This window comes from Bartonella sp. 1-1C (assembly GCF_002810325.1).
Taxonomy (GTDB): Bacteria; Pseudomonadota; Alphaproteobacteria; order Rhizobiales; family Rhizobiaceae; genus Bartonella; species Bartonella rochalimae.
Genome location: NZ_CP019489.1, coordinates 1,036,717 through 1,094,387, shown reverse-complemented (window position 1 = coordinate 1,094,387; position 57,671 = coordinate 1,036,717). Strand labels below are relative to the sequence as shown.

Sequence of the window (57,671 nt, the reverse complement as noted above, 5' to 3'; positions counted from 1 at the left end):
CAAGCAGTAAAATCTCTTTCTTTAAATCAAAACCGTATTGAGGCATTAGTTGAGCAATTATATGATATCAATAAGCGGTTGATACAGAGCGAAGGTAAGTTGAAGAGGCTTGCTAGTAACTATGGGATTGGGCATGAAGATTTCTTAAGAGAATATCAAGGTCGTGAATTGGACGCTGATTGGGTTAATTATATTGCAACTTTATCAGGACGTGGTTGGAAAGAATTTTCAACTTGTGAAGCTAAAGTCATTCAGAGTTTGCGTAATGAAATACAAAATCTTGCGCAGGAAACTGCTATTTCAATTAGTGAATTTCGTCGAATTGTTACGCAAGTACAGAAAGGGGAGCGTGAAGCGAATATTGCTAAAAAGGAAATGGTGGAAGCTAATTTGCGTCTTGTTATTTCAATTGCTAAAAAATACACTAATCGTGGTTTACAATTTCTTGATCTTATTCAGGAAGGCAATATCGGTTTGATGAAGGCCGTTGATAAATTCGAATATCGGCGTGGATATAAGTTTTCAACTTATGCGACGTGGTGGATACGTCAAGCAATTACGCGGTCTATCGCTGATCAGGCACGGACTATTCGTATTCCTGTTCATATGATTGAGACAATTAATAAAATTGTTCGTACATCACGCCAAATTTTACATGAAATTGGACGTGAACCAACACCAGAAGAGCTCTCTAGCAAGCTTTCTATGCCATTAGAAAAAGTACGAAAAGTGCTTAAAATTGCGAAGGAACCTATCTCACTTGAAACACCTGTTGGTGATGAAGATGCTTCTCATTTGGGTGATTTTATTGAAGATAGAAATGCATTGTTACCAATTGATGCGGCTATTCAGGCTAATTTACGAGATACAACAACGCGCGTTCTTGCTTCATTAACACCACGTGAGGAGCGTGTTTTAAGAATGCGTTTTGGTATTGGAATGAATACTGATCATACATTAGAGGAAGTTGGCCAACAATTTTCAGTGACCCGCGAGCGTATTCGTCAGATTGAAGCAAAGGCACTTCGTAAGTTGAAACATCCTAGCCGTTCACGCAAATTACGGAGCTTTCTTGATTCTTAATTAAAAAGAACAGCGTTTTTAAAAGATAAATAAAAATATGTTGTGCGTACTAGATCAAATTTTATTTATTTTATCCTTTAAAAGAATTGTCTTATGAAAAAAGTAGATCCTGTTTATGAGTAAAGAACTTCCTTTTTGGAAAAGGAAAAAATTAGAGGAAATGTCTGTTACTGAGTGGGAAAGTCTTTGTGATGGCTGTGGGTGTTGTTGCTTGCATAAATTAGAAGATGACGATACTGGTGACATTTATGCAACGAGTATTGCTTGTCGTCTTTTAGATAAAGATACTTGTCAATGTAAAAACTATACTCACCGTAAATCAATTGTTCCAGATTGTGTATTATTAGATATTGCTACGATTAAAACAGCTCGTTGGTTGCCAGAAAGTTGTGCTTACAGGTTGGTGAGTGAGGGTAAAGATCTTCCGTGGTGGCATCCATTAATCTCAAAAGATTTTCAAACGGTACATCAAACTCAATTTTCTGCACGTGAGCAGATTAAAATTCATGACGATAAATTATCATCTACAGAATCTTATTATCAATATATCACCGGAATTCTTTATAAAAACCGATGATATAATTATTTTACTCAATGATTGATGATTAATCGTCTATAGCAAATGTTATAGTGACACTAACATGATAATTTAATTCACCTCCTGAAAAGTTTGTATCTGCATAGCTTGCAGATTGTGCTCTACTCATAAGGCGTGGTGTTGGATAATATTCGTTATTACTTTCATTAATTGTAATAATCTTTCCTAATTTCACGTTGGCTGCTTGAGCTAAGGTTTCTGCTTTTGCAATAGCTTCAGTAACAGCTTTTTTACGTGCTTCTTTATACAATGGTTTTGTATCGGCATTGGTAAAGGTAATTCCATTAACAGAATTTACACCAAGTGCCATGGCTTGATCAAATATTTTACCAGCATTGGCCAGATCACGGATATTTACTGTTAAAGAATTTGAAACATGGTAAGTTATTTCATTGTTCTTTTTTTCTTGTTTTTTATCTGAGTTCGTTTGGTAAATAGATAAGCCTGATGTTTGCAAGTCATTTGCTTGAATGCCATTATTTTTAAAAGTATCTACAATATCATTCATAAATTTATTATTTGCTGCTAATGCCTTTTGAGCAGTCGTATCATGAGTAACAACGGCTAGATTGATAATCGCCATGTCTGGTGTTGCTTGGTTTTCACCGGTTGCTGTAACTGTAATTGTTGGTGCATTTCTTATTGTTTCTTCCGAATGTACGAAGCATGAAGTAGTGAGTAGAGATAATACAGTCAATATCGACAACTTAATTCGGTAGACCTTCAACAGTTGGAAAATCATTTTAGTCATGTTCAATCCTTATAATATATATATTCTATTACTTTCCCATTTTTTGTATTCATTGTAAAGGAATTAGGGCGCTGAAAGAAAAAAAAACGAGAAGAAAGAAAAAAAGACGAAGTATAATTAAAGCAAGCTCTTGTATAATAGGATATTTTAGTTTAGAGAAAATCTCTGTGGGGCCTGTAGCTCAATTGGTTAGAGCCAGCGGCTCATAACCGCTTGGTTGGGGGTTCGAGTCCCTCCGGGCCCACGTTTTCCTAATAAAATCAATATGTTTATTTCAAGATGAGGGATCTTGTGGGTATTCATTCCATTAGTCTATTTCTGGTATGAGAAGGTAATGATATAAAGGTTCTTAATTAGGTCTTACTGATCAAGGATTTATGTGGTATGTACAGTCGTTTCTCTGATCTTAGCAAGAATGGTGATTTACTAATTTTATTTCGTGAAAAAAGAAGTTGTAGCTAGTGTTTATTACACCATTTTTTAGATAAATGATGATTAGAAGTCTTAATAGGAAATAGGAAACGTCTAGTTTTTCTCTTTATACTCTTTGTTTATAAAGTAACAATGATATATTGCAGTGATATGTGATAGTTGGGGTGAAACTTTATGGATATTAAGGATCAGTTGTGTCTGTACTGCCTCCTTTAACAATTCGCCTTTGTGGGCCACGCGGGTTTTGTGCTGGTGTTGATCGTGCTATCCAGATTGTTATTCTTGCGTTGAAAAAATATGGTTCTCCAGTATATGTCCGTCATGAAATTGTACACAACCGCTATGTTGTTGAAGGGTTGCAGCAACGAGGAGCCATTTTTGTTGAAGAACTTTGTGAGATACCTGAGGGGCATCGTAGTCGACCTGTTGTGTTTTCTGCTCATGGTGTACCAAAGTCTGTACTAGAAGAGGCTGTTCGTTACAATCTATTTTATCTTGATGCGACATGTCCATTAGTTTCTAAAGTCCATAAGCAAGCAATTCGTCATCAACGTCATGGCCGTCATGTTATATTGATTGGTCATGCTGGTCATCCTGAAGTAATTGGAACTATGGGGCAGATTGAAAAAGAGAATGTTACATTGATTGAAACGGTAGAAGATGCTTTATATTATCAACCAAATAATCCAAATAAATTAGGATTTGTAACACAAACAACGCTTTCTGTTGAAGATACAGCAGAGATTCTTAATATATTAAAACAGCGTTTTCCTTTGTTAGCAGCTCCAGCGGCTGAATCAATTTGTTACGCTACCACTAATCGACAAGATGCTGTTAAGGCAGCGGCTTTAGGAAGTGATTTATTTTTAATTGTTGGTTCACCCAATTCATCTAATTCTAGACGTTTGGTGGAAGTAGCTGAGAGATTTGGTGCGCGTCAATCTATTTTAATTCAGCGTGCTGATGAAATTGATTTTGATAATCTAGGTATTCTTTCAGTCATTAGCCTTTCAGCAGGAGCATCAGCTCCTGAAATTATTGTTGATGAAGTCGTTACAGCGTTTCGTGCACGTTATGATGTTACAATAGAATTGGCTGAAACTTTAGTTGAAACGGAAACATTTCTAGTCAATCGTGAATTACGTGATACCAGTTTATCTTCTCAAGATATAGCCTTTATTAAAGGACGAGCAGAAGTATTGAAAGATAAAAATAATGATAACAGCGTTCATCAAATAAAAGAAAAATAGGCGCAATTATATGGGATATAATCTAAGGCATTTAAATCACGTTACTCAGTTACTCAATAGGTTTGCTTTTAAAAACGAGGAAAAAGGGAGGATGTTGGAAGTTTAGAGTTTTATAAAATAGAGTGACTATTCACTTTAATGTTTATGAAGAGCATTTTTTAGAAAATAATTTATCTTTTGTATATCTCTGTACAGCATTTATATCCGATATAGCCTTTCTTGTTATAAGAATTGTTTTAAAAAGTAATGATATTATAATTTGTTGTATTGGAAAGGAGATATAGTTTTGCAATTTTAATGTGTGTTATTGCTGCTCGATAGGTTGTGATGTAATGTAACTTTATGTTTTTACTTATACCTTTCTAAAATTAATGAGATGAATTTCTTGATGGTTTGTTCTTCAAAAAAATCATTAAAATATTGGTCTGAACTTTATTTTTGCAGTAATGTGAACTTGTTGGCTGAGATAGAGTTCTGTTTTTGTTATGTTAAATCGAAAAAAAGTTGTTGAAATTTATACAGATGGTGCTTGTTCGGGAAATCCTGGTTTGGGAGGATGGGGTGTGGTTTTACGCTGGAATGGTCATGAACGTGAGCTTTATGGTGGAGAAGTATATACGACCAATAATCAGATGGAACTTATGGCGGCAATTCGCGCGTTAAATTCTCTGAAGGAATCATGTTTGGTTGATCTTTATACGGATTCAGCTTACGTGCGTAATGGGATTTCTACCTGGATTGAGAGATGGAAAAAAAATAATTGGCGTACTGCATCGAAAAATCCTGTTAAAAATATGGAGTTATGGCAAAACCTTGACTATGCTTGTGCCCAACATGATATCAGATGGCACTGGATAAAAGGACACGCGGGCCATCCAGATAATGAGCGTGCAGATGCACTTGCACGTAAAGCAATTGCTGAATATCGTGAAAATGGATGTTTTTCGTCATAGTTTTTTATTTCATGAAATGACAGTATGGTTTGATTATGTGTTTATTGTAAATGTTCCACTAAAGGCATGGTCTTGGTAAGAAACAGTATAAAAAACAGTTTCGTTTAATTCATCTGAATCGAAATATATTGGAGCACTGAAGACTGTATATCCTTGGTGATCACTTATTTTTTTTGTTGGTCCAATCTGCATTGTTTTTCCATCTAAAAAGAGAGCAGAAGGTGCGATTGTTTTATTATTTTTTATTTTTATTAAGAGGGTATTTCCATTTTTTTCAGCATGTATTTTAAATGTATTATGGGCTGTACGGGGTAAAGCATCTTGGGCTTTTTTTAATAAGGATAGAGAAAGAGATGTATTATTTTGAGTCGATGAGGAAAAATTAAAATCGATAGTAAAGGGGATACAAATTTCATTACACATTCCAAGGGTTAAAGAACCACTTAGATTTTCATCTGAACCAAAGATATTAAAGGGTAGTACGACTTTATTTTTATAACCTAATGACCAATCATTTTCTGTTGTATAGAGCTGTGGTGTAGGATAAAAAATTTCATAAGAGATTTGTTGGTTGAAATTAAAAAAGGGTGCCATACCGGAATTTCCAGGATTGCGCCAATAGGTTTTCCATTTTGGTTTTAACGTAATTTCAATAATGCCGCTTTTTATTCCAGAAAGAGAAGATGAAGTTATAGCTAATCTAGCATAGCCACCTTCCGATTCATGCCAAGGTGTTGCAATAAGATGTGGTTTTTGTTCTGCTTGAGAATTAACAAGAAAGTAGAAAAATCCTAAAAATACAAATATTATTTTCAAAATTAATAAGAGATTTTTCTGAAAACGATTTAGAATTTTTTGTAAATTTTGAAATATTTGCAATTTTTTCATTTGATCTTTATTCTCTACTTGTACTGACTTAATTGAAGTCAAAAAATTGAATTATGGAGACTATCAAATTATGAAACAGCATGAAGGGTTTCTAAATGGACAGTTGCTCATAGCAATGCCTGGAATGAATGACAAGCGCTTTGTTCGTTCTGTTATCTACATTTGTGCCCATTCTGATGCTGGTGCTATGGGAATTATTCTTAATCAGTTACACGATATTAATTTTCCTGAACTTTTGCTTCAACTGGGCGTGATTAACCAAAATCAAAAAAATTATCTTTCTGAGCCAATAAAAAAATTTCCAATACGCTGTGGTGGGCCTATTGATACGTCTCGTGGTTTTGTACTGCATTCAGATGATTATGCTTGTGAAGCAACCATCTCTGTTACAGACAAAATTTGTCTTACTACAACCCTTGATGTATTAAAAGCCATGAGTTGTGAGAGGGGGCCTGAACATGCTCTTATAGCTTTGGGGTATGCCGGATGGAAAGCAGGACAGCTTGAAACAGAGATTTATGCAAATGGTTGGTTGATTAGTCCTACATCTCCTAGTTTTCTTTTTGAAAATGATATCAGTAGTAAGTATGATGAAAGCCTTATTCGCATGGGAATTAGTCCAACTTCTCTTATTTCTGAACCAGGTCATGCATAGTTATTCGTTTTGTAACATCTCTTAATTATAGGTATGAGAGAAGTGATTTTGAACAAGAGCAATTAATTCTTCAACAGCAATTGGTTTAGTAACGGTTGTACTTTGAACATATTTGCAACCTTCTTGTCGTAAGAAAATAGCTTCTTTTTCGTTTTCTACGCCTTCTGCTATGATTTGTAAATTAAGATCAGTAGCCATTCTGATAATTGATTTAAGTACAAGTTTTTTCTTATGTGAATCGATAGAGATAAGCGAACGATCTAATTTAACCATGTCGAATGGATAACGGACAAGATATGTAAGTGATGAATAACCTGTTCCAAAGTTATCTAATGCTAGATTCATTCCTAACGCTTTAATTTCTTCAAAAAAATGAGCTGATTGTTCAGGATTTTTTCTTAAAACAAGCTCAGATATTTCTATCATCAATCGTCCTTTGCTGACTGGGTTGCGAAGAAGAGCGGAGCGTAGTTGACGTATACAATCAGGATGAATCATTTCTGCACTTGGCAAATTGATAGAGATAAAGAAAGGATGTTTAGCACATTTTTCTTGTATATTTATAAGATCTGCGAGAGCGCGATCAACGATGAATTGTACTAAATCCATAACGAGTTGTTCACTTTCTACGATTTTGATAAAATCGTGGATATTTAGATTTCCATGATTGGGGTGTTGCCATTCTACGATTGTTTCAAAACCAATAATGTTTCCATCTGATAAATTAAGAATAGGGTGATAGAGGATTTTTATTTCATTACGTTTGATAGCATGATGAATATCTTTGTTGATATTGTTATGTTCGATATCTAAAGTACGAAAACTCGGACGGAAAGGTTCAATGTGATTACCACCCATTTGTTTTGCATGGATCATTGCTAGTTCACTGTCATTGAAAATATTTTGAGCAGTTGATTTGTTATCACTCCATGTAACTAGACCAATGGATGTAGAAAGCGTTATAGTTTTTTCTTCAAGAGTAATGGGTGCTGAAATTGTTTTATGCAGATGATTTGCAAACATTGCAATTTTTTTTGGTTCTGTTTCGCTGAGTAAAATAATTGCAAAACGATCTGCGGAAAGGCGTGATAAAGTGTCTTGCAGGTTAATAAGGCGGCTTAAACGACGTGCAATTATCAAGAGGACCGTGTCCCCAACCGCTATACCTAGTTTACGATTAATTTGACGAAAATTATCAAAATCAATCATAAAAATTGTTGGTTTAATTTTTATATTTGCTTTAGCTAAAGAGCTATAATTTTGTAATCTATCGAGGAAAATTTGTTGGTTAGGAAGGCCGGTCAAGCTGTCATGAATTGCATCGTGTAGTAAACGTTCTTCGGCTTTTTTGTGATTGGTGATATTGAGAATGCTTCCGATAACACGGGTAATTTTTCCGTCTTTTTGGATAGCTGGGCGTGCACGGAGAGAAAACCAATGATAATGACCACCACCGGAGGAGATCCGAAAAATCTGATCAATACGTCCTTTTTTATGCTCAAGAATGATATTTAAAACAGCCTGAAAGCGCTCACGATCATCATAATGCAAGGCTGAAATCCAGTCGCTCATAGTACCGTTGAGTTTGCGGGTGTATGCACCAAAAAGGCTTGTCATATCTGGGTGAACAACAATCCGGTCACGCTCGACATTCCAGTCCCAAATAATACTTCCAGCTCCTCTCGCTGCCAGAACTTGTCGTTCGAGATCGGAAAAAATACCTTCATGGAAAGCATCATTAGAAAACGTTTGTTGCATGACAAGGAAGCTAATAAGAAGAACAATCAGCACCAGTCCTCCTGCTAGAGCTTGTGGAACAATATCATTATCTAAATATCCTATTATGCATGCATAAGCTTCAAGAGACCAAAAGCTAATTAATAACCATGTTGGAATAAGCATGATTGCACGGTCATATCTACGAATTGAAAAATAGCTGATCAATATAATACCAAGTATGGTTGTAAGTCCAAATGATAAGCGAGCAATTCCAGCTGCTTTAGTGGGATCATAAATAGCAAATGCTCCTAGTCCGCAGAAAGATATAATCCATATAATTGCGCCATAGCTAAAGTGATAATGCCAACGATTAAGGCAAAGATAAGTAAACAGAAAAGTAAAGAGTGTTGCAGCAAGTGCAACTTCTGTACCAGCACGCCAAATTGGTTCTGTTATTGGTGTAATTGCAAAGAGTTTATTCCAAAAGTTGAAATCAATACCAATGTAAAAAAGAACAGCCCAAGCAACAGCAGCTGTTGCAGGGAAAAGACTTGTTCCACGAACGACAAATAAAATAGTTAATAGGAGCGCTAAAAGTCCTGATATACCAAGAAGAATACCATGATAAAGTGTATAAGAATTAATAGTATCTTTGTAAGCTTCAGGCTGCCATAAATAGATCTGTGGTAGATTTTTAGAGCTTAATTCTGCAACAAATGTAATCACAGTGTTAGGATTGAGAGTGATACGAAAAATATCTGCATTTGCATTCGTTTGACGATCAAGGGAAAAACCTGCGCTTGGAGTGATAGATTGGATCCTTACTGATCCAAGATCTGGCCACAGAAAACCTGAATGAGCCATACGATAATGGGGAACAACAATCAGACGGTCAATTTGTTCATCTGTTGGATTTGCAAGGGAAAATACTGCCCAGTTTCCAGAAAAATTTTCACTTTTTGCTTGTACTTCAATACGCCATATAATACCATCTGGTCCTGGTGCTGTACTGGTTTGGAAGATAGGGTTATTGGTGTGATGAATTTCAATAGCTTTGGACAAATCAAGAGCTATATCTTGGGGAGAAATTTTGATTGGTTCGATTGCTCGTGCTGATGAAAGGCATACAAAAAGATTAATGATTATGACAAGAACGGTATTGATTATTTTACCAAAACTCTTCACGCTGCCTCACTCTCAGTATTTGAAGCTCTTGAATTTTAAACGAGACTTTCGAGAAAATTCTTCCACTTGATTAGTTATTATTTTTATAAAGAGCGGTTGTCATTATTCTTTTGAAAAAATCACACAGATTTTATACAAAAAATAGATCAGATATCTGCTCATACCAATGAGTCTCAAAATTAACGGAATTTTGTCCTTTTTAAAAGGAAAAATTCAGCTATTTAACCATTTATTATTAGATTTTACGCAATGTACTCTTGTTAGTTAAGTTATCTATGTCGAGTATTCATTAGTTAGTTTTGCTCGCTTTTTTGATAAAACTTATTTAATCTAATAAGAAAAATTTTTGTGATAATTTTCATTAAAGATATGTGGGGATAGGGTTTTAAAGTAATTTGTGCATACCAAATTATTATTTTATCTAATTTATGAAGGTCTATTCTTCATTTCTTTTAGAGAAGAGAGTTCATATTAGGCGAAAGAGTTGATACTAAATCGTTAAAATTCATGAGCGGCTCAATAGGTCCAACAGCTGCTAAAGTTGGCTTAGAATTGATAAAAAGATGTTTAGCTAGATCAGTGAGTTGTTCTAAGGTAATAAGTTCTACACATTCAGTTATTTCAGAGATTGGAATTGGTCTACCATAAAGGAGCATTTGGCGAGCGATAAGATGTGCTTGACTAGATGGATTTTCTTGTGACATTGTAAGATTAGCGCGATATTGTGCCTGCGCTCGTTGAAGTTCATTTATATGAATATTTTTGCTTATTTTACAGAGCTCATCAAGAGTAACTGGTAGAAGTGTTTTTAATCCTTCTTGTCCGGTAGCAGCATGAAGACCGAAGAGCCCAGTATCTGAAAATCCCCAATGGAAAGCATAAATAGAATAGCATAATCCGCGTTTTTCTCTTATTTCTTGGAATAAGCGTGATGACATACCGCCTCCAAGAATGATTGAAAGAATCTGAGCTGCATAAAAATCATGTGCATGATATGGGCTTCCTTCAAAACCAAGTACAACTTGCGTATCCATGAGATCACGATATTCGCGGAAGTCACCACCGGTATAATTAGCAAGATTAACTAAAGGAGCTGTTGAATGGGGTTGGAAAGTGCCAAGACAACTTTCCACTTGGCGCAAAAAACTTTCATGTTCTACAGATCCTGCAGCAACTACGATCATGCGGTCTGCACTATATTGTTGTTTCATAAAATTGTGAAGATCAGCTGATGTAAATGATTGAACCGTTTTCTGTGTTCCTAAAATAGAACGGCCAAGAGATTGATGACGAAAGGCGGTTTCAGTAAAATAATCAAAAACGATATCATCGGGAACATCACAAGTAGCGCCAATTTCTTGGAAAACAACTTGTTTTTCACGTTCTAATTCATCTTCATCAAATTTTGAACATGTCATAATATCGGCTAGAATATCAATAGCAAGGGGAATATCTTTTTTAAGAACACGTGCAAAATAAGCAGTTGTTTCAATACTTGTGGTAGCATTGATTTCTCCACCGACATCTTCAATATCAGTTGCGATTTGAAAAGCTGTACGGTTTTCTGTTCCTTTGAAAGCCATATGTTCAAGTAGATGTGCAATGCCATGTTGTGTAAAGGTTTCGTTACGTGAACCAACTTTAACCCATATTCCAAGCGCTACACTTTCAATTTGTGGCATTTTATGTGTGGCGATAGTCAAACCATTACTGAGGCGGCTGATATCTACACCCATGTATTATTACTCCATTTAGTCAACCAAATACACAATATATAACGGCATTGGAATGTTTTTGCCTTAAATAAATGCAGCTAACTATAATAAGATGCACGCGATTTTAAAGAAAATAGTCTTTTACTATTTTTTCCATTATTAGCAATGATTTGTAAAGTGCTTTCCATAATTTATGAGATTTTCTAGAAAAATAGTCATGGTAGATGAATAAGACTAACGTAATATTAGATGATTGAGAAATTTAAGCGGTAATAGGAGTAATCATCATGAAAGATATGTGATTATTTATCGTGGTGGGCGATTTTGAGTGCAGTTTCTGTATGTAGATTGGAGAGATAATCGCTGTCTTGATACATGCTATCGATTATCAGATCGTTTTGTGAATATGATTTGTTTTGTTAAAGAATAGAGTAAAAATATTTTTGAGTCATTTTTTATTATTTTGGAAACAGCTTAATTCAAGATTGCAATATCAATAATCTTGGAAATCTAAATTAATTTAAATTTTTGGCTTTCAAGTTAATAGATGTTCAAATTAGAAAAAAATCAATTTTCATCGATATAGAGAATGATATTATATTGCTTATAGGTATTTTTCATAGATGCTACTGATCACTATTCATGCAAGGATATTAATAATGTTCATTGCAATGATTAATTCCTCTATGAATTATTCGTATCAATTGATCTTTTATTTTGATGGTTTTCATTTTTTAGCTTGTATGACTTTACCCTTTTATGATGATAGGATACTCTTAAATTTACGACTAGACCCTAGCCTTTAATAGTAATTCTTAAATTTCTTAGTCAAGAATTACTGAGAGAGTATATGAGCAAATATATGTTGTTATTATTGTGAATCTTTCCATATTTTCATTGCTTCTAAGGTTTCCGGTAAATGAGCGTGTTTTGTAATAACCGTTTCAGCGCCAGCTTCTATAAGAGCATTAGAGTGGCCAAGATAACTGTGGGAGCCTCCAGTAAAGCCGATAACACGCATTCCTGCAGAAGCAGCAGCGTATACACCATGAATAGAATCTTCTACAACAATAGTATTTTCTGGTTGTACACGTAATTCTTGTGCTGCAAAGAGAAAGACATCAGGTGCAGGTTTTGGTTTTTTTGTTCCAACTTCGGGTGCAGAAAATATTTTGTTATCAAAAAGGTGATAGAGTTTAACAGTGTTAAGCATATCTTTTATATCTGTACTCCTTGCATTTGAGCAAATACAATACGGATAATGGGGTTTAATAATTTCTATTACTTCTTTGACACCATTAATAATACGTAATTCAGTTTTCATTTGTATGCGAAACAGATGTGCCATTCGATCTATGAAATTAGCAGAAATTGGTTTTTTAATTTCTTGTTCAATTTTTTTTAGAATATCTTGAAAAATAAGTCCTGAATAGCGTTCGCTTAGTTCTTCGGGAGATATTTTGTATCCGATTTCTTTAAGCAATTGTGATCCAATTTTTGCTACAAGATATTCAGAATCTATTAAAACTCCATCACAATCAAAAATAATAAGATCGATTTGTAGCATAAGATATTCCTTATTATAATGGGTTTAGAATTTTCATAAAATGATATTGAAAGGCTTTCGTTTTATAAAGATATCTTTTGAAAGATTATTTTCATTAGTTTAATAATATGAACAATATAATACAAAGGAGTAAAATAAAGATTTATCAATATTCAATTATTTTGCTTGCATTGAATAAAATAAATTTAAGTTAGCTTAACGATACGTTTACTCTATTTTGTGAAGATAGGGGACAATTAGATTAATTAATCATTTTAATTATAGATCATTTCCGTTCGTATTGTTGAGTTTTTTATGACAATTGTTCAGCTACAAAAAAATCAGGCTTGTACTTCTTCACAGACGCAGTGGCGTAATAAAATCTTTAAAGGAGATTGTGTTGCAGTACTAGAAAAACTTCCTAAACATTCTGTTGATGTAATTTTTGCAGATCCTCCTTATAATCTGCAATTAGAAGGTGTCTTGTATCGTCCAGATTACTCACGCGTTGATGCAGTTGATGACGCATGGGATCAGTTTGAAAGTTTTGCTGCTTATGATGCTTTTACACGTGCATGGTTGCTTGCGTGTCGTCGTGTATTAAAACCTAATGGGACAATTTGGGTTATTGGATCTTACCATAATATTTTTCGAGTTGGTACAGCATTACAGGATTTAGGTTTTTGGATGCTTAATGATATCATTTGGCGAAAAAATAATCCTATGCCGAATTTTCGAGGGCGTCGCTTTCAAAATGCTCACGAAACGCTTATTTGGGCTGTTCGAGATCAAAAGGATAAAAAATATACATTTAATTATGATGCTTTAAAAGCTGCCAATGAAGATAGACAAATGCGTTCAGATTGGTTATTTCCTCTCTGTACAGGTGCTGAGCGCTTAAAAGATAAAATAGGACGTAAATTACATCCAACACAAAAGCCTCAATCTTTATTAGCCCGTATTATTATGGCTTCTAGCAAACCTGGTGATGTTATTCTTGATCCATTTTTTGGTTCGGGAACAACAGGTGCTGTTGCCAAACTTTTAGGTCGTAATTTTGTAGGAATTGAACGCGAGCAACATTATATTGATGCAGCTTCCGAGAGAATTGCTGCAGTTAAACCTTTAGCTAAATCAGAATTAGAAATTTTAAAAACAAAAAAGGCAGAACCACGCATAGCATTTTCTAGCTTGCTGGATGCAGGATTGCTTTATCCTGGAAGCATTCTTTATGATAAGAAGAAAGAAGTATCTGCTCTTGTCAGAGCTGATGGAACTATTATGTATGATGGTGAAGCAGGATCTATTCATATGATAGGAAGAAAGGCTCAGGCTTCCCAAAGTTGTAACGGTTGGACATTTTGGTATTATGAAGAAAATGGTCTCTTGAAATCAATAGATAGTTTAAGGATGATGGTACGCTCACAGATGTTGAAAGCTAATATTATATGAGTTGCATTGATGTTAATCGAGGATAAAGTATTATTATAGTAAATTCTTATTTTGTATAGAGGGAAGTTATTTAAATTTAAAAGGAGAAGAAATGGCTATAGCAATGGCTTTTTTCATAACGGTAGGGAGAGCTTCTTCAGTAAGATGATGAATATCGCACCACCAACCATTTTTAAGCTTTATTCCGCGAATATTATCGGTATAGTAGACATTAAGTTTTAAAGAAAAGTGAGTGAAAGTATGCGTAATTTGTCCTTTAAGTTTCCAGTGAGCCGAGCAGGGGGCATTTTGCAGTCCATTTTCTTCATTTATTCCAATATTATTGGGAATTTGGGTCATGCCGTTGAGTAATTTTGTATGCTGTCGTTTTTCTAAGTAAATTTGTTTATTTTCATTGAGTATTACAAAAGCAGCACCAGTTTTTAAAGGACGTTCTTTTTTAGGTGCTTTAACTGGAAAAGCTTCGGCTGTCTGCGTCTTCGTTGCTGTGCACAAATTTTGAAGAGGGCAGAGTAAACAAGACGGTTTACGGGGTTTGCAAATTGTTGAACCTAAATCCATCATAGCTTGAGCAAAATCACCAGGACGTTTCACATCAGTAATTTCTAGTGTTTTTTCTTTAATTTCAGATTTTGCTTTAGGCAATATTGAAGTAATGGCAAATAAGCGTGTTATAATACGTTCGACATTACCATCAACGACAGCTACAGGATGACCAAAGGCAATTGCAGCAATAGCTGCTGCAGTATAGTCTCCAATACCCGGTAAAGTGCGTAATATTTCTAGCGATTGTGGAAATTTACCTCTATGATTTTTAACAAGTTGAGTAGCACAATTTTTAAGATTGCGTGCACGTGAATAATAGCCAAGACCCGTCCATGCTTTCATGATATCATCTTGTGATGCTTGTGATAAAGAGAAAAGATCAGGCCAAAGTTTTAGAAATTTTTTAAAGTAGGGTTTAACAGCTTCAACTGTTGTTTGTTGGAGCATGATTTCAGATAACCAAATTTGATAAGGATCAGGGTAAATGCCCTTTATTTGTTTTGTAGGGGGCATACGCCATGGTAAATGGCGATAATTTTGATCATACCAAGAAAGAAGAAGTGAAGAAATTTCATACATCGTTGTTTTTAATCATAAACAAGTCTAAAATACAAAAAAGCGTATATTTTGCAATGTATAGTTTGTTTTTAATAATTAATTAATTAATGATAAAAATTCTAGTTCATTACATGGAGTTTATTAAGGTGTATTTGTGATTAATTTTTAAAGTAGTGGTTTTAAATGTCGAAAAGAAAATGATGATTTAATAATAGTCTAGGATGGAATGAGCAAAAAAACACAAAAATACCATTTTTATTCTCTTTCTGAAATGGTATCTGAAATGCTTGATCCGATTTTACGCAAAAGGACAGGACTTAATACAGCGCTCATAGAACATTGGTCACTGATTGTAGGCCAAGATGTTGGCGAACATACAATGCCAATCAAAATTATTTGGAAATATCGTGCAAATCAAAATGAAACATTTCATCCTGGGACACTTGTGGTTGCCTGTGAAGGATTTACTACGCTAAAGTTAATGCATGAAACAGATGAATTGATTCAAAGAATTAATAGTTTCTTTGGATATATTGCTATTGACCGAATCAAAATTGAACAAAAGAAAGTATCAGTTTTCGCTGATCGTGCGGAAGTAAAATTATTTTCAGATGAAAAAAATCAACAACGCTTAAAAAAAATGCTTGAAGAGATTGAAGATAAAAGCTTACATCAATCACTTTATAAACTTGGATGTTGCATTTTTATGGAAAAAAAATAATAAAGAAGGAAAAGCGTGTTATATTTCTTTCCCTTAACGAAGAAGTATTAAATTTTTATTTGTTGAAGTCAAACAGAAAAGTGTTATTTATGATTAATTATCGTTTCATCGTATCTTTCGTAGTAATTTTTATTTGGGGTATAACTGCACAGGTCCGTGCAACGACAACTTTAGTAAGTAAAGCCGAGCCAGTAGAAACTGTTGATATGGTTGAGCTCCTTAAATCAGGTAAAGTTAAGGATAAAGTTGAGGGCGAAGACAATGCTCCTGTGACTATTATTGAATATGCTTCACTTACATGCGCTTTTTGTGCTGATTTCTACAATGCTATACTTCCTGAACTTCGTAAAAAATACATCAAAACAGGTAAAGTGAAACTTATTTTTCGGGATTTTGCTTATGATCCTCGGGCAACAGCAGGTTTTATGTTGGCTAGGTGTGCTCCAGAAGATCGTTATTTCCCTTTGATAGAAGTTTTGTTTCAAAAACAATCCGAGTGGGCTATTGTACCAGATGCTTTAGAGCCATTGAAAAAAATTGCCTTTATGGCTGGTTTTAACGATGAAGACTTTAATGCATGTTTAAAAAATCAATCTATTTTAAATGAAGTGAATGCATCTTTTGAGCGTGGAAAAGAGCTTGGTGTTACAGCAACGCCAACCTTCTTTATTAACGGTAAGAAGTATGAAGGTGCTATGTCAAAGGAAAATTTCTTTTCAGCAATCGATAGTTTTCTTTAATAACATGCATTGTTTCCAAAAATGAAGATTGATAATTATAATTGTTAGTCTTCTTGTTAGAGGGGGGTGCTTTCACACCTTACTATAAGGCAGTGTCTCCGTTAATTTAAAATCGAAAGGCTATTTTTAATGATTAGCTTGAGTCAAGTAATATTGCGATACTGATAATTAAGCGGATTTGTACGATGGCAAAATGGGTTTATAGTTTTGGTAATGGTAAAGCAGAAGGAAATGCCAGTGAATGTAATCTTCTTGGTGGTAAGGGAGCTAACTTAGCAGAAATGAGTAATCTCGGGTTACCTGTTCCTCCTGGATTTACTCTTACAACAGAAGTTTGCAGCTTTTATTATACTCATGATAAAACATATCCAGAAGAGTTGCAGGAGGATGTGAGACAAGCACTCCGACGTGTTGGAAAACAGACAGGACGGGAATTTGCTCATAAACAAATGCCACTTTTGCTTTCTGTTCGTTCAGGAGCTCGGGCTTCTATGCCAGGGATGATGGATACAGTTCTTAATCTTGGTATGAATGACGATACTGTAAAAGCAATTGCTGTACAAGCTGATAATGAGTGCTTTGCTTATGATAGTTATCGTCGTTTTATCCAAATGTATTCCAATGTTGTTCTGGGGATAGATCATGCGCATTTTGAGGGGATTCTTGATGACGTAAAAGCACGTAATGGTTATAGTGTTGATACGGAAATGACAGCAGCTGATTGGAAAGATGTTATTGTTCTTTACAAAGCATGTATTGAAGAAAAGTTAGGAGAACCCTTTCCACAAGATCCTGAGAAACAATTATGGGGTGCAATTGGAGCGGTTTTTTCAAGTTGGATGACAGCGCGTGCCGTTACTTATCGTCGTTTACATAATATTCCTGAAAGTTGGGGAACAGCAGTTAATGTGCAAGCTATGGTATTTGGCAATATGGGTGAAGATTCAGCAACAGGTGTTGCTTTTACACGTAATCCGTCGACAGGGAAAAAAGAGCTCTATGGTGAATTTTTAGTTAATGCACAGGGGGAAGATGTTGTAGCAGGTATTCGTACACCTCAGAATATTACCGAAGTTGCTCGTGTTGCAGCTGGTTCAAATAAGCCATCATTAGAAAAAATTATGCCAGAGGCTTTTTCAAAATTGTGCCAGATGGCTGATAAGCTTGAACAGCATTATCGAGATATGCAAGATCTAGAGTTTACAATTGAAAAGGGTAAATTGTGGATGTTGCAGACTCGTTCAGGAAAAAGAACAGCACGTGCAGCTTTAAAGATAGCCGTTGAGATGGTTGAGGAAGGATTGATAAGTTGTGAAGAAGCGGTGATGCGGATTGAGCCAAAATCACTTGATCACCTTTTACATCCTATGCTTGATCCCAAAGCAAAGCGATGCGTTATAGCGCGTGGTTTACCTGCTTCCCCAGGAGCAGCTACTGGTGAAATTATTTTTACCTCTGAAGAAGCAGAAAGAGCATCAATAGAGGGACGGAAAGTTATTTTAGTCCGTGTAGAGACAAGTCCAGAAGATCTTCATGGTATGCACGCTGCAGAAGGAATTTTAACGACACGAGGTGGGATGACAAGTCATGCTGCTGTTGTCGCTCGTGGTATGGGGAAACCTTGTGTTTCTGGTGCAAGTAGTGTGCGGATTGATTATAAAACGAATACAATGATTGCTTCAGGTCAGAGCTTTCAAAAAGGCGATATTATTACAATAGATGGTGGAGTAGGGGAAGTTTTAAAAGGAAAGGTTGCAATGTTGCAGCCCGAACTTTGTGGAGATTTTGCTAAATTAATGGAATGGGCTGATGGAATGCGGCGAATGAAGGTTCGCGCTAACGCTGAAACGGTGACTGATGCAAATATGGGACGTTCTTTTGGAGCTGAAGGTATTGGTCTTTGTCGTACTGAGCACATGTTCTTTACTGGTGATCGTATTGTTGCTATGCGTGAAATGATTTTAAGTAATGACGAAGATGGACGTCGCAAAGCGTTGGATAAGCTTTTGCCAATGCAACGATCGGATTTTACTGAATTGTTTGAAATTATGTCTGGTTTACCTGTAACTATCCGTTTTTTAGATCCGCCTTTACATGAGTTTTTGCCAAAAACAGATGCAGAAATTCTTAGTGTTGCAACGGCAATGGGCGTTTCTTCTGAACTACTTATAGAACGTGTGCACCAATTGCATGAATTTAATCCCATGCTTGGATTACGAGGATGTCGCTTAATCATTACTTATCCTGAAATTGCTGAAATGCAAGCGCGAGCAGTTTTTGAAGCAGTAGTAGAATCAGCTAAGAAGACAGGATCTCCTGTCATTCCTGAAATTATGGTACCACTTGTGGCTCTTAAGTCTGAATTGGATTTTGTTAAAGCGCGTATTGATTATGTCGCTGGTGAAGTGATGAAGGAAAAGAATGTTAATATTCAATACATAGTTGGTACAATGATTGAATTGCCAAGAGCTGCTCTTCGAGCGGGTGAAATTGCAGAAACTGCAGAGTTTTTTTCATTTGGAACAAATGATTTGACGCAAACTACTTTTGGTATTTCACGTGATGATGCAGCACCGTTTTTGTCTACTTATTTGCAAAAAGGACTTTTGGAAAAGGATCCTTTTGTATCGATTGATAACGATGGGGTAGGAGAGCTGATCGCTATTGCTTCACAACGTGGGCGTTCTCAGCGCGGGAAAATTAAACTAGGTATTTGTGGTGAACATGGAGGTGATCCTCATTCTATCGCTTTGTGTGAAGAAAATGATCTAGATTATATTTCATGCTCCCCTTTTCGGGTACCGGTTGCACGTTTAGCAGCAGCACAGTCAGCAATTGTCAAAAAAACTTTGAGTTGAGGTGATACAATCGATTATTGAGTAAAGCTAATGTCTCTATTGTATAAAGTTTCTTTTATTACGATTGTTTATATTCACTTTTGATTTTCCATGTTTTATCGATATTGTTGATAGTAACTTAATCGATTTAAAGCAGTGGTTTCATTCTAAAAACGAGCGGATTTTTTATAAACAATTTATAAAGGACTATAAATTTATACCATTTAAAATTTACTCAAACTAATTTTTGTAAAAATAAGTTTCATCCTTTTTGACCTTGTATTCGAGTGATAGGGTTATTTTCTTCAATAATTTCATCTGGAATAGATATAAGTTTTATAAATTGGCTAGGACAAACTTTACTCTAAGTTCTTGATTGAATATCATAAACTTTTTTCATATAAAACTATTAAGGTATTGGCTTTGCTATCAGCAAGTTCATATTATTTAAATAAAGTGCACTAGGTGTCTTCAATAATCTTATTGATTAGTTTTTATATTTATATTTGCATCGTATATGATTATGCAATCAGCTAGAAGTTGTAAAAAACTCAACAGAAATCAGCAAAAAGAATCAAAACCTGAATTTTTTATAATATTTAGGAAAAATTGGCTGGGGTACCTGGATTCGAACCAGGGAATGCCGGTACCAAAAACCGGTGCCTTACCGCTTGGCTATACCCCAAAAGATAAAATAATTACGCTAGCGTTCGCGCCTTATAACGATTTTTACAACTGTACGCAATATGCGAAAGCAGAAGTACTCGCTTTTTCTGCTTATAAAAGCTTAATTTTGTCATTATATCATAAAAATATATTGCTAGCTTTTAAGAAAATTACACTAAAAAACTAATTTAATGTATATTTATAAATATCACCTTCTCCTTGCAGTCATGATTTTAATACCCAGTATCTATTAATAGTATAAAATTCATAGATATCTACGTTTGCCAGAATATACAAATCAAAAAAAATCGTATTTTTCAAGAATTAAAACATCGAAAAATTGATAAAAATACCATTGCGGTAACTATAATTATAGAAATTATTCAATTGTAAAGCTTATAAAATAATTTATCACGACATGAATTTAAAATTGTAGAAAATATCTCAATTATCTATCTTTTTCTTATATTAAAATAAAAAATAATTATTTGCTTTGAAAATTTAGCCATATCTTATAATTTTAATTCGTCGTTTGAAGAAAAAGGAATAGAAGCTATTTCTGTATCGAGAGCGTCCATAAAAGCGATGATGAAGGCAGCATTTGTACCAAAATCTCTTGGTAAATGGCGCGAAGTAGCACGCATATCAACAAAAGTTGTATTTCCTTCATCTGTTAAGCGAATTACAATATCGGAAATGAAATTTAGGCAAATAGTTTTTGCTATTGTTGCAATATAAAATTCGTTATCTTCGTTCTTGATATTTTGTTGCGCCAGCACCGGCCAGCCACGAGCTGCTAAGACATTAAAAATTGATTTACGAATATGTTCAGGTGAGCCGTCATAACGACGTCCTGACAATTCTGGCCATTGTGACATTTGTATTGTAGCTTGTTTATTCAAATCATTTTTGAAAGGAAAAGAATCACTGGGACGTAGAGTACGGAAAAAAACTGGTGGTTTCTGTGTATCAGTAGAAACGTCATAAATAGCTGGCAAGGTAAACCACCATCCAGTAGATAGTACCAGCGGTGTGGCAGTGATTAACGAAAAAATGATACCTTTCAGCGCTTTCATTCCACCTTGGGTACCATATGTCCATAAACTATAGAGCGCTTTGATAGCAAGAAAAAGAGAGAGGAAAATACAACAAGCAGAAAGGATTATCAAAACGATAAAATCACTTATACGAAGCATAGAATAGCGTTGTAAAAGTGTTGAGAATAATAAAATAAGAAATGCCAATCCACTGAAACGAGGAGACCAGACCGCTGCCCTTGAGGTGAGCGAAACATATTCCTTTTTCATGAAACGTTTTTCCCCAACAAAGTACTCTAAACAAAATCTTCTTCAGATTTTATATTTAATGATATAGGTAAATAAAGCACTCACTTTTGAAATCAAGAGCACTTTAAGCGATATACATTTTCAGTAGTTAAAGCTAATTTGTTCTTCAGAATAATGATCGATTTGTTTTTAAATAAAGTCATCTCTTATTTATGAATTGCCAGATAAATGAGTACTTAGGATTCGTAAAAAAATCAATGAAAGTACTTTGATTTTAATAGGTAATTTATTTTGATCAGAATATTTTATAGAAACAAGAAAAATATTTGCAATAGTGTTATTTTTGTTACAGACTTTGTAAAGGAATAGTAATATATCATAACGTGTTTTAGCAACGTGTTTTAGCAACGTGTTTTAGCAACGTGTTTTAGCAACGTGTTTTACAATTGGGATTTTTATATGAGAGTCAAATATTTAATAGCCGTTCCTGTTTTAATTGTTAGTTTATCTGTTGGAGTGCAGGCTAGTGATACGCCAACCCCTTCTGGTTTGAAATTAATTTCTGCTCCTTTTTATTCTTGGGGTGGTTTTTATTTTGGTGGGCAGATAGGAAGTTTTTCTAGTTCTACTACTTTACAGTATAATACTCTCGATGAAACTAAAAAATTGAATCTTAGTAGTAGGGACTTTACATCTGAATTTTCTGGAGGCACAGGTGGTTTCTACGCAGGTGTGAACTTTGAGTATGGTAATCGTTTTGTTCTAGGCGTTGATACAGATATCGTGTTCTCTAATAAACAGAATACAAAAGTGTTTTCTGGAAAAGATTCGGTTCGGTCACAAGATACAGTGCTGCAGGAGCGCAGTGCAAAAACAGGTCCAGTTCGAGAGATGGTAATTCAGACAAGAGACGGTCAGCAGATAAGGAGTAGTAATTCTGGGAGTAGTGTAACGAGAAGTGTTAAATCTACGACCTCTCAAGTGAGCGAGAGCGGATCACAAAATGTTAAAGGGCCATTGGTAGAGACAGTGGTAGTATATCCGCAAAAGGGGCATACATACGTATATTATGGAGAGGACGCAATTAATATCAGAATTCCTCCACAGAACGGTGAAGTGCCACTAATTCAATCATCGGTAACTTATCCAAGCTCGGGAGTGACACACGTGTATAGTGGCAACATAGTGCAACGAGGAGGTTCCACTTCTGAGTTTATACCACCATTGATTTCTGATGAATATATTCATATTTTAAAACGGAAATGGTTTGGTGCTACGCGGATACGTTTAGGTTTGTCGGTTGGTCGTGTTATGCCTTATATTGCTGGTGGTGTTGCTTATGCGAAGGTTCAGGGTATTTTTAAAAAGTCAATTAAGATAGGTATAAGTAAAGAAACTGTTCCTCTTAGTTCGTTCGATAGTGAAGAAATAATGACGGGCTACACTCTTGGTGGTGGTTTTGATTTTGCAGTGACTGATCGTATTCTGTTACGCGCAGAGTATCGTTACTCAGATTTTGGTGCAAAGGAATTCAAAAAAGTGGACCTTAAAGACTATAACGCTAATGATTTCCGTATTGGTTTAGCTTATAAATTTTAATTTATTGAAGCATAAAATTACTTAGAAGTTATATTTTTGCGATATGGAAATTCTCTTTATCGGATTTCTAATAATAAAAAATGTAATGCAATAAAGTATTATAATGTGCAGATTTTCTATTCTGATATAGACAGTTTTAGAGGTCTGTCTGGTGTAAGATGATTAATTTGGAGGACACAATAAGCCTATAAATAAGGCTTGTTGTGTTCTGTTCTTTTATATTATTTGTAGATTAACATATTCGATTTAAAACTGAATCTGTAAATATTAACAATGGGTATTTCATAAATTAAATAAATTTAAAAAATGAAATTAATGTAAGTTTTTATTAAATTTCAGCTGATTTATGAGAAGTGTATCTATATTCTTAGATGTGGAGATATGAGCTCTTCGAATAGTGAAAAAAGATAAAGAGTTTGGAAGCTTTGATTTTTTATTTCCTATATTTTTGTTCTTGATTTGGTCTATTTTTACAATAATTATCTAAAATATTACAAGCGATAGGTAAAGAAGAATATATTGATGCGGAAATCGGGTTGTTTTTTGTGCTTACTATCAGAAGAGAATAATAGATTTCAGTTTATGCAATTTAGTTTCAGTAAGCAAACCTTTATGGTGTAGTGATGGGAATAAAAGGTAAGAGTGCTAGATTTTAACAGAGCTTTTTTAGTAGAAAGTATCCTATTATACCGATATCTAAGGTGCTTTACCTAGGATAGCAAAAGCTGTGGTCATGAATGACAAAATAAAAAGATAAATCTGTTTAAATTGGTCTAAAAACGATAGAAATGAGCAATAATTCCTTTATTTTCTTAGATTTATAGTGAGAACAAGAGCATCCAATTTGTACAACAATGGCAGATATGAGACTGCTGTTTTTATTATGTTGGCTTAAGGAAGCTTAGTACATACAGGAAAGTGTATCAAGTATTGTCTTTATGTATTGCTGTTGATGAAGTTTTTGTCTTATTGGCTTGAAAGATCTGCAATCTATGCTTGCTTATAGTGCAGATCGTTTTTTTCAATTGTTCGCTCGTTATGGAAATATACTACATTATTCGTTGGAGCCATAAATGACAGCTTTTTGTTTTAGAAATGCAGGGTAGAAATCACTTTTTGGCTGAATCTATTCTGGAATTTTCTGATATTATGGGTATGCCAATTCTTGAACAGGAAGTCTTAATATTGCGGCAAAATATAAATGATGCTTTATTCCAAATTTTATTCAATATTTCTTTTATGGTTACTGTCAAAACTGTTTGAATAATTTACAGAAATTGGTAATCTAAAAAATTGTATTTCATTTTTCTTTGAGTGAAGATATTTAATTCATTAATAGTGAAGAAAATTGAATAGGTTTTTTGTTTAATTTGTTTAAAAGGCGTTGGGATTTAATTTATTTTACAGAATTCACTTGGTATTATTGAAATTATTTCAACTTCGCTTGGGAATTGTCTTCAGTATACACTTATATTTCATGTGAAGTTAAGCCAGTTAAAATGCTTCCTCATCTTTTTGTGCTAATCCATAGTTCGATATAATGAAGGTAATATGACAGTTTTTATAGGAGAAGTGCTTATTAAAATTTAGAAAAAGGAGCAATTCCATCAGTTGTGCAATGTATATTAATTCATTTTCCACATGCATAAATTAAGCCAATAATACAGCAAAAAGTGAGATATTTATTGCTTCTAGTCCTATCTGGGATCAGTTGAATAGAGTATTCATTATGATTCAGCTTATGAAATATGATTAAGATCCATAGAGAAAGAAAACTTTAACTCTTAAAAAAGTACTCATTGGCAACCTATTTTGGATGCTGCGATAAGGTAATCCTGAGTTCAATGATCAAACACACTAGGAAGAGTTTTGGTAAAGGCAGGTACAGAATATTTGCATGGTATGTTGAACATTACTTTACGGTCGAAAACTTAAGGATCGATAGCTACTAACTGTTCTTCTTTTTGTTATTTAAAAGTAATTTAATATTCTGGTCGCTCAGCAGATTAGGAATATTTGTTAGAATATGGTTGTTTCAAGGTAGTATTTTGATGAGTGATCAGATATCTTTAAAAAAATTATTATAATGTATATTATTCAATTGATATCAAACATTATTCGATATTTGCTCTTAAAAAGTATTATAAGTATCAAATTAGATTTGGGAGTGAGATTAATAATTAGAATTGAGGAGATTTTTAAATGACTTTTGAATTAGTTGAGTTACCTTATGATTATGATGACCTTTCGCCTTATATGTCACGCGAGACACTTGAATATCATCATGATAAACACCATCTTACTTACCTTACGAATACTAATAATTTTGTAAAAGATTTAAGCTTAGGGGATAAGAATCTTACAGATCTTATTAAAGAAAGCTTTGGAAAAAATCCTAATTTGTTTAATAATGCAGCTCAGTATTATAATCACAACCATTTTTGGAATTGGATGAAAAAAGGTGGAGGGGGGCAAAAGCTTCCTGCAAAATTAGCCAAAGCTATTGAATCTGATCTAGGTGGTTATGATAAATTCCGTGCAGATTTTATGGCAGCTGGCGTTGCTCAATTTGGGTCTGGTTGGGCATGGGTTGTTCTTAAAGATGGTAAATTAGAAATTATGAAAACACCCAATGGTGAGAATCCTTTAATTCATAATGCACAACCTATTCTAGGCGTTGATGTGTGGGAGCACTCCTATTATATTGATTACCGTAATGCTCGTCCAAAATATTTAGAGGCATTTGTGGATCATTTAATTAATTGGGATTATGTTTTAGAACTTTATGAAAGCTATGGGTTATAGGAGGAGTATATAAATTCGTTTTAATTAATAAAGGCTTCAAATTTATAATTTCTGAAGCCTTTTACAGGGTAAAATATTGAAGTTAGCAGTTGTTTTTTCCTACTATTTTTAGCATGTATGCATATATATATGCAATTTCTTCTAATTTTGCAAAACGCCCAGCTGCGCCGGCGTGACCTGTATCCATATTGATACGCAATAAAACTGCATTATCATCCGTTTTTAAATCACGTAATTTCGCTACCCATTTTGCTGGTTCCCAGTATGTTACACGAGGATCTGTTAATCCTGCAATAGCAAGAATGGGAGGATATTGTTGGGCCTTGATATTATCATAGGGTGAATAGGAGGCAATAAGATTATAATCTTCTTCAGATTCAAGAGGATTCCCCCATTCTGGCCATTCTGGTGGGGTGAGAGGCAGCGAAGCATCAAGCATTGTTGTGAGGACATCAACAAAAGGAACGTTTGCGATAATACCAGAAAAATCCTGTGGGGCTATATTAGCTATAGCACCCATTAACATTCCTCCTGCTGAGCCGCCATAGGCAATTAACCGATCATGAGAAGTGAATTTATGATTGACGAGATGACGTCCACAAGCAATAAAGTCGTTAAATGTATTTTTTTTAAAGAGATGTTTTCCTTTTTCATACCACTCCGTTCCCTTTTCTTTTCCTCCGCGAATATGGGCGATAGCATAAATAAAACCTCTATTGACTAGCGAAAGTATATTGCTATTGAAATTTGCAGGAATAGAGATCCCATATGCACCATAGCCGTAAAGGAGGCAGGGCGCTTTACCATTAAGATCGATGGTTTTATGATAAAAAAGGGAGATGGGGATTTTTTCTCCATCATGTGCAGTTGCCATAATACGTTGTATTATATAATTATCTTGATTATGTCCAGAAGGAATTTTTTGCGTTTTTAAAAGGGTTTTCTTGCGACTTGTTATTTCATAATCAAAAATCTGATTAGGAGTTGTCATAGATGAATAAGAAAATCGAATAGTTTGGCTGTTGTATTCTGCTGCACCTTGCAAATCTAAAGAATAAGCTTCCTCTGTAAAGGCAATGGAGTGCGTCTGTTTAGTGGCACGATCCATGATTTGTATACGAGGAAGTCCTTCAAATTGTTCAAGCCAAATGAGAAATTCTTGATAGGCGTCATGGAATAGGATGAGACGCCCAAGTTGATGTGGCACAATCTCAGACCAGTGTTCTGATTGCGGTGATATACATGGTGCTACCATAATTTTAAAGTCTTTTGCATTGTCTCGGTTAGTGAGAATGTAAAAGACATCATCTCCTTCTGCGAGTGAATATTCAATGCCTTTTTCTCTTTTTCGCACACATTGGGGAGGCGTGAAGGGAGCATTGGCAGGAATAAGCCAGATTTCTGATGTTTCATGATCATGAATATTGATATAAATAAAATCATTCAGCTTAGAACCGCTTACATGTAAAAAAAACCCAGGATCATTTTCACAAAAAATGAGCTTATCTTGAGCTTGATCGGTATTTAATCGGTGATAGTAAAGCTCTGAAGGGCGATGATTCTTATCCATTTTAGTATAAAAAAAGCCTTCAGAATTTGCATCCCACACGATTTGTTCAGATATGTCAGTGATTGTGTCAGTATAGTAAGGCAATACTTCAAAATTATGAATTTTAGCTGTGTAATATTCAGAACCTTTATCATCGTAAGTCCATGCAGCATATGCATGATTAGGAGATATTTGGACTGAACCAAGTTTAAAATAATCTTTACCGTTGGCCAAAACATCACCATTAAGGTAAACGTCTTTTTCTCCACCATTTCTTGGTGTACGAAAATAATGTGGTTGTTGGCCTCCGGTCACATAAGAAACCCCATAGGCAAAAGGGCCATGTTTTATAGGAACAGAACAGTCATTTTCTTGAATACGGCTTTTCATTTCTAAAAAAAGTAAATCTTGTAATGATTTTGTATCAGCCATTTGATCCGATTGATAGGCATTTTCCATTTCTAGATGGTATCGAATATTTTCGTCAAGACAGCTGGTTTTTTTTAAAACATCTTGCCAGTTTGAGGCACGCAGCCAATGATAGGGATCTTCGCGGTAAATACCGTGATGAATTTCTTTATGAATAATTTTTGGGGGGGTGGGAGGGAGTATAGACGAGCGAGTCATGCATAATCCTATAACAAGGTGTGAATATTTTCTATGTGTTAAATCAAAATTATTGATAGATTAATTAAATTTTATATCTGATAGGATATTATTTATTTGTAAAAAATAAGTTAGATAGATTTTATAATTGATGTACTATAATTTTATTCATGATAGCTGTTTTTTATTATGAAAATTAAAAATAATTGCTTAAATTATTTTTTGTTCAGAAAAGAATAATTGTGATCCAAAATTAAAATTGTTCGACCTAATATCGATCTAATATAAGGTATGACTTTATTATTTAAAATAAAAAACTATTTTTATATTATAAATTTGCATTCGACATTTTTAGTTCTAATTTTATGCTTCTTTGTTATACAATATGACCACAAAGAGAAGTTTATTTGATTTTTTTGTGTTAATGCAATTTTATAAAATAATTGAATTGACAAAAAAGATTTTTGTACAATATGAAACTTATATGTGTATAATCTCGTTATTACGAGTGTAAATACAATGATGTCTCGGTTAAAATTAAAGGAAATAAGAATGGAACATCGTCCAGTCCTAGAGACTGAAAGCAATTTAGTTATTACGTTGGTTGCCGATATTGTTGCTGCTTATGTGAGTAATAATTCGATACGGCCGGTGGAAGTGCCAGGTTTGATTGCTGATGTTCATGCTGCTTTTCTAAAAGCGGGGAGTATGACATTAGCGGAAATTGAAGTCGAAAAACAAAGGCCAGCTGTCAATCCAAAACGTTCAATCTTTCCTGATTATCTTATCTGCCTTGAAGATGGAAAGAAATTTAAGTCTTTAAAGCGTCATCTTATGACACATTACGGGATGTTGCCCGAGGAATATCGTGAAAAATGGCAATTAGACAGCTCTTATCCCATGGTCGCACCTAATTATGCAAAAGCGCGTTCAGCTTTGGCTAAAGAAATGGGGCTTGGACGTAAAAGCGAAAAAAAGAAAATTAAGTAGTTGCGTTATTTCAAAGGCATTGTCTTAAATTTGAAATCTAGAAGTGTTTTTTAGGAAACGTCTTAGTGATGAAGATTTAATATACTTTTGGCGAAAAGAGTTTTGTTTTTATAGAAAGCTTTCGGCACGAATTCGTTTAATCATTGCTTTAAGACCATTAGATCGTTGTGGTGTTAAATTTTCGTTCAGGCCAAGCTTTTCAAGAAGTTCTTCAGCATTAGCTACACGGATTTCAGAAGCTTTTTTGCCTGAATAGAAAGTAAGAAGGATATAGATTAGGCCACGTACAATATGGGCATCGGAATCCCCTTGGAATGTTAATACTGGATTTTCTGATTTATCTCGTGAGGAGAAAAGCCATACTTGACTAACACAACCGTGCACTTTGTTAGTGTCGTTTCGTTTACTTTCTGGAAAAGGGGGCAATTCATAGCCGAGCTCAATTACATAGCGATAACGATCTTCCCAGTCATCAAGTTGAGAAAAGTTCTCTATAATATCATCGATCGTTTTTGTCATAATAAACGCTTTCTTGTTTTCTGGAATGTTTTTATGATGCTTCTTGTTGAGAAATAATGACCTTATTTTTAATAAAGTTAATGAAAAGTACTGAAAGAAATAAGAGTATTTTTTACAAGCTCATTTTATTTATTTTCTTTCGGGTTTTTCATATCTGTGCTGGAGTAATCTTCTTGGGGAGCTCTCGTATTTTTATTGCTCAATGTATGGTCAAGATATTCATAGATAATTTTTGAACCATTACGTGCGCGTTCACTCATTGAGTCTAAAAAGGATTTTCCGATTTTACAAGCCTCTATGTTTCGTTCACAGAACATTCCTAAATCATTTATAGTTTTCTTGAGAGCAACAATCATATCTCGTGTTGTTGCATCAGTTTTTTGAGAGGAGGAGGGATTATTATTGTTTTGCTTCGTTGTAAAAAACGAGATGATTATAAAAATAAAAAATAAAAAAAATGCTGATTTTATTAAAAAACGTATCATATTAGACCAATATGCTGTTATTATAAATGAATATGAGGGTAACTTATAATATTTTTGATGCAATATTCATAATGCTTAATATTTTATGAAATTGGGCATTCATTTTGAATGATTTACATCATGAATGATATTATAAAATATATATTTTTGTATTGTATATAAGTGGTATCTTATCATTGTTTTATTAAAAATTTAACATTAAATTTGTCTTTAGATAGAAAGCATTGAGAATATATATCATATGTATTTAAATTAGAGTATAAATATGATATAAAAGATATAAATAGTGAGCTCTAATGATCTTTAGATTAATGTGTAGAATGCCGTGTAACTTTTTGCATTGTGCTGTTTTTTATGGATAGTTTTAAACAGAAAAGTACTTTATAATCACTCTCTTCTAAAATGATTGGATGAAATTTTAGGTTTTTGAAATTAATCGGCAGAGATATAGAAATTTTTGGTAAAATACAGTCATTTTTTAATATTACAGCGTAAAGCTAGTATGAAATGATAGCTTAAAATCCAGATAATAGGCTGACTTAGTCCTTAGTCTTTTTTCTCACTGTTCAAATGATCCATAAGATTTTCATATTTTTAAAAGTGAAATTTTATTTTTATAGCAAAAAAAATAATGCAATTTGCGTTAAAAAGATTGCGTGTTTTTTTTATTATCTTGTAAATTTCAAATACAGCTATAGATGAAGTTTAGGGAATTGATTAAATATTAATGGTACGGGTTTTCATTTGCGTATTATATTATATCTGAAATAATTGTACTCATTTAGTATTATACAAAGATGTAAATTTATTATCACACTATATTTAAAAAATGTATGTTATAAAGTTTATTCTGTGTTTTACGATAAAGCTTAATTTGATTTTAAATGTTATCAAATATATGTACAAAAGAAATATAATTAAATTAATTCTACAATGCTAATGAGATAGCGATAGAGAAATAATTGTATGAGGTAATAGCTTAGTATGGAATAAAATTCTTTATAGTAGGGATTTTTATTCGTATGAAGTTCTGTTGAATGTAAGATCAACGGATATAGAATTATAATATAAACATGTTTTTCACTAACTGAAAATCAAAATAATATCTGTTAATTTCTATTATGGTAAATAAACGAAAGAAACGAAAAAAGAAATCTATAAAACAATGGAGTATTACCATAGCATTTTTTGCAGTAATGTTCCGTTTTATTCTTTGGTTAATAAAACAATTTTATCGCCGTGTATGTGCAAATGCTTGTTTAGTTATAGGCTTTTTTATTTTTATTATAAGTTTTGGTTTTTTTTTAATTAATGCATTGTTTTCACAAATAAAAACACACCAAGATGTATTGACTGATATTAATTTAGCATTGGTTTCAGTTGTATCAGAAGATACTATTTTATCTAAATAACCAAAAAGAATCTAGGCTGATGCTCATTTCTGTTTCTATTGCAAGTAGTTTACTTAAGATTTATATTTGCGCTGACTGTAAAGAGTTATATTAGGAAGCTTATTGGATACGCAGCAGAAATTGGCAAAATTAAAATGATCCATGGTCATTTATCAAAAAAATATTTTGTTATAAATAATTATAGAGTTATAGTTTTTATTTATTATGTATAGTGTATTAAAGATAGCAAGTGTTTCAATAACGATATTGAATACTTTATTAAAGAAATTATTTTAAATGTTCTATTTTTGATATCGTTTAAAGAAAAGAAACTTTATATTCTTTCAGCTCTTAGAGAAATCATTATTTGTGTAGAAGATTAAAAGGCTGAAAATAATTTTAGATAGTCAAAAATATTTACATTTGTCCAGAATAGAAAAATTGATCATAAGATTTTGATTAGAATACTGAAGTTGATTTGTTCAATGAAAGATTAGGACACTTATCATTCATTGAATATACGACAAGTTGCTTTTGCAAGAAAGGATTCAGTTTCTTTTTTTTCAAGTAGAGATGGAGTGAATACACGTAAAATAGCAAAACCCTCATTTAATTTTTGAGAGACTAAAACTGAATGAAGGGTATGTTCAATTTTTGATTGTTTGAGTTTTGTTATTTGTAGAGGGCTTCCGATAATGAGATTGATCTTAGCATTTGGGGCTGTTTTATCGTTGAGATTGTAGAAAATAATTCCGTCGTTTGTATAAGCTGATAATGACCAAAATTGTGTTGTTTGTGGAGTGGTTAAGTGAACAGGACCATTGTCTAGATTAAATTTGCATACTTTAAGAAGAAATAAAGGATCCATTGATTGGCGAATAGGATTATCCGAATTCAGGTCGGCAAATTGATAAGGATGTCCTATTTTTTCAAGTTGTGTCCATATATTATTTCGTGTGTAATGAGGAATGAACAGTAAAGTACAAATATGAACAATGATCGTACTGATGCCTATAAGAAGAATTGTATGAATGAATTTAAACACATTTTTCTCCTGATGGAATTCGTTCTACGGAGGGCATCATAGGTTTTCGTAGTGCTGTTGCAGAAATAATTGAAGTGTCATATAAGTTCAGAATAATTCCAAATTCTTTTTTACTCGTTGATGCAAGCCAATTCCCTGTTTGCGGTGTTGGTGAGATATGTATCCGTAATGAACCATCATTTTCATAAATTACGTTGTAAGTGTGGAGTGCAGAAGGAATATTATTTGTTGAAGTGTAAGGTTTAAGGAATTTGTCAGCTAGATACAGAGTAAAGAGACGCGTTTCAGGAATGTGTCCTGTAAGTAAATAATGGCAGTTGGGACGTAGCGGATGTCCTTGGTTATCTGTCCAAAGTTGGAAAATAAGATTTTCTGGATATCCAAGAGAAATATCACCGCGCTTTGCAGTGCGTGCGCGGGTGTAAGGATCAGCTTTAGGTGTTCCTATGTGTAAATAGCTCTCCCATTCTCTAATCTTTAAACTATCAAAATCTATGGCAGTATTAAGCATATAATTAACGCTGAATATTCCAAATATAATGGAAAAAACGAAGATTAGAAAAGTAAAAATGATATTAAAAAACACTGTAGGATACTCAAATTGCATTCGTTGAAGAAAAAATAGTTTTCGTATTTGATAAGGTCATATTTGGTAATTTTTGTAAGTCTTTGTTGATAGAACGTATAGCGTTTAATGTTTCTGGTGAGAGTATTTTAGGCAATGAAGTTATATAAGAATTATCATGGGAAGGATTCATTGGTGACTGATAAGGTAAAATAGAATTTTTTACACCATAGAGTGGTTGGAGAACTGTATTTTGATGTGCGTAGAGCATAATGCGATGCCATATCATGGCGGGAATAACACCACCAAAAGCGCGATTCATGGGTGAAAAATTATCATTTCCCATCCATACAGCACCAGTATAATTACCAGTAAAGCCAACAAACCAAGCATCACGATAGGCTTGTGATGTTCCAGTTTTTCCGGCAACAAGTGACATGGGCAGCGCTGCGCGTTTACCAGATCCTCGTGTGGTAACACCAACGAGCATTTGATTCATATAAGCAGCGGATTGTTCACTGATAACTTGATATGGTTTGTTACCGTTCCGTGTCCAATCCCATATGATATGACCATCTATTGTGCTAATTCGTGTAAAGCCGTGGCGATTTCCAGCTATGCCTCCATTAGCGAAGACATTAAAACCAATTGCTTGATCCATTGGTGTCATATTGGATGTTCCTAAAACCATGGTCTTGTGTGATAAAATATGAGAATTAATACCCATATTTTTAATCAAATTTCTGATTGGTTCAGTATTACGATTAAGATATTTGTAAGTAATATAGACAGGTATTGTATTAATAGAAAAGGCTAAAGCAGTTGCTAAATCGACATTGCCGATATAACGGCCAGAGTTATTTCTTGGCGACCAACCATCCCAATGGATAGGTTTATCAGATACTATAGTATTTGGGGATAATCCATGTTCCTCCATGGCAGTTGCATAAACATATGGTTTGAACGAAGAACCAGGTTGTCGACCACCTTGTGTTGCTCTATTAAATTGGCTTTTTTCATAATCAAGTCCTCCAACAATTGCACGTACAGCTCCGTTATTGTCAAGAATAACGGTGGCTGCTTGTGTTGCGTGATATTGTTGGCCATATTGGTATAGATAATATTCGATTGCTTCTTCTGCTGCTCGTTGAATATTTGGATCAAGGGTTGTTTGAACAATTAAGGTGCGGCTTGGTAATTGACTGCTGATTTGACGTATTTCATCAAATGCCCAATCAAGAAAATAATTAGGCTGACTGTTTTGGGCTTTTGTAATAATCTTGGCAGGTTGGCGGTATGCTTTGATAATTTGGCTATCCGTCATAAAATTACTGTCAACGAGATTAGATAGAACTATATTTGCACGTGCTTGTGCAGCAGGTAAATTGCTATGAGGAGCATATTTGGTTGGTGCTTTGAAAAGACCAGCTAATATAGCGGATTCTGCTAAGGATATGTTGCGTATATTTTTATCAAAATAAAATTTTGATGCTGCTGCAATACCGAAATTGTTTCCTCCCATGTATACGCGATCGAGGTAGAGTTGCAAAATTTGTTTTTTGCTAAGATTTGCTTCTAGCCATAGAGCAAGATAAGCTTCTTTAATTTTACGTGTTATGGTTCTTTCATGTGTTAAAAATAAATTTTTAGCGAGTTGTTGTGTAAGGGTTGAACCACCTTGAACGATAATTTTAGCTTGTATATTTTGTATAATTGCTCGTATAAGACCGTAAAAATCAATTCCCCAATGATGAAAAAAACGTCGATCTTCTGTTGCAAGAACTGCTTTGATAAGATAATCAGGCATTTCCTCTACAGGGACGGATAGAGCTGGTAAAGCTCCACGGTGTCCAATAGAATTTCCATAGCGGTCCAGAAAAAGAATGGAAAAATTCTTCGATGAATACCAATCTTGTTTTGTTAATTCAAAAACAGAAATACCGATGATGGTGAATAAAGTAAAAGCAATCACCCCTAATGTTAATGTTTCATCGAGAATTTCAACGATACATCGTTTCCATCCTCGTACACGAAAACGTTGCGAAATAAGGGCTGTTCTATTCCAGAAGAAATTGTGACAAATACGAATATTGTAAAGTGTTGTGTCTAGCCACGCATCTAATTCAATAAGTTTAGGGCTATGGAATGGTTTATTTTGTTGGATTTTCTTTTTTTTCAAAAAATCAAACATAAAAAGCCTATGATAAAGTAATGCAATTAAATAATCTGATAATAATTATATGGAGTATAAGAACTTTTTTGCTATAGGCATGGCAAAAAAAGAATGTATTTGAGATTGTGATACTTAATTTATCTGAAATATATATTTAGTTTTATATTTTAAAAATTTTTTGTTATTTAATTTTCACAGGCCATTAAAAAAATGAACTTATAATTACTAAAATTTTAATATGACGATATATATGTAAAGTTATATTTTTCTTTATGTCATTTAAATTGGAGAAATAAATTAATTTCTTTATTCATTTTTTATTCAGATAAAATGACTTATAGAAAAATCCATGATAGAAAAAATTTTCTTTTTTGCGATATTCATAAGCCTTATCGGTTTAGATTTTGTTTTAGCAGCTGATTGTATTGAAGTAGGAAAAAAAGTTGCTATGCAACAAAAAGGAACACTCACTCGTTCAATACCGAGTATTCAAGGTGGCAAAAATATGTGTGTGGTTGTGATTATTGTTCCTGCGCATAATGGTGATAAATCACGACGTGTTGAGGTTGTTATTGCTGCCGATTAATTTTTTTCAGGTGTAGTGATGCGTATTTTGATTGTTGAAGATGATCGCGATCTTAATCATCAATTAGCAAAAGCAGTAAAAGACGCTGGATATGTTTTTGATAGCGCTTTTAATGGTGAAGATGCCTATTTTTTAGGAAGTACAGAGTCTTATGATGCTGTAATTCTTGATATCGGTTTGTCATGCATGGATGGGATTCAGGTTGTTGAAAGATGGCGTAAAGAAGGGTATTCTATGCCTGTTTTAATGTTAACAGCGCGTGATTGTTGGTCTGATAAGGTACGTGGTATTGATGCGGGTGCCGATGATTATGTTGTTAAGCCATTCCATTTAGAGGAAGTAATGGCACGGTTGCGTGCTTTAATTCGCCGCTCGACAGGACATGCAACAAATACGTTATCTTGTGGAGAGGTTTTATTAGATACTAAAACTTCTCGTGTTTTTATTGAGGGACAGTTAATTAAATTAACATCATATGAATTTCGGCTTCTTTCTTATCTTATGCATCATAGTGATAAAGTAGTTTCAAAGACAGAGCTTATTGAGCATCTTTATGATCAGGATTTTGATAAAGATTCGAATACAATTGAAGTGTTTATAAGGCGGTTGCGTAAAAAACTTGGGGTAGATTCGATTGAAACTGTTCGCGGACTAGGTTATAGAATAAAAATGTTAGGTGATAAATGAGAGCTTTGAAGAATAATAATCGGTTGAAACGGTTATTTTTTTTTGTTGGAAAATCTCTCAGTCTACGTATTATGATTTTATCAACATTATGGGCTATTATTTCACTTTCATTTATTTCAGCAGTCAGTATTTTATTCTATCAGCGTTCAAGTGAACAAAGTTTGGATCGTATTCTTTCTTCTCAGCTTTATAGCCTGATTACAGCTGTAACTGTTACATCTGAGGGATATTTGAGAGGGAATCCTAAATTTGGTGATATTCGTTATTCAGATCCAACGTCTGGATGGTATTGGGAGGTATTGCCTGTATCATCTAATCTACATGGAAGATTGGTATCACAATCATTAGGAACTACAGAAATTTTTTCACCGAGCATTGTTGATGTCCCTTTTAATAGTGAATTTTTTCGCTCTTATCGAGTAAAGGGTATAGATGGGGAAAACCTAAAAGTTATTGAAAGTGATGTTATTCTTGATAATCAGAATCGTATTGCTCGTTTTCGCCTTATTGGAAATATTGATGAAGTACATGGACAGGTAAAAGAATTTGAACAGACTTTACAAATTTTTCTGTGGAGTTTTGGGATAGGGAGTGTTCTTATCAATTTAACTCTTATTTTTTTTAGTTTGCAGCCATTAAGACGAATTCAACAAACATTGAATGATATTCGTACGGGAAAGACTGATTATATAAGTATGGATTTATTAAGTGAAGTTATGCCATTGGCACAAGAAATGAATGCTCTTATTGATAATAATCAACGTATTATTGAAAGATTTCGAACTCAGGTTGGTAATCTTGCTCATTCATTAAAGACACCTTTATCAGTTATCATTAATGAAGTTGATAGCATGACAGGGGAAGCAGCCCTTTTATTGCGCGAGCAAGCTAAAATAATGCATGCACAAATTAATCATTATTTACGACGTGCGCGGATTGCAGCACAGCGCGATAGTATTATTTCTCATACGTCTGTTCGGGAAACACTTAATCGTTTGATTAGGGTCATAAAAAAACTCAATCCTAGTAAACATATTCAATTTACTATGCATGTTGATGATATTATTTTTTCTGGTGAAAAAGAAGATCTAGAGGAAATTGTAGGTAATCTGCTTGAGAACGCTGCTCAGTGGTCTCGTACTAAAATCTTAATCGGTTGTTCTTTAGAAGAAAGTTTTGAAGAAATAGCATTCTTTAGTATTGTTATTGAAGATGATGGTCTTGGTTTGACAGAAGAGCAAATTGATAAAGCTTTAAAAAGAGGTCAACGTTTTGATGAAAGTAAGCCAGGAACAGGATTAGGATTAGCAATTGTCTCAGATATGGTTAGTGAATATGGTGGAAGCTTTTCTTTGTCGCGTTCTAAACTGGGTGGATTATATACAAAAATTGTATTACCAAGGTGATAAATATGTTTTCTTTTTCTTGGTATCTATATCAAAGATGATATCTGTAATAAAAAGCGATATTTTGTATACAGCTTGAGGTAGTAAGTAAAAATATTTTCGTGCCTTAATCGTTATATTTATATGTCATGGAGGATATAAGTGAAAATTTTGTTTTTATGGTTTTATAGATATCAGAAAAATTGATGATGAGTTTTATGGTGTCATGATGCAGAAAGTCTTTTTATCATTAATTGGTATGTTGATTGTAATTTTATCGGGGTGTAGTCATACGTTGAAATTAGATACAAAGGATCTCAATGTAGAAGAAGTTCATTTTGGTAAGATTAATAGCATGGGGACTGGTCTTCTTGGATCTTCTTTTACGCTATTATCTATGGATGATCGTTATAAAGTTTTGCAAGCAGAATATAATGCGCTAGAATATGCTATTGCTGGAAAAAAGGTAAGCTGGGTATCTAAAAAAAGAGGTATTTTTGGTGAAGTAAGTGCAGGGCAATTTTATCAGGTTGGTTCGCAAAATTGTCGTCAGTATAGTCACTCTTTTACTCTTAATGATGTATCTGAAATAGTTTATGGTAGTGCATGCCGCAATGCTGATGGGAGTTGGGCCCCTCTTATATAAGTGCCACAATAAAAGTATGAATGAAATTGGTTGTAGTTTTTTGATTTCCACATAGGTGTTAAAGTGATATGCTATTATCAGTTTTGGTTGCATTTTTTTTAATTTTTTTAACAATTATTCTTTTTTTGTTTTTTTATTGTGGAACAAAACAAAATGTCTTCTTTCAGCCTTGATCAAACCCAAAACTGTGAGAGTGAAGCTAATTTTCAACGTTGTACTTTTGATGAAGAAGGTGTGCGAAGACTTTATAAATATTCAAAAAGTTTTTGTGCACTTATGGTGCTAAGTGTTTTATTTATTTTTTTTGTAACATGGGGAGTTTATAGTCTGACTGGTAATCCAAGAGTCAAAAGTTATTTTTTTAGTGAATTGATGGAGAAAGATCCCAATACGTTAAATGAGCATGAAAAACTTATTCGTTTAGAAGTGCTTTTTTTTCGTATGCCTCATGATGGAAAGGTAGCAGATGCATTGGCAGTAGCGTATCTTGAAGCAGGTCGTTTTCAAGATTCTGTGAATACCTACTTATATGCACTTCATTTAAATGGAGAAACAGCTCCAAGGCTGTTAGGCTATGGTTTAGCGTTAGTTAATTATGAAGGAGGAATCATTACGCAAGAAGCACAGGATATTTTTCAAAAGGCTGTTAATTTAGCACCAAAAGATTTTTATCCTCATTTACTTTTAGCGAGTGCTTTTCATCAATCAGGTCAATCTTCTCAAGCGGTTCAGCTTTTACAAAACTTCCTTAATCAAACACCTAAGAATATTAAGGGAAGATCACATATTGAAGAAATGATTATTCAGTTGCGTAGTGTTTCTGATGAGCAAGATTTAGATTAATTTATAATTGCATAATTAGGTGAGTTTGTTCAGAAATAGACAAAATACTTATAATCAGTTTTACTTATATAAAAGAATGTGCAAAACTATTTCATTACACAATAGGGCATGTATACAATACACCTTAATGAAAATATTTTGCATGAGTAGGCCATGAACAGTGCATCTTTGAAGGATTCTTTTTCACTTGAGCTTGTTTTGAAGAAGCAAAAAAAAAATAGACTACTTATGGTTTTATTATGTCTTTTTATTATAGCAATTGTTACCGGTTTCATGTTGTATATGATCCGTAATACAGTCAATTTTTTTCGAATGCCATCCGAAATTACAAGAGAAGATATTTTAACGGGTCGTTCCTTACGTTTAGGTGGTTTTGTTGAAAAAGGAACTGTTGAAGACAGTGGAAATATGCAGGTTACCTTTTTTGTAACTGATAATCTAAAACATGAAAAGGTTATTTTTACTGGTATATTACCCGATCTTTTTCGTGAAGGACAAGGCGTTATTGTGGAAGGATATTTCAATAAACAAAGAATTTTTATAGGTACGCGTATTTTGGCAAAACATGATGAGACTTATATGTCTAAAGAAATGGCTGATCGCGTAAATAAATGTCAGAATATGAAGGGACAATTCGATTGTGCTCGTTGAATTGGGTCATCTTTTTTTAGCGGCAGCATTGGCAGTTAGTTTGTTGCAGGCATTTTTACCAACTTTTGGGGTTTTACAAAAAAAGCGTTTATTGATGCAATTAGCAGTACCGCTAACATATATCATTTTTATATTATTGCTCTTATCTTTTTTGATTATTGTTTACGCTTATATTGTATCTGATTTTTCTGTTCTTAATGTTGTTGAGAATTCTCATTCAGAAAAGCCAATGCTTTATAAAATCGTTGGTGTGTGGGGTAACCATGAAGGATCAATGTTATTATGGGTTTTGCTTTTAGCCTTTTTTAGTACATTGATTGCATTATTTTCTCCACAATTACAAGAACAGTTTAAAGCATTAGTTTTAAGTTGCCAAAGTTGGATCATAAGTGCTTTTCTTTTGTTTATTCTCTTTATGTCTAATCCATTTGTACGTGTTCATTCACCGGTATTGCAGGGAAATGATCTTAATCCTGTGTTACAGGATATTTCTTTAGCAATTCATCCCCCACTTCTTTATTTGGGCTATGTTGGTTTTTCGGTTTGTTTTTCTTTTGCAATAGCTGCATTGATTATAGGATATCTTAATAAGATTTGGGCTTGTTGGATACGACCATGGGTTTTGCTTGCATGGATTTTTTTGACAATTGGCATTACGGTTGGGTCTTATTGGGCTTACTATGAATTAGGTTGGGGTGGTTACTGGTTTTGGGATCCAGTTGAAAATGTTTCATTAATGCCTTGGCTTTCGGGAACTGCTCTTTTACATTCGGTGATTGTTTTTGAAAAACGAAATTTATTGAGAAGCTGGACCTTATTTTTAGCTATTCTTACCTTTTCTCTTTCTCTTATGGGAACTTTTCTTGTTCGTTCAGGCCTTTTGATGTCCATGCATAGTTTTGCTGTTGATCCAGCACGTGGGAAGGCAATTCTTGCTATTTTGTTTTTTTTCACGGGAGGAGCTTTTCTTCTTTTTGTTATACGGATGCCTATTTTGAAAACAGGGGGACTTTTTCATCCAATTTCGCGTGAAGGTTTTATTATTTTAAATAATTTACTTCTTACAACAGCAACAGCGACAGTTTTAATTGGTACACTCTACCCTTATTTTTTTGAGGCATTAACAGGGCAAAAAATCTCTGTGGGTGCTCTTTTTTTTAATCTTACATTTGGATCTTTAATGATAGTACTTTTGTTATTTGTTCCATTTGGCACGATGATGGCTTGGAAACGTAGCGATTTTTTTGCAGTTTTTGAGCGATTGTGGTGTGTTTTTGCGCTGGCTTGTGTAGCGTGTTTTATAACATTTTATGTAGATTCTTTACGTGATATTTTTGCTGCTTTAGGGGTTGGATTGGCAGTTTTTGTTTTTTTGGGTGGTTTGGCTGATCTTTGGAGCAAGAGTGGTTATCATAAGGTGTCTTTTAGGGTCCGAGTTAAGAGATTTTTAGGATTACCATTATCTGTTTTTGGTGCTGCGTTGGCTCATATGGGATTAGGAGTTACATTATTCGGCATTATTTGGGTTGCAACTTTTGGGCAAGAACGTATTTTAACTATGCAAGTAGGAGAGACGGTTACGATAGCTGGTAAGACTATTCGTTTTGATGAAGTTCATAATATTGCAGGTTCGAATTATTCAGCGATAAAATTCAATTTTAAAATATACGAGAACAAAAATGTGATAAGTAATGTGACAGCATCGAAACGTTTTTATTCAAGCCAAAATAAATCAACGACGGAAGTTGGTATTCAAAATCATGGCTTTTCCCAGTTTTATATTGCTCCTGGTCGTATAAATGATCAAGGGCTTGTCGTGCATATATGGTGGAAGCCGTATGTGATATGTATTTGGTTTGGTGCGTTCATGATGGCGGTAGGAGGAGGTTTTTCTCTTTTAAATCATTGGATGCGTGTAGGTCGGGTGCAATCGATTATAAAGGGATCAAGATGAGGAAGCTTTTCTTTTGGATTCTTACAGTCTTTACTCTCATTTTTTCTATGCAATTAGTGGGAGCGGTAGAGCCAGATGAGATTTTAATGGATCCAGTACTCGAAAGGCGCGCGCGTGATATTTCATCATATTTGCGTTGTCCAGTTTGTCAAAATCAAACGATTGATGATTCAAATTCCTCCTTAGCACGTGATTTACGTCTTTTAGTTCGTGAGCGCTTGAAAGCAGGCGATAATGATCAGCAGATTATTGATTTTCTTGTTGAGCAATATGGTGAATTTATTTTACTAACGCCACCATTTAATAAAACGACTTGGTTTTTATGGTTATCACCTCTGATCATCATTATTATTGGTGTAAGTTTCATTTTATTTCGAATAAGGTGGGCAAGAAGAAAGACATTCATTTCTTTTGATGCTAATTAATAAAAGCGATTCATAATATTGTTGAAATTAAAGTGGATATTATATGGATAAAAGAAAAGTGAGACATTTAAACGGATAGTTTAGATTTATTTCATCTGAATGCTATTTATGATCAACTTTACAAAACTTTAATAATTTAGACAGAAAACAGTAATATTTACTGTTTTATTGTTAATTACAGTATGGTTAAATATTACTGAGTAGGAGCATAAAAAATGACCAAATCAAATTTTCGTATGATGTTAACAGCAGTAAGTTGTTCTGTGTTTTTAGCAAGTACGATGTTTTTTACTGGATCAAGCTTTTGGGTGACAAATACCTATGCGAATCCTGTATTTGTTCCTTCAGTACAACAACAAGGGTTTGCAGATGTTGTATCTAAAGTAAAAGCAGCTGTTGTTTCTGTGCAAGTGAAGAGTAATGCTAAGAAAGAAGAGCGTTTCTTTAGTAATTTTTTTAGTAATCCAGGAATTGATCAGTTGCCAGATCAACATCCTTTGAAAAGATTTTTTAAAGATTTTTATAATCATGCTCTTCCTAATAATAAGCCTTTGAATCGTCCACGTAAATTTCGTCCTATTGCCTTTGGATCTGGCTTTTTTACCTCTTCTGATGGTTATATTGTTACCAATCATCACGTCATTGCGGAGGGAACGAGCTATGCTATCATTCTCGATGACGGTACAGAACTTGAGGCAAAACTTATTGGAGCAGATCCTCGAACTGATCTTGCGGTATTAAAAGTAAATGATAAACGGAAGTTTCCATACGTTGATTTTGCAGATGATTCGACAATTCATGTGGGAGATTGGGTAGTTGCTGTCGGGAATCCATTTGGCCTTGGTGGGACTGTAACAGCAGGTATTGTTTCCGCACGTGGACGTGATATTGGTGCTGGTGTTTATGACGATTTTATTCAGATTGATGCTGCTGTTAATCGTGGTAATTCTGGGGGGCCAACGTTTAATCTTAATGGACAAGTTGTTGGAATTAATACAGCAATCTATTCTCCCTCTGGTGGGAATGTTGGGATTGCTTTTGCTATTCCTTCAGCAACAGCAAAACAAGTTGTGAAACAACTTATGGAAAAAGGTTCTGTTCAGAGAGGTTGGATCGGTGTTCAAATTCAGGCTGTTACAAAAGAAATTTCTGATTCAATTGGTCTAAAAGAATCTAAAGGTGCTTTAATTACTGATCCGCTCAAAGGGCCAGCAGCGAAGGCTGGCGTTAAAGCAGGTGATGTAATTATTGCAGTTAATGGCGAAAAAATTAATGATGCACGTGATCTAGCAAAGCGTATTGCAAATACTAAACCTGGAGAAACTGTTACTTTAGGAATTTGGAGATCAGGTAAAGAGGAAAGTATTAAGGTTAAGCTTGACTCCATGCCAGCAGATGAGGGACAGCGAGAAAAAGGAAAATATTCAGGCGAACATGGTAATTCAGATGAAACGTTAGAAGATTATGGTTTGATTGTAGCTCCTTCTGATGATGGTGTAGGATTGGTTGTAACGGATGTGGATTCAGATGCAGATGCAGCTGATAGAGGGGTACGTCCTGGCGATGTTATCGTAACGGTTAATAATAGACCTGTCAAAAAAGCATCTGATATTACTGATGCAATCAAAGATGCAAAAAAACTAGGGCGAAATGCGATATTATTGCAAGTGCGAACAAATGATCAGAATCGTTTTATTGCCCTTCCAATTCTCAAAAAATAACATTTATAAGAAGTGAAACAGAAATTTGCTAAGGTTTCTGTTTCATCGGGCATTTGATAAAATAACGGAGATGCGTTTTATGAAGATACTCATTATCGAAGATGATCGTGAGACAGGGCGTTATCTCGAGAAAGCCTTTTTGGAAGCAGGACATACAGCTGACGTTGCTTATGATGGAGATACTGGGTATACTTTGGCTGAGACGGTAAATTATGATGTGATGATTATTGATCGCATGCTGCCATATCGTGACGGTCTTTCTATTATTACTGAGTTGCGTGCAAAAGGCATCAAAACACCAGTTCTTATTCTTTCTGCTTTAGGTCAGGTTGATGATCGTGTAACTGGTTTGCGTGCAGGTGGAGATGATTATCTGACAAAACCCTTTGCTTTTTCTGAACTTCTTGCGCGTGTTGAAGTTTTACGAAGGCGAAAAAATCCGAAGGAAGCAGAAACTGTTTATTGTGTTGGTGATCTCGAACTTGACCGATTAGCACATATAGTGAAGCGTGGTGGCAAAAACATTATATTGCAACCGCGTGAATTTCGTTTACTGGAGTATTTAATGAGATACTCTGGACAGGTCGTTACTCGTACGATGCTTTTAGAAAATGTTTGGGATTACCATTTTGATCCGCAAACAAATGTTATTGATGTTCATATATCTCGTTTAAGAGCAAAGATTGAAAAAGATTTTGATGTTCCTCTTTTGCATACAGTTCGTGGAGCAGGATATATGCTAAAGGCACCAGAAAAGAAAATATGAACCGTTTAATCAACATGATGCGTACGACTGCAGTGAGGCTTTCTGCGCTTTATATTTTGCTTTTTGGATTAGTTGCGGCGGGACTTTCTCTTTATATGACAGCATTTGCTATTTCATTGCTGACAGATCAAACGGAACAAGCTTTACGTGAAGAATTAAGGTATATCGAGAGTGCTTATAATTATGGTGGGTTACCTATATTAATGCGTACTATTGATTATCGTTCACGTCAACCAGGGGCTTTTCTTTATCTTGTCACTGATCCAACGGGTCGTATTTTGGCAGGGAATGTTGCGCACATAGAACCTGGGATTCTTCAATCTAATGGCTTTCTTTCTCATTCTTTTTTGTATTCACGCTTTGGAGAAAATGGCCAAATAAATGAACAAAATAAACATCGTGCTTTAGCGGCTATTATTGATTTACCCAATGCTATGAAACTTCTTGTTGGGAGAGATTTAGATGAACCGGAACGTTTTGTGACAGTTATTCGTAAAGCAGTTATGATTGCTCTTGCAGCAATGGTTGGAGGCGCTTTGTTAATATGGTTTTTTATTGGTAGGAGGGCATTACAAAGGATTGATCGTGTAACAGATGCATCACAGCGTTTGATGAATGGTGATTTTAGTGGGCGCTTACCCGTTTCTAGAGCGGGTGATGAGTTTGATCGATTGTCAGTTAATCTTAACGTTATGTTAGATCGTATTGAAGAATTAAATACTGGTTTGCGTCAGGTGTCAGATAATATTGCTCATGATCTTAAGACACCACTAACTCGTCTCAGAAATCGTGCTGAAGAAGCGCTTGTAGGAAAGAAAACAGAGTTTGAATATCGGCAGGCTCTGGATGATGTTATTGCTGAATCGGATTATCTCATTCGTACTTTTAGCGCTATTTTAATGATTTCACGTATTGAAGCAGGTAGTTCAATTGAGAATCTTGAAATGACGAATATAAAATTAATTCTTGAAAATGCGGTTGAATTTTATGAACCTTTTGCTGAGGAAGCTGGTGTTTTGCTTCGATTGGGACATACTTTTGATAAAGAGCTCAAGCTGAATCGTGAGCTTATTACACAATCAATTTTAAATCTTATTGATAATGCAATCAAATATGCATCTATAGGTGAAAAAAAGACAGAGGTTTCTTTATCAATGGAGGATGATGGAGGACGTTTGCGTGTTGTAGTTAGTGATAATGGTCCAGGAATAGCAGAAGATAAACGTGAAAAAGTGATAGAACGATTCGTTCGTCTTGAAGAAAGTCGCACACAACCTGGTTTTGGTATTGGTTTAAGTATAACAAAAGCCGTTATGAAACTTCATGGGGGCGAATTGTTACTTGAAAACGCAAATCCAGGATTGAGAGCTGTTTTATTGTTTCCTTAATGTTGTTATTTCTTGATTATTTTATAGATATTGCCTTTTTCTAATTTTGTTATGCAATAAAATAGAATGAAAACTAAAATGCTTTCTTGATGGAATGCAGATGAAAACAGCTTTTTTAAAAACACAGCTTTTTCCTTTACGCCCTCTTGATGAAAGTGGTTCACAATGGTTGAAAGATATTGAAGAACAAGCAAGAAAAGAAAATTTAGAACCATTGGTTTCCTATATTGTAGATGGAGGAGAGCAAGTTGATTTTATCCGTGCAGTCATGACTTTATCTCCTTTTTTACGTGAAGTTTTGATTGCAAATCCCTCTTATCTTAGTCCTTTATTGACTATAGATATAGAAACAAGACTCAGTGAAATTATAGAAGATATTGCTGCCGTTGATAGAGCTGAAATGATTCATGAAACTTCATTAATGGCGGCTTTAAGGTGCAAGAAAAGAGAAGCGCACACTCTGATTGCTTTAGCTGATTTAAGTCGTGTTTTTACTTATGAGGTTTCTTGCGCATGGCTAACACGTCTTGGTGAAGCGGCATTAGGTGCAGCTTTACGTTTTCTTTTGAGAGAAGCCCATGATTGTGGAAAAATAAGTTTAGCTAATCGCGATACACCAGAGAAAGATTGTGGTTTAATTGTTTTAGGGATGGGGAAATTTGGCGCTGAAGAACTTAATTATTCCTCTGATATTGATCTGATTATTTTAATTGATGAAATGTCACCTCATGTGGGAGATTTCTATGAAAGTGTTGATATATTTTCAAAAATGGTGCGCCGATTAATCCGTATCATTCAAGAGCGTACTGCTGAAGGATATGTTTTTCGGCTCGATTTGCGACTCCGACCAGATCCAGGTTCAACACCTTTGGCGTTACCTATTAGGACTGCTCTGCGTTATTATGAAGGGCGCGGTCAAAATTGGGAACGTGCAGCTATGATTAAAGCACGTCCAGTAGCGGGCGACATTGATGCAGGTTTTAATTTTCTTAAAGAACTTTCTCCTTATGTATGGCGCAAATATTTAGACTATGCAGCTATTGCTGATATTCATTCTATTAAACGACAAATCCATGCTTATAAAAATTATGGGCAAATTGCTGCTTATGGTCATAATATCAAATTGGGACGAGGGGGCATTCGTGAAATTGAATTTTTCGTTCAAACACAACAGTTAATTGCTGGAGGACGCTTACCTCAATTACGTGGACGTAAAACAGTTGAAATGTTAGCAGAGCTTTGCAAGCTTGGTTGGATCGGAGAGGAAATTAAAGATAGCCTTATAAAAAGCTATGCTTTTTTACGTAATGTTGAACACTGTATTCAAATGATTGCAGATGAGCAAACGCATGTTTTGCCAGAAGAAGTTACTCGATTTACGAGCGTTGCCTATTTGATGGGATATCAAGAGAGTCACTGTTTTATTCATGATTTGTTAGAAACACTTCTGATAGTGGAAGAACATTATGCTGCATTATTTGAGCACGAGCAAGAACTTGGCTTGGAAATGGGCAACTTGGTTTTCACAGGTGAGGAGGATGATCCTGAAACACTTATTACATTAAGTCGTTTAGGTTTTAAAAGGGCAAGCGATATTTGTCGTATTATGCGTACGTTGCATTGTGGGCGTTATAGGGCCACTCAATCTGCTGAAGCACGTGAAAGATTAACAGAGCTTACACCAGCACTTTTAAAAGCTTTTGGTGAGACCAAAAGAGCAGATGAGGCAATGTTGCGTTTTGATAGCTTTTTGCAAGGTTTGCCTTCGGGGATACAGCTTTTTAGCTTATTGCAGTCAAATCCGCCTCTTCTAGATATGTTGGTTTGTATTATGGGTGCTGCACCACGACTTGCCGAGATTATTACACGTACACCACACGTTTTTGATGGGATGTTGGATCCTAAAATTTTTTCAGAATTGCCAACAAAAGATTATTTAGAAAATCGTTTGCAATATTTTCTTGAAGGTGTCACTTCTTATGAAGAAATTCTTGATCATCTAAGGATTTTTGCTGGTGAACAGCGTTTTTTGATTGGTATTCGGCTTTTGAATGGTACAATTAATGGAGATAGAGCAGGTTTTGCTTTTACTGCGCTCGCTGATCTCATGATTGCAAAAACGCTTACTGCTGTTCAAGAAGAATTTTTTCGTCATCATGGCCATATTAAAGGGGGACGTATTGGCATATTGGGTATGGGTAAGCTGGGAAGCTGTGAATTAACAGCAGGATCAGATGTCGATCTTATTTTACTGTATGAGCATGACGAAAATGTAGAAATGTCTGATGGAGAAAAGCCACTCTATGTTTCTCAATATTATACGCGTTTAACACAACGTTTTGTTTCTGCTTTATCTACTTCTACAAATCAAGGAGTTCTTTATACTGTTGATTTAAGACTACGGCCATTGGGCAATAAAGGGCCTATAGCTGTTCCTTTTCAGGTTTTTAGAAAATATCAGCGCCAAGAAGCTTGGATATGGGAACATCTTGCCTTAACTCGTGCAAGGGGTATAGCTGGAGATGATGATTTTTTGCAAAAATTGGAAAATGAAGTAAGGGAAATTATTGCACATCCTTGTGATAAAAAGAAGGTTGCAAAAGAAGTACGTGAAATGCGTGCTTTAATTGAAAAAGAAAAACCACCAGCAAATCGATGGGATTTAAAAACTCTACCTGGTGGTATTATGGATCTTGAATTTATTGCTCAATTTGCTCTTATAACTCATGTCATTGATTTTCAAATTGGAGCGACTACAGCTGATATTCTTTCTCGTTTACCACTCGATTTTCTAAGTCAATCATTGATTGCTGATTTACATTACGCTTATTGTCTTTATACCAATTTAAGTCAGATTATACGTCTTTGCTTAAATGAGGCTCTTAATCCTGATGATATGCCACCTGGGTTGAGCGATCTTTTGCTACGTAGTATTGGCGAGCCTGATTTGCTACGTGTTGAAAAATTAATTGAAGAAATAGGACAATCAGTCCGTACAATTTTTACACAAGTTATGGGAAGTTAGATAGAATGTTTCTTAAGTAAAATCATACGTTGATTTTTTAGTATACAAATGAATGTATGTTAAAATAAACTATGAATATTATACTATTTTATTTTTCTTTGATTAATAAACTCAGAAAAGTTTTTCTGATTGTTAATCAATAAAGCAGGTGAGTTCATTACACGGATAAGCTTCCTTTTAGGCAATTATTTTCTACTCACAGAAAGTGATCACTAATAATATTTTTATAATTTATTTCTCTGTTCAATTTAATATATGCATCATTTTATGTGTAAAATTTTAGCTCAAAGAGTCATAGTATTACACGTATGATGAGAATTGATACAATACAAGAAATAAGTAAGCTATGCTGAAGATATATAATTGTTGTATATTTTATAATGACTATGTACTTCACACATTATAGAGATTCAAGCAAATGTTGAAAGACGTAAAGTTTCAGGAAGCTCTTCTGTATCCATTGTGATGCAAGAAAAAGCTAAAATAAGACTATAGATGTAGATGTGTTATGCGTGTTTAAATTGCTTCAGAAGAAAATAGATTTGTAATAAGAAGAAAAGGTAGAAAAAATAAATTTGATCAAATTATATGTTGTTATAGTATTTATGTTTCTGAGAAGTATGCTCAATATTAAATGTTTTTATCATTTTAACGTACAATACTTTTAAGTATAATAAGTAAGATTATGATTTTCTTTTTACTTATTACATCCGTATTTATCTGCAATAAGGTTGAGATGCTGTTTAAGGCACCTTACTAAAGTAGAGAAATTTATCTTTCATTATAAGCTAATGACAAACTTTATTCCTAGGATTAAATATTTGGGTTTACATTAGATTTTCATACGAGAAATTTAGAGTTCATTGGAATAAGACCATTTTTTATGGATGAAGATTTAATTTTAGGAGATTCCTATGAATTTAAAGATGTCACAAAGTATAATGGAAAAGCGAAAAAACAAGAGTAGGCAAGATACGGTTAGTGTGACGACAAGAGAGACATCTATAGGGAGTCTTTTGGTAGCTAAATCTCATAAGGGCATTTGTTATATTGCTTTAGGCGATTCAACTGAACAATTGTTACAGAAATTAGGAACGCGCTTTGCCAGTATAAAACACAATATTAATAATAATGTGTTGAATCAAGAAATAGCATGTATTGTAGCGATGGTTGAAACTCCTAAGTTGGTAAAACATCACAATTTACTATTGGATATCAATGGAACAATTTTTCAAAAAAAAATTTGGACTGCATTGTGTGAAGTACGATGTGGAGAAACAATTTCTTATAAAGAGTTAGCGCAAAGTATTGGCATGCCAAAAGCGTACCATGCTGTTGCTAATGCATGTGCATGTAATGAATTGGCATTAGTGATCCCCTGCCATCGTGTAGTCCGCAAGAATGGTGCTCTTTCTGGTTATCGTTGGGGTATCCAGCGCAAACAAATTTTACTACAACGTGAACAATATTAAAAATTTAATTTTGTTGAATTGGCATTATAATCGTTACGATTGTGCCTTTTGCTTCTTTAGAAGTGATTTCTAGTTTTCCTTTATGTAATTCTAATAAAGAACGGGATATAGCTAGTCCAAGACCTGAACCAGGGTGGGTTTTGGTAAATTGATTTTCAACTTGTTCAAAAGGTTGTCCAAGTTTTTTGATCGCTTCTTGGGGAATACCAACACCTGTATCTTTAATACTAAAGATAAGGTTGTTATTTTTCTGGAAAGCACGGATATCAATACTGCCACCAGAAGGTGTGAATTTAACAGCATTTGAGATAAGATTAAGGAAAATTTGTTTCATGGCACGACAGTCAACATCAGCATGAAGTTTTTGTTCAATATTTGTTGTAAGTGAAATCTTTTTCGCTTGTGCTTGTGGCGTTAGTGTACGAATTGTTTCACTAATGATTGGCTCAAGGTTGATATTTTTACGGTCAAGAGTAAATCTTCCAGCTTCGATTTTTGACATATCAAGAATATCATTGATAAGAGTAAGAAGATGGGTTCCTGAATTATGAATATCATGCATATATTCTTTATAGCGTTGTGAACCGAGAGGGCCAAAGGTAGATTGCAACATGATTTCTGAAAAACCAAGAATAGCATTAAGAGGAGTACGCAATTCATGGGATATATTGGCTAAAAATTCTGATTTAGCTTTATTAGCACTTTCGGCTCGCTCTTTTTCTTCTTGCAGGCTTTTATTAAGTTTTTCAACTTCTGTAGCACGTTGTTGAGCATTGCCTCGGGCACGTTTTAGCTCCTGAATGAATGAAAAAAGCCGCCTTTCACTATCTTCAAATTTTTCTTGTTGTTGTTTAAGTTCAGAGATATCGGTGCCGATACAAACAAGTCCTCCATCTTGTGTGCGTCTTTCATTAATTTTAAGCCAGTAGCCATCTGCAGTTTGACGAATACTCGTTAAGTTACCAGATTCATCTATCTTAAGGGGATATTCACTGATAGCAGGACGTGACATGGCTTCAACAGTTGCACGTTCAATTCCTGATTGTAGCATTTGTTTAGGGATAGAAGCATATTCACAAAATTTGCTGTTAGACATAACTAGACGCCCTTCTGAATCCCATAAGACAAAAGATTCAGAAATATTTTCAATCGCATCACGGATACGAAGATCAGCTCGTGCAGTTTGTTCAGCAAATTGATGTTGTTCACTAATATCAAACGAAATACCAACTAAGTGAGGTTCTTCTTCATCGGTTACTTCGGCGCGAATGCGCATCCATACATAATGGCCTTCAGCGTGACGCATAGGTACATTAATATCGATATGTTTTTTTTCACTCCCCATTAATTCTTGAGCGAGTTCAAAAAAATTGGCATCTTTGGGATCAATGATAGCAGTAATTTGAGAAATTGATAGGAGTGCATTTTGAGGTTCATAGCCAAGCATTTCATACATTGCGCGTGACCAATAAACCCGTCCACTCGCCATATTCCAATCCCATAATCCACAACGTCCGCGCATCATAGCCATATCAATGCGATTTTGAATTTTTTCTGAAATCAAATCTGTATTACGTGCTCGTGTGATTTGATTATAATAAGCATAGAGAAGAACTAAAATAATACTCACTGTTCCTATAAATAAAGTTATATTTAATGAGAATTTTTTTTGCCATTCCCTATAGATATGTTTTTTTGTTGCACTAATGAATACTCCATATTGGCCACTGTCTGTCTGGTTGAATGAAGCGAGAGCAGGTTCTTGTCCTATTGTAATTTGTATGATGCTAGTATTTTTTTTGAGAGGCCATGAATCGATATTCTTAGAAATAAAATCTTGTAAAGATTCCCCTGAAATCATTTCTGAATTAGACGAAGCTAGCATATTTCCATTGCGATCAAGGATAGCTATCATAGGATTGATATTAGTAGAACTGTGATGATGAAAGGTTGTCAGAATATTTTGTAAATGATTATGAGAAAGAGAAGCCACTTTTTTTTGCTGAGTAAAAATCAATAAATCATGGTCGATTTTATTTATGATAGAGGAAGATAAAAGAGAAAGTGTGGAGCGCGCATTCTTACCAATTGTATGGCGCCAATCATAAAATGATGCAAAGCGTATTGTTGCTAATACAATTAGAGATATAATAATGGCGAATGGAATAGAACGTCGTAACCAAGGTTCAATAAAAAGGAGTTTTTGGTAAATTGAATTAGAAATACGTGTTACTCCTACCCTGCGATTTGAAACGCTTGGTTTTGAATCAGAATGCATTCTTGTGGCCGCGTTATACACGTCCAATTTAGCCATTTCTGGGATCCTTTAATCATGAATAATGTAACTAGAAAGCTGTTTTGGTACTCATAACAATTCAGTAAGCCTAATGAATCAAAACAAGAGTCTTCTGTCTAGTCTTTTTTTAAAAAAAAGAATAATTTTACTCTGATGAGTGTAAATTATGAAAATTAAAAGAACTTTAATATTACCTATAAATAGGCTAAAATAGCTTATTTATAGGCTTATTGTTATGGAGGCTTCAGAAGAAGTCACTTTGGTTAATTAATAAAGCAATATTACAACAATTTAATTATAAATATTTTTATTTTAGGCAAGTGTGCGATTGATGATATCTGTCACATCGCTTGATAATTTTTCTGCTGCTGCAATTGTTTTTAGTGCAGATTCGAGTTTTTTCTGTCGAATAGGCTCCAATTGTCTCCAAGAGCGCATAATTGTTAATAACCGTGAAGCAAGTTGTGAATTTTTAGGGTCAATTTCTAAAATAGTTTGGCATAGAAAATGATAAGATGCTCCATCAATCCTGTTAAAACCTGTTTGGTTTCCAGAAGCAAAAGTGCCAATCAAAGCACGTACTCTATTAGGATTATCTTGTGAAAAAAGCGGATGTTTTGTGAGTTTTTGAACGCAGTTAAGTGTTGATGCTCCTGCAACCATTGCTTGAATTGCAAACCATTTATCCATGACTAAAGGATTATGATAATATCGATTTTCAAAATCATTTAAAGCATTTTGTGCTTGTTTGCTTGTGTTAAAGCGTTGTACTAAAATCGTTATGCTGGCAATGCGATCTGTCATATTATCAGATGTGGCATATTGTGTGGCAGCGCGCTCTGGATTAGCTTCAGCAATAGAGAGATAGTCTAAGATGATATTGCGTAATGCTCTTTTTCCAGTTTGCTCAGCATTTGGTGAATAAGATTCTTGTACCTGCATTTGTACGTAGAATTCTGTGAAAAGTTCTTGATGGGTGTGTGCAATAGAAGCTAAAAATTGGTTACGTACGTAGTGTATTCGATCTGGATCAACATTTTGACCGATTGTATGTGCAAGTTCACTTTCGCTTGGTAAGTTTAAACAAAATGCTCGAAATTCCGGTTCTAGGTTTTCATCTTTGATGATGGTCTTAATCAGCTCTAATAAATTAGAGGGGATAGTTGCTTTTTCAGCTGTTTTATCTTGAATGACTTGAATAAGGGCTTGGGTTATGAGAGTATTCAATGACTGCCAACGATTGATTTGATTGCTATCATTTTGGGCAAGAAAAATCAGTTCGTTTTCGTTAAATGGAGTTTGTAAAATAATGGGAGCAGAAAAATCTCGTAGGAGTGATAAAATAGGTTTATTAGGTAGTCCTTTTAATTGAAAGGTTTGAGATTCCTTAGAAAGAAACATAATATCTGATTGAATAGTTGTATCACTTTCGTAGATGAGTGATTGTCCCTCACGTCCTAATAGACCAAAGGCAATAGGGATCAGCATGGGTTTTTTATTATTTTGTTGTGGCGTTGGTGGAATATGTTGCTGTGCATGAATTGTTAAAATACCTTCATTATAATGACTATCAATTTTCACATGAGGAGTGCCTGCCTGCTCGTACCATAGCATAAATTGTGAGAAATCTTGATCCGATACTTCAGCAAAACAAGCTATAAAATCTTCAATAGTACAAGCTTGTCCATCATGGCGTTGAAAATAGAGATCCATACCTTTACGAAAGAGTACAGGGCCTAAAATAGTCCGTATCATACGCACTACTTCTGCACCTTTTTCATAGATAGTTGTAGTATAAAAATTATTGATTTGACTATATTGACGAGGACGTACAGGATGAGAAAGAGGACCAGAGTCTTCAGGAAATTGCGTAGCTTTCAACATTTTTATGTTTTCAATCCTTTGCAGACTACGTATATTTTGATCTGCAGAAAATTCCTGATCACGGTAGACAGTTAATCCCTCTTTTAAACAAAGTTGAAACCAGTCACGACAGGTAATACGATTACCAGTCCAATTGTGAAAATATTCATGTGCAATGATGCGTTCAATATTTCTATAGTCTTTGTCTGTTGCTGTTTCAGGATCTGCAAGGATATATTTATCATTAAAGATGTTAAGACCTTTGTTTTCCATTGCGCCCATATTGAAATCAGAGACAGCAACAATATTAAAAACATCTAGATCATATTCACGGCCAAAACATTGTTCATCCCAACGCATGGAACGTTTGAGCGCATCCATGGCATAGGTTGCTTGTTTAGCTTTACCTTTTTCGACATAGATACCAAGTTTAATACGCCGTCCAGATACTGTGATAAAATGATCTTCAAGTTGGTCAAGATTTCCACCAACTAAAGCAAAGAGATAAGATGGTTTTGGATAAGGATCCTCCCAAACAGCAAAATGCCGATTATTTTCAAGGATGCCTGTTTCAATGAGATTACCATTAGAAAGCAAGATTGGAATCGTCTGAGAATCTGCTGTAATTTTTACTGAATAGGTAGAAAGAATATCAGGACGGTCATAAAAATAAGTGATGCGGCGAAAACCTTCTGCTTCGCATTGTGTGCAATAGACACCGTTTGAAAGATAAAGTCCCATAAGTTGACGATTACTTTCGGGGTTTAATTCTGTCACTATTTGTAATGTGAAAGAAGTTGCAGGAGGAGCAATAATTTCTAAGTTCGAAGGAGTGCTTTTATACGCATTGTTAGCTAATTCTTCGCCATTGATAGCAACAGAAATTAATGTCAGTTCGTCACCAGAAAGTACGAGAGGTGTTAATTCTTTTGTATGTTGACGCGGTTCAATAGATAATGTCGCTTTAACGACAGTTTTTGTTGGATTCAGAAAAAAATTAAGTTGTGTTTTAGGTATAGCATAGGGTGTTGGTTGGTAATCTTCTAAATGATAAACAGGAATTGTTTCTTGCTGCATAATTGTTTTCCTTGCTATATTTGGAGAGTATAATTTGTTGAAAGGCTGCTTATTGCTTAAGAAAAGGCAGAATTTAAAAATGACTAAAGATTATTTAAACGGTTTTTTACTTCTAAAAAGTCCATCCATGTAAGCTTTTTTTGACTAGGTGTCCTTAAAAGATAAGCGGGATGAAAAGTTGGCATAACAGGGATTTGAAGATCTTCATTTTCATAAGTAAGCCATTTTCCTCTTATTCGAATAATGCCACTCTGAATTCCCGTAAAGAATTGTGCGGCAGTGCTTCCTAGTGCTATAAGAATACGAGGCTTGGCTAATAAAATTTGACGTTCAATAAAAGGGCGACATAATGCAACTTCGCGTGGTGTTGGTGTGCGGTTTCCTGGTGGACGCCAGGGAATAGTATTTGCTATGTAAACATTTTGTCTTGAGAGACCAATTGATGCGAGTATTTTGTTGAGTAGTATGCCTGCTTTTCCTACAAATGGAATTCCTTGTATATCTTCTTCTCGTCCTGGAGCTTCACCTATGAGCATAAGAGGGCTTCCTGCTGTTCCATCAGAAAAACAGGTGTTTTTGGCTGTTAGTTTTAATGAGCAACCATTAAAAGAAAGAAGGGCGGATTTCAACTCATCAAGAGTTTGAGCACTTTTTGCTATCTCTACAGCTGAGAGTAAAGGTTGTGTTTTGTCCGGATTATCAGGTGCAAGAGTATGCGATTTTATAGTTGGAGATATTTGTTTATGATAGGGGATATCGTGTGCTTGGTTTAATTGCGGTTCTAAAGAGGCAGCTTGATTAAAGTGATCAATAGGAACGTCAGTAAGCGCAGCATCAACACCACTTTCTTTGTAGAAGCTGAGTAGATCTTCATTGGAGATTACATCTTTATTTTTTTCTGACATTTTGCTTTTTGCTTTATACTGATCTATCAATCAATAAACTAAGAAGAATTATTCTTCAAGATTTATAATATGTTTATTGTAAATAGAAGTTCAGTATACTCTCAGAAAATGGAATGGTATTAGATTTTTAATGATCCTTTTTACAATGCTTTAGAAGTAATGTGTAAGTGTACGCTTTCGCATTTTTTATGGCTTCAATCATCGATTTTTTTAATGCTAGATTTGCAGCAATAGCGCTTGAAAGGATGCAACCTGTTCCACGCATTGTTCCTTTTAAACGCGGAGAGGAAATATTTATAATTTCAGCTTTATTAATTAAGCTGTCTATTGCGAAATTACCTTCGGTATGTCCACCTTTTATTAATATATGGCGTGGACCAAATGAAAGAAGTTTTTGTGCTTGATAGATTGCTTCTTCATGATTAGAAGCCAAAGGGCTTTTACTGAGAAGAGAAAGCTCTGCCATATTGGGTGTTAAAAGATCAATATGAGGGAGCAGTTTATTGAGCATAATATCTGTGATTGTTTCTGTGGTAAGTTGCCCTCCTGATGAGGCAATAAGCACAGGATCAAGAATGGTTGGAATATGGTGATAATCTTTTAAGATATCACAGATCCCTTCTATAATTGCTTGGGTTCCTGTCATACCGATTTTGATTGCATGTATTGAATT

Annotated in this window: 44 protein-coding genes and 2 tRNA genes (2 of these 46 only partly in view); 28 read left to right on the top strand and 18 right to left on the bottom strand. The window is 34.5% G+C overall.

Features of this window, described 5'->3' with window-relative positions; translation table 11 throughout:
* Both rpoD and B11cv2_RS04860 read left to right on the top strand, forming a co-directional pair.
* A protein-coding gene (gene rpoD, locus B11cv2_RS04865) for an RNA polymerase sigma factor RpoD (RefSeq protein WP_100693568.1) crosses the window boundary here: on the top strand, window positions 1–1,083 show its 3' portion. 927 nt of this gene lie to the left of the window's left edge; the window shows 1,083 of its 2,010 coding nt (coding positions 928–2,010); its start codon lies off the left edge, out of view; it ends in the stop codon at window positions 1,081–1,083.
* Between the two features lie 115 nt (window positions 1,084–1,198).
* A complete protein-coding gene (locus B11cv2_RS04860; RefSeq protein WP_100693567.1) occupies window positions 1,199–1,660 on the top strand; it encodes a YcgN family cysteine cluster protein in 462 nt (153 codons plus the stop codon).
* A 28-nt stretch (window positions 1,661–1,688) separates the two neighbouring features.
* On the opposite strand, the gene B11cv2_RS04855 is transcribed toward B11cv2_RS04860, so the two are convergent.
* Entirely contained in the window at window positions 1,689–2,432 is a 744-nt protein-coding gene (locus B11cv2_RS04855) for an SIMPL domain-containing protein (protein ID WP_100693566.1), read from the bottom strand.
* Between the two features lie 170 nt (window positions 2,433–2,602).
* On the opposite strand from B11cv2_RS04855, the gene B11cv2_RS04850 reads away from it, so the two are divergent.
* The 3 genes from B11cv2_RS04850 to rnhA all read left to right on the top strand — a co-directional run bounded on the left by B11cv2_RS04850 (window position 2,603) and on the right by rnhA (window position 5,067).
* Window positions 2,603–2,676, top strand: a tRNA-Ile gene (locus B11cv2_RS04850).
* A 382-nt stretch (window positions 2,677–3,058) separates the two neighbouring features.
* Window positions 3,059–4,114 (top strand): 4-hydroxy-3-methylbut-2-enyl diphosphate reductase, encoded by a 1,056-nt coding sequence (gene ispH / locus B11cv2_RS04845; protein WP_100693565.1) that lies wholly within the window; start codon window positions 3,059–3,061, stop codon window positions 4,112–4,114.
* Between the two features lie 485 nt (window positions 4,115–4,599).
* Window positions 4,600–5,067 (top strand): ribonuclease HI, encoded by a 468-nt coding sequence (gene rnhA / locus B11cv2_RS04840; RefSeq protein ID WP_100693564.1) that lies wholly within the window; start codon window positions 4,600–4,602, stop codon window positions 5,065–5,067.
* A 33-nt stretch (window positions 5,068–5,100) separates the two neighbouring features.
* On the opposite strand, the gene B11cv2_RS04835 is transcribed toward rnhA, so the two are convergent.
* Complete coding sequence (locus tag B11cv2_RS04835; RefSeq protein ID WP_100693563.1) at window positions 5,101–5,955, bottom strand: protein-disulfide reductase DsbD domain-containing protein; 855 nt, start codon at window positions 5,953–5,955, stop codon at window positions 5,101–5,103.
* A gap of 70 nt (window positions 5,956–6,025) precedes the next feature.
* Between B11cv2_RS04835 and B11cv2_RS04830 the strand changes: the two genes are divergently transcribed.
* Window positions 6,026–6,610, top strand: coding sequence for a YqgE/AlgH family protein (locus tag B11cv2_RS04830; RefSeq protein WP_100693562.1), 585 nt, complete (start codon window positions 6,026–6,028; stop codon window positions 6,608–6,610).
* 21 nt (window positions 6,611–6,631) lie between these two features.
* Here the strand turns inward: B11cv2_RS04830 and B11cv2_RS04825 are convergent, their stop codons facing one another.
* From B11cv2_RS04825 to B11cv2_RS04815, 3 genes are all read right to left on the bottom strand, one after another.
* On the bottom strand, window positions 6,632–9,514 hold the full coding sequence (locus tag B11cv2_RS04825) for an EAL domain-containing protein (RefSeq protein WP_100693561.1): 2,883 nt from the start codon (window positions 9,512–9,514) through the stop codon (window positions 6,632–6,634).
* 452 nt (window positions 9,515–9,966) lie between these two features.
* Window positions 9,967–11,250, bottom strand: coding sequence for a pitrilysin family protein (locus B11cv2_RS04820; RefSeq protein WP_100693560.1), 1,284 nt, complete (start codon window positions 11,248–11,250; stop codon window positions 9,967–9,969).
* An 850-nt stretch (window positions 11,251–12,100) separates the two neighbouring features.
* Entirely contained in the window at window positions 12,101–12,796 is a 696-nt protein-coding gene (locus tag B11cv2_RS04815; RefSeq protein ID WP_100693559.1) for an HAD family phosphatase, read from the bottom strand.
* A gap of 294 nt (window positions 12,797–13,090) precedes the next feature.
* Between B11cv2_RS04815 and B11cv2_RS04810 the strand changes: the two genes are divergently transcribed.
* The gene (locus B11cv2_RS04810) at window positions 13,091–14,227 is read left to right on the top strand and encodes a site-specific DNA-methyltransferase (RefSeq protein WP_100693558.1); all 1,137 of its coding nucleotides are present in this window, start codon (window positions 13,091–13,093) and stop codon (window positions 14,225–14,227) included.
* A gap of 66 nt (window positions 14,228–14,293) precedes the next feature.
* On the opposite strand, the gene mutY is transcribed toward B11cv2_RS04810, so the two are convergent.
* Window positions 14,294–15,352: an A/G-specific adenine glycosylase gene (gene mutY, locus B11cv2_RS04805; protein ID WP_100693557.1), complete on the bottom strand. Its 1,059-nt coding sequence runs from the start codon at window positions 15,350–15,352 to the stop codon at window positions 14,294–14,296.
* A gap of 205 nt (window positions 15,353–15,557) precedes the next feature.
* Here mutY and B11cv2_RS04800 point away from each other — a divergent pair, with 205 nt between their 5' ends.
* From B11cv2_RS04800 to ppdK, 3 genes are all read left to right on the top strand, one after another.
* Window positions 15,558–16,052 carry a DUF721 domain-containing protein gene (locus B11cv2_RS04800; RefSeq protein ID WP_100693556.1) on the top strand — a complete coding sequence of 165 codons (495 nt, stop codon included), beginning with the start codon at window positions 15,558–15,560 and terminating at the stop codon, window positions 16,050–16,052.
* 89 nt (window positions 16,053–16,141) lie between these two features.
* Complete coding sequence (locus B11cv2_RS04795; protein WP_100693965.1) at window positions 16,142–16,792, top strand: DsbA family protein; 651 nt, start codon at window positions 16,142–16,144, stop codon at window positions 16,790–16,792.
* Between the two features lie 185 nt (window positions 16,793–16,977).
* Entirely contained in the window at window positions 16,978–19,650 is a 2,673-nt protein-coding gene (ppdK, locus tag B11cv2_RS04790; protein WP_100693555.1) for a pyruvate, phosphate dikinase, read from the top strand.
* Window positions 19,651–20,239: 589 nt separating this feature from the next.
* Here the strand turns inward: ppdK and B11cv2_RS04785 are convergent.
* Window positions 20,240–20,314: transfer RNA gene (locus tag B11cv2_RS04785), tRNA-Gln, on the bottom strand.
* Window positions 20,315–20,807: 493 nt separating this feature from the next.
* Window positions 20,808–21,602 carry a DUF1499 domain-containing protein gene (locus B11cv2_RS04780; RefSeq protein ID WP_100693554.1) on the bottom strand — a complete coding sequence of 265 codons (795 nt, stop codon included), beginning with the start codon at window positions 21,600–21,602 and terminating at the stop codon, window positions 20,808–20,810.
* A 438-nt stretch (window positions 21,603–22,040) separates the two neighbouring features.
* Between B11cv2_RS04780 and B11cv2_RS07520 the strand changes: the two genes are divergently transcribed.
* From B11cv2_RS07520 to B11cv2_RS04770, 3 genes are all read left to right on the top strand, one after another.
* Window positions 22,041–23,180, top strand: a complete 1,140-nt coding sequence (locus B11cv2_RS07520; RefSeq protein ID WP_245406964.1) for an outer membrane protein — start codon at window positions 22,041–22,043, stop codon at window positions 23,178–23,180.
* 1,116 nt (window positions 23,181–24,296) lie between these two features.
* Window positions 24,297–24,443 (top strand): hypothetical protein, encoded by a 147-nt coding sequence (locus B11cv2_RS07150; protein ID WP_158521547.1) that lies wholly within the window; start codon window positions 24,297–24,299, stop codon window positions 24,441–24,443.
* A 939-nt stretch (window positions 24,444–25,382) separates the two neighbouring features.
* Complete coding sequence (locus B11cv2_RS04770) at window positions 25,383–25,985, top strand: superoxide dismutase (RefSeq protein WP_100693553.1); 603 nt, start codon at window positions 25,383–25,385, stop codon at window positions 25,983–25,985.
* 82 nt (window positions 25,986–26,067) lie between these two features.
* Here B11cv2_RS04770 and B11cv2_RS04765 read toward each other — a convergent pair whose 3' ends face one another.
* Window positions 26,068–28,161 (bottom strand): S9 family peptidase, encoded by a 2,094-nt coding sequence (locus B11cv2_RS04765; protein ID WP_100693552.1) that lies wholly within the window; start codon window positions 28,159–28,161, stop codon window positions 26,068–26,070.
* Window positions 28,162–28,692: 531 nt separating this feature from the next.
* On the opposite strand from B11cv2_RS04765, the gene B11cv2_RS04760 reads away from it, so the two are divergent.
* The gene (locus B11cv2_RS04760; protein WP_100693551.1) at window positions 28,693–29,130 is read left to right on the top strand and encodes a MucR family transcriptional regulator; all 438 of its coding nucleotides are present in this window, start codon (window positions 28,693–28,695) and stop codon (window positions 29,128–29,130) included.
* 108 nt (window positions 29,131–29,238) lie between these two features.
* On the opposite strand, the gene B11cv2_RS04755 is transcribed toward B11cv2_RS04760, so the two are convergent.
* Together B11cv2_RS04755 and B11cv2_RS04750 are read right to left on the bottom strand one after the other, a co-directional pair.
* The gene (locus B11cv2_RS04755; protein WP_100693550.1) at window positions 29,239–29,649 is read right to left on the bottom strand and encodes a SufE family protein; all 411 of its coding nucleotides are present in this window, start codon (window positions 29,647–29,649) and stop codon (window positions 29,239–29,241) included.
* Window positions 29,650–29,774: 125 nt separating this feature from the next.
* Window positions 29,775–30,134: a DUF5330 domain-containing protein gene (locus B11cv2_RS04750; RefSeq protein ID WP_100693549.1), complete on the bottom strand. Its 360-nt coding sequence runs from the start codon at window positions 30,132–30,134 to the stop codon at window positions 29,775–29,777.
* 1,121 nt (window positions 30,135–31,255) lie between these two features.
* Between B11cv2_RS04750 and B11cv2_RS04745 the strand changes: the two genes are divergently transcribed.
* Window positions 31,256–31,546 carry a hypothetical protein gene (locus B11cv2_RS04745; protein ID WP_148664928.1) on the top strand — a complete coding sequence of 97 codons (291 nt, stop codon included), beginning with the start codon at window positions 31,256–31,258 and terminating at the stop codon, window positions 31,544–31,546.
* Between the two features lie 484 nt (window positions 31,547–32,030).
* On the opposite strand, the gene B11cv2_RS04740 is transcribed toward B11cv2_RS04745, so the two are convergent.
* From B11cv2_RS04740 to B11cv2_RS04730, 3 genes are read right to left on the bottom strand one after another with little or no spacing between them, the layout of a single operon-like run.
* On the bottom strand, window positions 32,031–32,570 hold the full coding sequence (locus tag B11cv2_RS04740) for a hypothetical protein (protein ID WP_100693547.1): 540 nt from the start codon (window positions 32,568–32,570) through the stop codon (window positions 32,031–32,033).
* Window positions 32,563–33,156 carry a DUF1214 domain-containing protein gene (locus B11cv2_RS04735; protein WP_100693546.1) on the bottom strand — a complete coding sequence of 198 codons (594 nt, stop codon included), beginning with the start codon at window positions 33,154–33,156 and terminating at the stop codon, window positions 32,563–32,565. Before B11cv2_RS04735 ends, B11cv2_RS04740 begins: the two co-directional genes overlap by 8 nt.
* A 10-nt stretch (window positions 33,157–33,166) precedes the next feature.
* Window positions 33,167–35,326, bottom strand: a complete 2,160-nt coding sequence (locus B11cv2_RS04730; protein ID WP_100693545.1) for a transglycosylase domain-containing protein — start codon at window positions 35,324–35,326, stop codon at window positions 33,167–33,169.
* A 331-nt stretch (window positions 35,327–35,657) separates the two neighbouring features.
* Here B11cv2_RS04730 and B11cv2_RS04725 point away from each other — a divergent pair, with 331 nt between their 5' ends.
* The 13 genes from B11cv2_RS04725 (at window position 35,658) to B11cv2_RS04665 (ending at window position 50,857) form a co-directional block, all read left to right on the top strand.
* Window positions 35,658–35,894 carry a hypothetical protein gene (locus B11cv2_RS04725; RefSeq protein WP_100693544.1) on the top strand — a complete coding sequence of 79 codons (237 nt, stop codon included), beginning with the start codon at window positions 35,658–35,660 and terminating at the stop codon, window positions 35,892–35,894.
* A gap of 18 nt (window positions 35,895–35,912) precedes the next feature.
* Window positions 35,913–36,581, top strand: a complete 669-nt coding sequence (locus B11cv2_RS04720; protein WP_100693543.1) for a response regulator transcription factor — start codon at window positions 35,913–35,915, stop codon at window positions 36,579–36,581.
* Window positions 36,578–37,987 carry an ATP-binding protein gene (locus tag B11cv2_RS04715; protein WP_100693542.1) on the top strand — a complete coding sequence of 470 codons (1,410 nt, stop codon included), beginning with the start codon at window positions 36,578–36,580 and terminating at the stop codon, window positions 37,985–37,987. The genes B11cv2_RS04720 and B11cv2_RS04715 overlap by 4 nt, the downstream gene beginning before the upstream one ends.
* 205 nt (window positions 37,988–38,192) lie before the next feature.
* A complete protein-coding gene (locus B11cv2_RS04710) occupies window positions 38,193–38,612 on the top strand; it encodes a hypothetical protein (protein WP_100693541.1) in 420 nt (139 codons plus the stop codon).
* 153 nt (window positions 38,613–38,765) lie between these two features.
* A complete protein-coding gene (locus B11cv2_RS04705) occupies window positions 38,766–39,455 on the top strand; it encodes a tetratricopeptide repeat protein (protein ID WP_371410310.1) in 690 nt (229 codons plus the stop codon).
* 153 nt (window positions 39,456–39,608) lie between these two features.
* Window positions 39,609–40,106 (top strand): cytochrome c maturation protein CcmE, encoded by a 498-nt coding sequence (ccmE, locus tag B11cv2_RS04700; RefSeq protein ID WP_100693540.1) that lies wholly within the window; start codon window positions 39,609–39,611, stop codon window positions 40,104–40,106.
* Window positions 40,096–42,060, top strand: coding sequence for a heme lyase CcmF/NrfE family subunit (locus B11cv2_RS04695; protein ID WP_100693539.1), 1,965 nt, complete (start codon window positions 40,096–40,098; stop codon window positions 42,058–42,060). The genes ccmE and B11cv2_RS04695 overlap by 11 nt, the downstream gene beginning before the upstream one ends.
* Complete coding sequence (locus tag B11cv2_RS04690) at window positions 42,057–42,485, top strand: cytochrome c-type biogenesis protein (RefSeq protein WP_100693538.1); 429 nt, start codon at window positions 42,057–42,059, stop codon at window positions 42,483–42,485. Before B11cv2_RS04695 ends, B11cv2_RS04690 begins: the two co-directional genes overlap by 4 nt.
* Window positions 42,486–42,700: 215 nt before the next feature.
* On the top strand, window positions 42,701–44,206 hold the full coding sequence (locus B11cv2_RS04685) for a Do family serine endopeptidase (protein ID WP_100693537.1): 1,506 nt from the start codon (window positions 42,701–42,703) through the stop codon (window positions 44,204–44,206).
* 79 nt (window positions 44,207–44,285) lie between these two features.
* Window positions 44,286–44,972, top strand: a complete 687-nt coding sequence (locus B11cv2_RS04680) for a response regulator transcription factor (RefSeq protein WP_100693536.1) — start codon at window positions 44,286–44,288, stop codon at window positions 44,970–44,972.
* Window positions 44,969–46,360: an ATP-binding protein gene (locus B11cv2_RS04675; RefSeq protein WP_100693535.1), complete on the top strand. Its 1,392-nt coding sequence runs from the start codon at window positions 44,969–44,971 to the stop codon at window positions 46,358–46,360. The genes B11cv2_RS04680 and B11cv2_RS04675 overlap by 4 nt, the downstream gene beginning before the upstream one ends.
* Window positions 46,361–46,460: 100 nt before the next feature.
* Window positions 46,461–49,385 carry a bifunctional [glutamine synthetase] adenylyltransferase/[glutamine synthetase]-adenylyl-L-tyrosine phosphorylase gene (locus tag B11cv2_RS04670; protein ID WP_100693534.1) on the top strand — a complete coding sequence of 975 codons (2,925 nt, stop codon included), beginning with the start codon at window positions 46,461–46,463 and terminating at the stop codon, window positions 49,383–49,385.
* A 941-nt stretch (window positions 49,386–50,326) separates the two neighbouring features.
* On the top strand, window positions 50,327–50,857 hold the full coding sequence (locus B11cv2_RS04665) for a methylated-DNA--[protein]-cysteine S-methyltransferase (RefSeq protein WP_245407004.1): 531 nt from the start codon (window positions 50,327–50,329) through the stop codon (window positions 50,855–50,857).
* Window positions 50,858–50,861: 4 nt separating this feature from the next.
* Here B11cv2_RS04665 and B11cv2_RS04660 read toward each other — a convergent pair whose 3' ends face one another.
* The 4 genes from B11cv2_RS04660 to B11cv2_RS04645 all read right to left on the bottom strand — a co-directional run.
* Window positions 50,862–53,171, bottom strand: a complete 2,310-nt coding sequence (locus B11cv2_RS04660; protein ID WP_100693532.1) for a PAS domain-containing sensor histidine kinase — start codon at window positions 53,169–53,171, stop codon at window positions 50,862–50,864.
* 294 nt (window positions 53,172–53,465) lie between these two features.
* Window positions 53,466–56,093 carry an aminopeptidase N gene (pepN, locus tag B11cv2_RS04655; protein WP_100693531.1) on the bottom strand — a complete coding sequence of 876 codons (2,628 nt, stop codon included), beginning with the start codon at window positions 56,091–56,093 and terminating at the stop codon, window positions 53,466–53,468.
* A gap of 83 nt (window positions 56,094–56,176) precedes the next feature.
* The gene (locus tag B11cv2_RS04650; protein WP_100693530.1) at window positions 56,177–56,998 is read right to left on the bottom strand and encodes a uracil-DNA glycosylase family protein; all 822 of its coding nucleotides are present in this window, start codon (window positions 56,996–56,998) and stop codon (window positions 56,177–56,179) included.
* A gap of 127 nt (window positions 56,999–57,125) precedes the next feature.
* On the bottom strand, window positions 57,126–57,671 hold the 3' portion of the coding sequence (locus B11cv2_RS04645; RefSeq protein ID WP_100693529.1) for a hydroxymethylpyrimidine/phosphomethylpyrimidine kinase. The gene runs 213 nt beyond the window's last position; the window shows 546 of its 759 coding nt (coding positions 214–759); its start codon lies beyond the right edge, outside the window; the stop codon is at window positions 57,126–57,128.

What these genes read in the sequence shown, in the direction of transcription:
- B11cv2_RS04860 (WP_100693567.1), top strand. Translation starts at nt 1,199, where the DNA reads ATGAGTAAAGAACTTCCTTTTTGGAAAAGGAAAAAATTAGAGGAAATG.
- B11cv2_RS04855 (WP_100693566.1), bottom strand. Translation starts at nt 2,432, where the DNA reads ATGACTAAAATGATTTTCCAACTGTTGAAGGTCTACCGAATTAAGTTG.
- rnhA (WP_100693564.1), top strand. Translation starts at nt 4,600, where the DNA reads ATGTTAAATCGAAAAAAAGTTGTTGAAATTTATACAGATGGTGCTTGT.
- B11cv2_RS04835 (WP_100693563.1), bottom strand. Translation starts at nt 5,955, where the DNA reads ATGAAAAAATTGCAAATATTTCAAAATTTACAAAAAATTCTAAATCGT.
- B11cv2_RS04830 (WP_100693562.1), top strand. Translation starts at nt 6,026, where the DNA reads ATGAAACAGCATGAAGGGTTTCTAAATGGACAGTTGCTCATAGCAATG.
- B11cv2_RS04820 (WP_100693560.1), bottom strand. Translation starts at nt 11,250, where the DNA reads ATGGGTGTAGATATCAGCCGCCTCAGTAATGGTTTGACTATCGCCACA.
- B11cv2_RS04815 (WP_100693559.1), bottom strand. Translation starts at nt 12,796, where the DNA reads ATGCTACAAATCGATCTTATTATTTTTGATTGTGATGGAGTTTTAATA.
- B11cv2_RS04810 (WP_100693558.1), top strand. Translation starts at nt 13,091, where the DNA reads ATGACAATTGTTCAGCTACAAAAAAATCAGGCTTGTACTTCTTCACAG.
- mutY (WP_100693557.1), bottom strand. Translation starts at nt 15,352, where the DNA reads ATGTATGAAATTTCTTCACTTCTTCTTTCTTGGTATGATCAAAATTAT.
- B11cv2_RS04800 (WP_100693556.1), top strand. Translation starts at nt 15,558, where the DNA reads ATGAGCAAAAAAACACAAAAATACCATTTTTATTCTCTTTCTGAAATG.
- B11cv2_RS04795 (WP_100693965.1), top strand. Translation starts at nt 16,142, where the DNA reads ATGATTAATTATCGTTTCATCGTATCTTTCGTAGTAATTTTTATTTGG.
- ppdK (WP_100693555.1), top strand. Translation starts at nt 16,978, where the DNA reads ATGGCAAAATGGGTTTATAGTTTTGGTAATGGTAAAGCAGAAGGAAAT.
- B11cv2_RS04780 (WP_100693554.1), bottom strand. Translation starts at nt 21,602, where the DNA reads ATGAAAAAGGAATATGTTTCGCTCACCTCAAGGGCAGCGGTCTGGTCT.
- B11cv2_RS07520 (WP_245406964.1), top strand. Translation starts at nt 22,041, where the DNA reads ATGAGAGTCAAATATTTAATAGCCGTTCCTGTTTTAATTGTTAGTTTA.
- B11cv2_RS04770 (WP_100693553.1), top strand. Translation starts at nt 25,383, where the DNA reads ATGACTTTTGAATTAGTTGAGTTACCTTATGATTATGATGACCTTTCG.
- B11cv2_RS04765 (WP_100693552.1), bottom strand. Translation starts at nt 28,161, where the DNA reads ATGACTCGCTCGTCTATACTCCCTCCCACCCCCCCAAAAATTATTCAT.
- B11cv2_RS04760 (WP_100693551.1), top strand. Translation starts at nt 28,693, where the DNA reads ATGGAACATCGTCCAGTCCTAGAGACTGAAAGCAATTTAGTTATTACG.
- B11cv2_RS04755 (WP_100693550.1), bottom strand. Translation starts at nt 29,649, where the DNA reads ATGACAAAAACGATCGATGATATTATAGAGAACTTTTCTCAACTTGAT.
- B11cv2_RS04750 (WP_100693549.1), bottom strand. Translation starts at nt 30,134, where the DNA reads ATGATACGTTTTTTAATAAAATCAGCATTTTTTTTATTTTTTATTTTT.
- B11cv2_RS04745 (WP_148664928.1), top strand. Translation starts at nt 31,256, where the DNA reads ATGGTAAATAAACGAAAGAAACGAAAAAAGAAATCTATAAAACAATGG.
- B11cv2_RS04730 (WP_100693545.1), bottom strand. Translation starts at nt 35,326, where the DNA reads ATGTTTGATTTTTTGAAAAAAAAGAAAATCCAACAAAATAAACCATTC.
- B11cv2_RS04725 (WP_100693544.1), top strand. Translation starts at nt 35,658, where the DNA reads ATGATAGAAAAAATTTTCTTTTTTGCGATATTCATAAGCCTTATCGGT.
- B11cv2_RS04720 (WP_100693543.1), top strand. Translation starts at nt 35,913, where the DNA reads ATGCGTATTTTGATTGTTGAAGATGATCGCGATCTTAATCATCAATTA.
- B11cv2_RS04715 (WP_100693542.1), top strand. Translation starts at nt 36,578, where the DNA reads ATGAGAGCTTTGAAGAATAATAATCGGTTGAAACGGTTATTTTTTTTT.
- B11cv2_RS04710 (WP_100693541.1), top strand. Translation starts at nt 38,193, where the DNA reads ATGATGCAGAAAGTCTTTTTATCATTAATTGGTATGTTGATTGTAATT.
- B11cv2_RS04705 (WP_371410310.1), top strand. Translation starts at nt 38,766, where the DNA reads ATGTCTTCTTTCAGCCTTGATCAAACCCAAAACTGTGAGAGTGAAGCT.
- ccmE (WP_100693540.1), top strand. Translation starts at nt 39,609, where the DNA reads ATGAACAGTGCATCTTTGAAGGATTCTTTTTCACTTGAGCTTGTTTTG.
- B11cv2_RS04690 (WP_100693538.1), top strand. Translation starts at nt 42,057, where the DNA reads ATGAGGAAGCTTTTCTTTTGGATTCTTACAGTCTTTACTCTCATTTTT.
- B11cv2_RS04685 (WP_100693537.1), top strand. Translation starts at nt 42,701, where the DNA reads ATGACCAAATCAAATTTTCGTATGATGTTAACAGCAGTAAGTTGTTCT.
- B11cv2_RS04680 (WP_100693536.1), top strand. Translation starts at nt 44,286, where the DNA reads ATGAAGATACTCATTATCGAAGATGATCGTGAGACAGGGCGTTATCTC.
- B11cv2_RS04675 (WP_100693535.1), top strand. Translation starts at nt 44,969, where the DNA reads ATGAACCGTTTAATCAACATGATGCGTACGACTGCAGTGAGGCTTTCT.
- B11cv2_RS04670 (WP_100693534.1), top strand. Translation starts at nt 46,461, where the DNA reads ATGAAAACAGCTTTTTTAAAAACACAGCTTTTTCCTTTACGCCCTCTT.
- B11cv2_RS04665 (WP_245407004.1), top strand. Translation starts at nt 50,327, where the DNA reads ATGGAAAAGCGAAAAAACAAGAGTAGGCAAGATACGGTTAGTGTGACG.
- B11cv2_RS04660 (WP_100693532.1), bottom strand. Translation starts at nt 53,171, where the DNA reads ATGGCTAAATTGGACGTGTATAACGCGGCCACAAGAATGCATTCTGAT.
- pepN (WP_100693531.1), bottom strand. Translation starts at nt 56,093, where the DNA reads ATGCAGCAAGAAACAATTCCTGTTTATCATTTAGAAGATTACCAACCA.
- B11cv2_RS04650 (WP_100693530.1), bottom strand. Translation starts at nt 56,998, where the DNA reads ATGTCAGAAAAAAATAAAGATGTAATCTCCAATGAAGATCTACTCAGC.